Origin of the sequence: Pelosinus baikalensis (assembly GCF_020819555.1) — a bacterium.
Lineage (GTDB): Bacteria > Bacillota > Negativicutes > DSM-13327 > DSM-13327 > Pelosinus > Pelosinus baikalensis.
Genome location: NZ_JAJHJB010000030.1, coordinates 1 through 57,671, shown reverse-complemented (window position 1 = coordinate 57,671; position 57,671 = coordinate 1). Strand labels below are relative to the sequence as shown.

At 40.2% G+C, this 57,671-nt stretch carries 50 protein-coding genes and 1 pseudogene (1 of these 51 running past the window's edge); 40 read left to right on the top strand and 11 right to left on the bottom strand.

Annotation, left to right across the window (positions count from 1 at the left end; translation table 11 throughout):
* From LMF89_RS18220 to LMF89_RS18210, 3 genes are all read left to right on the top strand, one after another.
* Positions 1-957, top strand: the 3' portion of a protein-coding gene (locus LMF89_RS18220; protein ID WP_229536322.1) for an efflux RND transporter periplasmic adaptor subunit. It extends 108 nt beyond the left edge of the window; only the last 957 of its 1,065 coding nucleotides appear in the window; the start codon falls outside the window, past its left edge; the stop codon is at positions 955-957.
* A complete protein-coding gene (locus LMF89_RS18215; RefSeq protein ID WP_229536321.1) occupies positions 954-4,007 on the top strand; it encodes an efflux RND transporter permease subunit in 3,054 nt (1,017 codons plus the stop codon). Before LMF89_RS18220 ends, LMF89_RS18215 begins: the two co-directional genes overlap by 4 nt.
* Before the next feature lie 147 nt (positions 4,008-4,154).
* Entirely contained in the window at positions 4,155-4,526 is a 372-nt protein-coding gene (locus LMF89_RS18210; protein ID WP_229536320.1) for an FxLYD domain-containing protein, read from the top strand.
* A 193-nt stretch (positions 4,527-4,719) separates the two neighbouring features.
* Here LMF89_RS18210 and LMF89_RS18205 read toward each other — a convergent pair whose 3' ends face one another.
* On the bottom strand, positions 4,720-5,304 hold the full coding sequence (locus tag LMF89_RS18205; RefSeq protein ID WP_255711512.1) for an ATP-dependent Clp protease proteolytic subunit: 585 nt from the start codon (positions 5,302-5,304) through the stop codon (positions 4,720-4,722).
* Between the two features lie 451 nt (positions 5,305-5,755).
* On the opposite strand from LMF89_RS18205, the gene LMF89_RS18200 reads away from it, so the two are divergent.
* The 3 genes from LMF89_RS18200 to LMF89_RS18190 are packed head-to-tail and all read left to right on the top strand — an operon-like array spanning position 5,756 to position 8,009.
* Positions 5,756-6,415 carry a nucleoside recognition domain-containing protein gene (locus LMF89_RS18200; RefSeq protein WP_229536318.1) on the top strand — a complete coding sequence of 220 codons (660 nt, stop codon included), beginning with the start codon at positions 5,756-5,758 and terminating at the stop codon, positions 6,413-6,415.
* The gene (locus LMF89_RS18195; RefSeq protein ID WP_229536317.1) at positions 6,412-6,864 is read left to right on the top strand and encodes a YjiG family protein; all 453 of its coding nucleotides are present in this window, start codon (positions 6,412-6,414) and stop codon (positions 6,862-6,864) included. Before LMF89_RS18200 ends, LMF89_RS18195 begins: the two co-directional genes overlap by 4 nt.
* Positions 6,865-6,887: 23 nt before the next feature.
* On the top strand, positions 6,888-8,009 hold the full coding sequence (locus LMF89_RS18190) for an amidohydrolase (protein ID WP_229536316.1): 1,122 nt from the start codon (positions 6,888-6,890) through the stop codon (positions 8,007-8,009).
* 69 nt (positions 8,010-8,078) lie between these two features.
* Here the strand turns inward: LMF89_RS18190 and LMF89_RS18185 are convergent, their stop codons facing one another.
* Complete coding sequence (locus LMF89_RS18185) at positions 8,079-8,921, bottom strand: aldo/keto reductase (protein ID WP_229536315.1); 843 nt, start codon at positions 8,919-8,921, stop codon at positions 8,079-8,081.
* A gap of 180 nt (positions 8,922-9,101) precedes the next feature.
* Positions 9,102-9,512, bottom strand: coding sequence for a 3-hydroxyacyl-ACP dehydratase FabZ family protein (locus LMF89_RS18180; RefSeq protein WP_229536314.1), 411 nt, complete (start codon positions 9,510-9,512; stop codon positions 9,102-9,104).
* A 274-nt stretch (positions 9,513-9,786) separates the two neighbouring features.
* Between LMF89_RS18180 and LMF89_RS18175 the strand changes: the two genes are divergently transcribed.
* Positions 9,787-10,053, top strand: coding sequence for a DUF2651 family protein (locus tag LMF89_RS18175; protein WP_229536313.1), 267 nt, complete (start codon positions 9,787-9,789; stop codon positions 10,051-10,053).
* 99 nt (positions 10,054-10,152) lie between these two features.
* On the opposite strand, the gene LMF89_RS18170 is transcribed toward LMF89_RS18175, so the two are convergent.
* The 3 genes from LMF89_RS18170 to LMF89_RS18160 are packed head-to-tail and all read right to left on the bottom strand — an operon-like array spanning position 10,153 to position 13,175.
* On the bottom strand, positions 10,153-11,469 hold the full coding sequence (locus LMF89_RS18170; protein ID WP_229536312.1) for a class I adenylate-forming enzyme family protein: 1,317 nt from the start codon (positions 11,467-11,469) through the stop codon (positions 10,153-10,155).
* Between the two features lie 3 nt (positions 11,470-11,472).
* Positions 11,473-12,627 (bottom strand): thiolase family protein, encoded by a 1,155-nt coding sequence (locus LMF89_RS18165; protein ID WP_229536311.1) that lies wholly within the window; start codon positions 12,625-12,627, stop codon positions 11,473-11,475.
* Positions 12,627-13,175, bottom strand: a complete 549-nt coding sequence (locus LMF89_RS18160; RefSeq protein ID WP_229536310.1) for a biotin transporter BioY — start codon at positions 13,173-13,175, stop codon at positions 12,627-12,629. The genes LMF89_RS18165 and LMF89_RS18160 overlap by 1 nt, the downstream gene beginning before the upstream one ends.
* A 259-nt stretch (positions 13,176-13,434) precedes the next feature.
* On the opposite strand from LMF89_RS18160, the gene LMF89_RS18155 reads away from it, so the two are divergent.
* Both LMF89_RS18155 and nifJ read left to right on the top strand, forming a co-directional pair.
* Positions 13,435-14,847, top strand: a complete 1,413-nt coding sequence (locus LMF89_RS18155) for an aspartate aminotransferase family protein (RefSeq protein ID WP_229536309.1) — start codon at positions 13,435-13,437, stop codon at positions 14,845-14,847.
* A 706-nt stretch (positions 14,848-15,553) separates the two neighbouring features.
* A complete protein-coding gene (gene nifJ, locus LMF89_RS18150) occupies positions 15,554-19,084 on the top strand; it encodes a pyruvate:ferredoxin (flavodoxin) oxidoreductase (RefSeq protein WP_229536308.1) in 3,531 nt (1,176 codons plus the stop codon).
* 119 nt (positions 19,085-19,203) lie between these two features.
* Here the strand turns inward: nifJ and LMF89_RS18145 are convergent, their stop codons facing one another.
* Entirely contained in the window at positions 19,204-21,009 is a 1,806-nt protein-coding gene (locus tag LMF89_RS18145) for a MutS family DNA mismatch repair protein (protein ID WP_229536307.1), read from the bottom strand.
* Between the two features lie 276 nt (positions 21,010-21,285).
* Between LMF89_RS18145 and LMF89_RS18140 the strand changes: the two genes are divergently transcribed.
* Positions 21,286-21,894 carry a hypothetical protein gene (locus tag LMF89_RS18140; protein ID WP_229536306.1) on the top strand — a complete coding sequence of 203 codons (609 nt, stop codon included), beginning with the start codon at positions 21,286-21,288 and terminating at the stop codon, positions 21,892-21,894.
* A gap of 92 nt (positions 21,895-21,986) precedes the next feature.
* On the opposite strand, the gene LMF89_RS18135 is transcribed toward LMF89_RS18140, so the two are convergent.
* Positions 21,987-24,299: an ATP-binding protein gene (locus tag LMF89_RS18135; RefSeq protein ID WP_229536305.1), complete on the bottom strand. Its 2,313-nt coding sequence runs from the start codon at positions 24,297-24,299 to the stop codon at positions 21,987-21,989.
* Positions 24,300-24,629: 330 nt separating this feature from the next.
* On the opposite strand from LMF89_RS18135, the gene LMF89_RS18130 reads away from it, so the two are divergent.
* The 13 genes from LMF89_RS18130 to LMF89_RS18070 all read left to right on the top strand — a co-directional run bounded on the left by LMF89_RS18130 (position 24,630) and on the right by LMF89_RS18070 (position 40,093).
* On the top strand, positions 24,630-26,996 hold the full coding sequence (locus LMF89_RS18130) for a hypothetical protein (RefSeq protein WP_229536304.1): 2,367 nt from the start codon (positions 24,630-24,632) through the stop codon (positions 26,994-26,996).
* A 15-nt stretch (positions 26,997-27,011) separates the two neighbouring features.
* Positions 27,012-27,779 (top strand): amino acid ABC transporter ATP-binding protein, encoded by a 768-nt coding sequence (locus LMF89_RS18125; RefSeq protein WP_229536303.1) that lies wholly within the window; start codon positions 27,012-27,014, stop codon positions 27,777-27,779.
* Between the two features lie 100 nt (positions 27,780-27,879).
* Positions 27,880-28,764 (top strand): SPL family radical SAM protein, encoded by an 885-nt coding sequence (locus LMF89_RS18120; RefSeq protein ID WP_229536302.1) that lies wholly within the window; start codon positions 27,880-27,882, stop codon positions 28,762-28,764.
* A gap of 135 nt (positions 28,765-28,899) precedes the next feature.
* Entirely contained in the window at positions 28,900-29,271 is a 372-nt protein-coding gene (locus LMF89_RS18115; RefSeq protein WP_229536301.1) for a hypothetical protein, read from the top strand.
* Positions 29,272-29,408: 137 nt separating this feature from the next.
* A complete protein-coding gene (locus LMF89_RS18110) occupies positions 29,409-29,918 on the top strand; it encodes a flavin reductase (protein ID WP_229536300.1) in 510 nt (169 codons plus the stop codon).
* A 182-nt stretch (positions 29,919-30,100) separates the two neighbouring features.
* Positions 30,101-30,649, top strand: a complete 549-nt coding sequence (locus LMF89_RS18105) for a 3D domain-containing protein (protein ID WP_229536299.1) — start codon at positions 30,101-30,103, stop codon at positions 30,647-30,649.
* Positions 30,650-30,830: 181 nt separating this feature from the next.
* The gene (locus LMF89_RS18100; RefSeq protein ID WP_229536298.1) at positions 30,831-31,754 is read left to right on the top strand and encodes a peptidoglycan recognition protein family protein; all 924 of its coding nucleotides are present in this window, start codon (positions 30,831-30,833) and stop codon (positions 31,752-31,754) included.
* A gap of 174 nt (positions 31,755-31,928) precedes the next feature.
* On the top strand, positions 31,929-33,098 hold the full coding sequence (locus tag LMF89_RS18095; RefSeq protein WP_229536297.1) for an ROK family transcriptional regulator: 1,170 nt from the start codon (positions 31,929-31,931) through the stop codon (positions 33,096-33,098).
* Between the two features lie 230 nt (positions 33,099-33,328).
* Positions 33,329-34,819 carry a xylulokinase gene (gene xylB / locus LMF89_RS18090; RefSeq protein ID WP_229536296.1) on the top strand — a complete coding sequence of 497 codons (1,491 nt, stop codon included), beginning with the start codon at positions 33,329-33,331 and terminating at the stop codon, positions 34,817-34,819.
* 52 nt (positions 34,820-34,871) lie between these two features.
* Positions 34,872-36,185 (top strand): xylose isomerase, encoded by a 1,314-nt coding sequence (gene xylA, locus LMF89_RS18085; RefSeq protein WP_229536295.1) that lies wholly within the window; start codon positions 34,872-34,874, stop codon positions 36,183-36,185.
* A 56-nt stretch (positions 36,186-36,241) separates the two neighbouring features.
* Positions 36,242-37,321, top strand: a complete 1,080-nt coding sequence (gene xylF / locus LMF89_RS18080) for a D-xylose ABC transporter substrate-binding protein (RefSeq protein ID WP_229536294.1) — start codon at positions 36,242-36,244, stop codon at positions 37,319-37,321.
* Between the two features lie 61 nt (positions 37,322-37,382).
* The gene (locus tag LMF89_RS18075) at positions 37,383-38,912 is read left to right on the top strand and encodes a xylose ABC transporter ATP-binding protein (protein WP_229536293.1); all 1,530 of its coding nucleotides are present in this window, start codon (positions 37,383-37,385) and stop codon (positions 38,910-38,912) included.
* Complete coding sequence (locus LMF89_RS18070; protein ID WP_229536292.1) at positions 38,909-40,093, top strand: sugar ABC transporter permease; 1,185 nt, start codon at positions 38,909-38,911, stop codon at positions 40,091-40,093. The genes LMF89_RS18075 and LMF89_RS18070 overlap by 4 nt, the downstream gene beginning before the upstream one ends.
* A 272-nt stretch (positions 40,094-40,365) precedes the next feature.
* Here the strand turns inward: LMF89_RS18070 and LMF89_RS18065 are convergent, their stop codons facing one another.
* Entirely contained in the window at positions 40,366-41,949 is a 1,584-nt protein-coding gene (locus LMF89_RS18065) for an AsmA family protein (protein WP_229536291.1), read from the bottom strand.
* A 603-nt stretch (positions 41,950-42,552) separates the two neighbouring features.
* Between LMF89_RS18065 and LMF89_RS18060 the strand changes: the two genes are divergently transcribed.
* From LMF89_RS18060 to LMF89_RS18020, 9 genes and pseudogenes are all read left to right on the top strand, one after another.
* Positions 42,553-42,945 carry a hypothetical protein gene (locus tag LMF89_RS18060; RefSeq protein ID WP_229536290.1) on the top strand — a complete coding sequence of 131 codons (393 nt, stop codon included), beginning with the start codon at positions 42,553-42,555 and terminating at the stop codon, positions 42,943-42,945.
* A gap of 14 nt (positions 42,946-42,959) precedes the next feature.
* The gene (locus LMF89_RS18055; RefSeq protein ID WP_229536289.1) at positions 42,960-43,196 is read left to right on the top strand and encodes a TonB family protein; all 237 of its coding nucleotides are present in this window, start codon (positions 42,960-42,962) and stop codon (positions 43,194-43,196) included.
* Between the two features lie 213 nt (positions 43,197-43,409).
* Positions 43,410-44,597 (top strand): FTR1 family iron permease, encoded by a 1,188-nt coding sequence (locus LMF89_RS18050; RefSeq protein ID WP_229536288.1) that lies wholly within the window; start codon positions 43,410-43,412, stop codon positions 44,595-44,597.
* Positions 44,594-45,148: an iron transporter gene (locus tag LMF89_RS18045; RefSeq protein ID WP_229536287.1), complete on the top strand. Its 555-nt coding sequence runs from the start codon at positions 44,594-44,596 to the stop codon at positions 45,146-45,148. The genes LMF89_RS18050 and LMF89_RS18045 overlap by 4 nt, the downstream gene beginning before the upstream one ends.
* Positions 45,149-45,321: 173 nt before the next feature.
* The gene (locus LMF89_RS18040; RefSeq protein ID WP_229536286.1) at positions 45,322-46,584 is read left to right on the top strand and encodes a Fe-S-containing protein; all 1,263 of its coding nucleotides are present in this window, start codon (positions 45,322-45,324) and stop codon (positions 46,582-46,584) included.
* 13 nt (positions 46,585-46,597) lie between these two features.
* Positions 46,598-47,881, top strand: a complete 1,284-nt coding sequence (locus tag LMF89_RS18035; RefSeq protein ID WP_229536285.1) for an ABC transporter permease — start codon at positions 46,598-46,600, stop codon at positions 47,879-47,881.
* Positions 47,878-49,015: pseudogene (locus LMF89_RS18030) on the top strand (ABC transporter permease). The gene LMF89_RS18035 and the pseudogene LMF89_RS18030 overlap by 4 nt, the downstream one beginning before the upstream one ends.
* Positions 49,016-49,030: 15 nt before the next feature.
* Positions 49,031-49,720, top strand: coding sequence for an ABC transporter ATP-binding protein (locus LMF89_RS18025; protein WP_229536284.1), 690 nt, complete (start codon positions 49,031-49,033; stop codon positions 49,718-49,720).
* Positions 49,717-50,181 carry an FMN-binding protein gene (locus tag LMF89_RS18020; RefSeq protein ID WP_229536283.1) on the top strand — a complete coding sequence of 155 codons (465 nt, stop codon included), beginning with the start codon at positions 49,717-49,719 and terminating at the stop codon, positions 50,179-50,181. Before LMF89_RS18025 ends, LMF89_RS18020 begins: the two co-directional genes overlap by 4 nt.
* 269 nt (positions 50,182-50,450) lie before the next feature.
* Here the strand turns inward: LMF89_RS18020 and LMF89_RS18015 are convergent, their stop codons facing one another.
* A complete protein-coding gene (locus LMF89_RS18015; RefSeq protein WP_229536282.1) occupies positions 50,451-51,149 on the bottom strand; it encodes a LexA family protein in 699 nt (232 codons plus the stop codon).
* Positions 51,150-51,312: 163 nt separating this feature from the next.
* On the opposite strand from LMF89_RS18015, the gene LMF89_RS18010 reads away from it, so the two are divergent.
* Both LMF89_RS18010 and LMF89_RS18005 read left to right on the top strand, forming a co-directional pair.
* Positions 51,313-51,696 (top strand): hypothetical protein, encoded by a 384-nt coding sequence (locus tag LMF89_RS18010; RefSeq protein WP_229536281.1) that lies wholly within the window; start codon positions 51,313-51,315, stop codon positions 51,694-51,696.
* Positions 51,599-52,267 carry a DAK2 domain-containing protein gene (locus tag LMF89_RS18005; RefSeq protein WP_229536280.1) on the top strand — a complete coding sequence of 223 codons (669 nt, stop codon included), beginning with the start codon at positions 51,599-51,601 and terminating at the stop codon, positions 52,265-52,267. The genes LMF89_RS18010 and LMF89_RS18005 overlap by 98 nt, the downstream gene beginning before the upstream one ends.
* Positions 52,268-52,506: 239 nt before the next feature.
* On the opposite strand, the gene LMF89_RS18000 is transcribed toward LMF89_RS18005, so the two are convergent.
* Positions 52,507-52,965, bottom strand: coding sequence for a hypothetical protein (locus tag LMF89_RS18000; protein ID WP_229536279.1), 459 nt, complete (start codon positions 52,963-52,965; stop codon positions 52,507-52,509).
* A 125-nt stretch (positions 52,966-53,090) separates the two neighbouring features.
* Here LMF89_RS18000 and LMF89_RS17995 point away from each other — a divergent pair, with 125 nt between their 5' ends.
* The 6 genes from LMF89_RS17995 to LMF89_RS17970 all read left to right on the top strand — a co-directional run bounded on the left by LMF89_RS17995 (position 53,091) and on the right by LMF89_RS17970 (position 57,360).
* Positions 53,091-53,303, top strand: coding sequence for a hypothetical protein (locus LMF89_RS17995; RefSeq protein ID WP_229536278.1), 213 nt, complete (start codon positions 53,091-53,093; stop codon positions 53,301-53,303).
* 179 nt (positions 53,304-53,482) lie between these two features.
* Positions 53,483-54,466: a Gfo/Idh/MocA family protein gene (locus LMF89_RS17990; RefSeq protein ID WP_229536277.1), complete on the top strand. Its 984-nt coding sequence runs from the start codon at positions 53,483-53,485 to the stop codon at positions 54,464-54,466.
* 198 nt (positions 54,467-54,664) lie between these two features.
* The gene (locus LMF89_RS17985; protein ID WP_007956848.1) at positions 54,665-54,850 is read left to right on the top strand and encodes a 4Fe-4S binding protein; all 186 of its coding nucleotides are present in this window, start codon (positions 54,665-54,667) and stop codon (positions 54,848-54,850) included.
* A gap of 15 nt (positions 54,851-54,865) precedes the next feature.
* Entirely contained in the window at positions 54,866-55,993 is a 1,128-nt protein-coding gene (locus LMF89_RS17980) for a 2-oxoacid:acceptor oxidoreductase subunit alpha (protein ID WP_229536276.1), read from the top strand.
* Between the two features lie 19 nt (positions 55,994-56,012).
* Positions 56,013-56,831, top strand: coding sequence for a 2-oxoacid:ferredoxin oxidoreductase subunit beta (locus LMF89_RS17975; protein ID WP_007956845.1), 819 nt, complete (start codon positions 56,013-56,015; stop codon positions 56,829-56,831).
* A gap of 1 nt (position 56,832) precedes the next feature.
* Entirely contained in the window at positions 56,833-57,360 is a 528-nt protein-coding gene (locus LMF89_RS17970; protein ID WP_229536275.1) for a 2-oxoacid:acceptor oxidoreductase family protein, read from the top strand.
* Positions 57,361-57,671: the final 311 nt, after the last annotated feature.

The window sequence follows — 57,671 nt, the reverse complement described above, 5'->3', positions numbered from 1 at the left end:
TCTGAAGCAGTAAAAATAAACAGTTCTGGCCAAAGTGCAAACTATTCTGGTGAAGTTCGCGGCCGCTATGAAACCCAGCTTGCTTTCCAAGTAAGTGGGAAAATTATAAAAAGAAATGTTGATCTTGGCAGCAGCGTCAGCCCTGGAGATGTGTTGATGGAAATTGATGCTAAGGATATTCAGCAAAATGTCAACATTTCTTCGGCTCAAGTTTCTTCCGATCAGTCCCAATTGCAATTAGCTGCAACAAATCTGGAACGTTATCGTACTCTCTTTGAGCAGGGAGCTATCAGTCGTGCCCAATTGGATCAGTATCAAAATAATTATGAGGTTGCTCAGTCTGCTGTTCGCCAATCCGCCGCTCAATATACCCAGGGCAGCAACCAGCTAGGTTATAGCACACTAGTTGCTGATAGTGGCGGTGTTGTTTCCAGTATCAGCGTGGAAGCCGGCCAGGTAGTAAGTGCAGGTCAGGCGGTACTTACTCTGGTTAAGGATGGAGAGAGGGAAATTGAAATTAGTGTTCCAGAAAATCGAGTGGATGAGCTGCGTAAGGCTGGGCAAATTCAGGTTGCCTTCTGGGCCTTGCCGAATGTGACAGCCCAAGGAAATATTAGAGAGATTTCACCAATTGCCGATAAGGTATCTCGAACTTATAAAGTACGCATTAGTTTAGTCAATCCTCCTGCTGACATCAATTTAGGAATGACAGCCAATGTTATGGTTGCCCAACCCGGTGGTCAACCGGTCACCTATATTCCTCTATCGGCCATTTACCAGACTGGGGACATTCCACATGTATGGGTCATTGTCAATGATGCGGTAACCTTGCGTCCTATTAAAGTAGGTGCTTTCGGGGATAATAAGGTTCAAGTCCTGGATGGACTCCAGGATGGAGATGTTATTGTTACAGCAGGGGTGCAAAAGCTGCATGAAGGAGAGAAGGTGCGCATATGAAGAACCTGAATTTAACCCAGTGGGCACTGAATCACAAACAATTAGTTTATTTCTTGGTAGTGGTGACTTTTATCATGGGGATCTTTTCCTATCAGCAGCTAGGGAGAATGGAAGATCCTGATTTTGTTATTCGTCAAATGATTGTATCTGTATCCTGGCCTGGAGCCAGTGCTCTTCAAGTAGAAGAACAGGTCACTGACAAAATTGAAAAAAAACTGCAGGATGTACCGGGTATTTACTATTTAAGAAGTTATTCTCAACCGGGAAAAGCTGTTATTTATGTCACGTTAAAAGATACAGTAAATGAAAAAGACGTCCGTCCTACTTGGCTGGAAGTGCGCAATATGGTAAACGACATGAAAAGCACATTGCCTCAAGGGATTGTGGGACCTTCTTTTAATGATCGCTTTGACGATGTATTCGGCTGCATTTATGCCCTTACCTCTGATGGATACAGCTATGAAGAAATGCGGGAAAATGCGGAGCAAGTACGCAGGACGCTGCTTGGAGTCAAAAGTGTTAAGAAGGCAGATTTAATTGGCGTACAAACGGAAAAAATCTATATTGAGATGGAAAATAGCAAATTGGCGCAACTTGGCGTCGATCCAAATTTAATTACTAATGCCGTGAAAACACAAAGTCCTATGGCAGCCTCCGGTATGGTAGAAACCGCAACGGATAATGTGTATTTACGGGTTAGCGGGATATTTGAAAATATAGATAATCTTAAGAACCTGCCGATTCGTGCCAATGATCGTACCTTCCGTTTGGAAGATGTAGCAAAGATTCAGCGCAGTTATACTGAACCGATGGAACCCAGGATGTATTATAATGGTCAGCCGGCAATCGGTATTGCCCTTGCTATGGATAAAGGCGGCAATGTACTTACTTTGGGAACGGATCTGGAAAAAACCATAAAGCAAATTAAGCAGGATTTGCCTCTTGGCCTGGAGATTCATCAGGTTTCCAATCAGCCGGAGGTTGTTAAAGAATCGATTGGCGAATTTACCAAATCTCTTAAAGAAGCGATTATTATTGTGCTGATTGTTAGTTTTTTAAGCCTTGGTATTCGGGCTGGGATTGTTGTGGCTCTGTGCATTCCCCTAGTAATTGCCGGCATCTTTGCATGTATGCAAGCCTTTGGAATTGATCTGCACAAAGTATCGTTAGGAGCACTGATCATTGCTCTTGGCCTCTTAGTCGATGATGCTATTATTGCTGTAGAAATGATGACGGTAAAGCTAGAGCAGGGCTGGAGTAAATTCGATGCCGCTTGCTATGCCTATACGGCTACTGCTTTTCCAATGCTTACGGGAACGTTAATCACTTGTGCAGGTTTCATTCCTATCGGATTTTCGAAAGGGTCTGCATCAGAATTTACCAGTAGTATTTTTACGGTAGTAACCATTGCACTGTTGATTTCATGGTTTGTATCAGTTTTAGTGACCCCTTTGCTGGGGTATAAGCTCATTAATCCAAAACCGAAAGAAGATAAAACTCATAATCCTTATGATTCGAGATTTTATCGATTCTTTCGCAGGATACTTACTTGGTGCTTGTATCATCGTAAATTGGTACTGAGTATTGCTGTAGCATGCTTTGTTGGTTCTCTTGGTCTGCTTACACTTATAAAACAAGAGTTCTTTCCGCCATCTGTACGCCCCGAACTGATTGTAGAGATGACTTTACCGGAAGGTTCTTCTTTACTTGCTACTCAGCAGGAAGCCCAAAGGCTTGCCGAGCAGCTTCAGGATGATCCAAACATTAACAATTACAGTTATTATGTAGGGCAAGGAGCACCTCGTTTTGTATTAACTTCTGATCCTAAACTGCCGGCAGCCAACTATGCCCAGTTTGTCATTGTTGCCAAGGATTTAGAGGCACGGGAGGCATTAAATACCAAAATTAATACCATTTTTACAGAGGATTTTGCGAATGTGCGGGGACATGTAAAATTCATTCAAACGGGACCGCCTTCTCCTTATCCTGTTATGCTAAGGGTTAGCGGATATGACCATGAACAGGTGCGAACCATTGCCAAAGAGGTCAGTGATGTGATGCGCGCAAATTCGAATCTGCATAACATTAATTTTGACTGGAATGAAAAAAATAAAGTCATGCATTTGTCAGTTGATCAGGATAAGGCAAGGCTGCTAGGGATTAACAGCCAAAGTTTAGCCCTTGATTTACAGACGCAGTTATCAGGAGCATCCATTGCGGAGTTTTACGAGCAGGATAAAACTGTCGGTATTGTCTTTCGCATGGATTCTCAAAATCGCAAAGATCTTTCTACAATTAAAGATCTTCCCATTCATATTGGCAGTGGTAAATTTGTTCCTCTCGATCAAATTGCCAAAATCAGCTATGATGCGGAAGACGGGATGATTTGGCGGCGTGATCTCAAACCGACTATCACCGTTCAGGCTGATGTAAGACCAGAAATAACGGGGAATGATGCAACCAAAAAAGTATATGAAGACCTTGCAGCACTGCGTCAGAGTCTGCCCCCCGGTTATAGTATTACGATTGGCGGTTCACTAGAGCGCAGTCAAGAATCCATGGAGTTCTTGCTTAAACCTGTTCCGGTGATGATACTCATCATTGTAACTTTGCTGATGATTCAGCTCCAAAAAGTTTCCCTTATGATCCTCGCTGTCCTCACTGCACCTTTAGGCATTATCGGAGTCAGCCTTTCTATGCTTCTCACTATGCGGCCAATGGGGTTTGTCGCTGAGCTTGGTATTCTAGCCCTTAGCGGCATGATCATTCGAAACTCAGTTATCTTAATCGATCAGATTGAACAGCATATCAAGGCGGGTGAAAGCCCCTGGGATGCTATCATTGACTCTGCTATATTAAGATTTCGTCCTATTATGCTTACAGCAGCTGCTGCCATATTAGGCATGATTCCTTTGATCCCTAGTACTTTCTGGGGCCCGATGGCAGTAGCCATTGCCGGCGGATTGCTAGGTGCGACTATTTTAACATTATTAGTATTGCCCACCATGTATGCTGCCTGGTTTAAAGTAAAACCAAAATCAAATTCTTAAAAGTGGAAAACTCCCGAAAGGCTTAAGAGGCCTTGCAGGAGTTTTCTGCTTTTATAATAAAAGAAAAAATGATAATATGGAAAGTAGAAAGGTGTTTGAATTCCAAAAGATAATTACATGGGTAATCCTACCCAAAAGGGGGCTCACATGATACATAGAAAAAGATATTTGTATTTATTCCTAGCTGCTTTATTTATGTTGAATGCAGCGCTAGGTATTTGCAGCGCTTCCGAAAGAATTAGTTCGGATTCAATAAAGTTTCAAAGAACGGGTTGGAATTTTGATTCTAAAGGGGCAAATGTTTTTGTTGGAACGCTGAAGAATGTTTCTGGTAAAGATGTCGAATTCATTGGGCTAAGGTGCGGTTTTTATGATGCCAATGGAGTACAGCTCGATCATGGCGTTGTCATACTACGGGATGTTTTAAAGGACGAATATGCTACATTCGAGTTCTATCCCTCTGCTCCAGATGGAACAGTTACAGCTACCATAACAAGTGTAGATGTATATATCAAATAATAAAGCTGACACATTCTTAAAAAAATAAAACGATTTGAACCACAAAGGCGCAAAGGACACAAAGGGGGATCATCAGCGGCATTGTGCCTTTGTGGTTCATAAAATCTTACGTTTTTTCACCTACAATGCATAAACACCTGCAAGAACTCAGATGAGAATTTGCAGGTGTTGTTTTTTGTTGTAATCTTAGTGATCAGAGATTCTTTAGCTCTGTGGATTCAGTAATGATTTGATTTACAATACCGTATTCGATTGCTTCTTGTGCGCCAAGCCAGTAATTTCTTTGCGTATCTTTTTCTATCTTTGACAAGGGTTGGCCAGTGCCATCACTAATTAGCTTGTTGATTCTAGAGCGCATTTTAATAATTTCATCAGCTTCAATTCGAATGTCACTGGCTTGTCCCTGGACTCCTCCAAGGGGCTGATGAATCATATAACGAGTGTTAGGCAGAGAATAACGATTTTCTTTAGCCGCTGCCAGATAAATGGTGATGCCGGCGCTGGCAACCCAGCCAGTACCAATCACGATGACGCGTGGTTTAACAAATTTGATCATATCGTGAATGGTATCGCCAGCCTCAACATGCCCTCCTTGGCTATTGATAAACAACTTGATTGGCTGATCTCCCGCTTCTTCTAAGATCAATAGTTGTGCCATTACTTTTGCTGCTACCGCTTGTGTAATTTCTCCAGAAATAATGATAGACCGGGTTTTTAAGATTCTTTCTTGCAGTTTTTCTTGATAACTTTCATTTTCATGGTGTTCCATAAATATCATTCCTTCCTTTTCCTGATTTCTATTGCAATCAAAGTTGTCGAAAGCATATAAGATTGATCTTCTTTATTCTTGAAAGAAATACCTGCTTTTTGTTTGACTCTATACAAAAAATTATAACGACAATCTAAGTCATGGACATTACAAATTGTGATTTATTAAAAAGTAAAGATTATATTTTTAAATTTAAAAATATAAAAAAAAGTAGCAGAAACCTCTTAAATGTAGTAGAATATAACAAATAGATATTTAAATGTAGTTATGACAGACAAACCAGTAGTAAAATTAACATCAAGAATATATATGAAATGAGACTTGGCAATGGCGCCTGGGTTTATTAACTCAAGGTGCTTATTTTTTATATAGAAGATGTAGAAGGAGGAATAAAAAAGGTCAACATGTTAGAGAAACCGTTGCCAAAGAATATTAGGATAGGAAATAGGAGGGTATACCAGTGGATAAACAAGAGAAACAAAATAATGCAGCAGATACGAAAGTTTCCATAAAAGGATATATCGCATTAGCAATGGCTCTAATCGTATTTTCAGGAATATTTGCTGGTGCACAAGGTTGGATTTCAGCATTTGATTTTGACACACTGTGTGGAAAATTCGGAACGATGAAGGATGGAAGTAAAGCAACTTTTGCTGGGATGGGTGGCAATGGTGCCAAAGATGGTTTTTTATTTGCCCTTGGTCTTCTTCCAAGTGTTATGCTGGCTATGGGAATTATTGAAGTTGTAGAGCATCTTGGTGGTCTTAAAGCGGCACAAAAATTACTATCACCAATTCTTCGTCCATTGCTGGGTATCCCCGGTATTACTGGTATTGCATTAGTTTCCAGTCTGCAAAGTACAGATGCTGGAGCGGGAATGACACGGGTATTATATGATACTGGCGAAATTACAGAAAAAGAAAAATTGATTTTTTCTGCCTTTCAATTTACAGCAGGCGGTACGGTAACCAATTATCTAAGTTCAGGTTCCGCTTTATTTTCATTTTTGACGGTACCCATGTCGATACCCTTAGTTGTACTGTTGGTAATGAAAATAGTTGGTGCTAATATTATGCGACTGTATGTAACTAAGTTTTGCAAAGAGGAGCTGAGCTCATGAATGATAAAACAGTAATCGATGTTTTTGTCGATGGTGCAAAAAAAGGCTGGCATGTGGGGATCAATAATATAATCCCAAATGTACTTATGGCGTATGTATGTATTCAAATCTTAAAACTTACAGGGTTATTAGATTTATTAGGGAATGTATTTGCTCCTGTTATGGCTATCTTTGGTTTGCCAGGCCAGGCGATCATGGTATTAATTAGTGCTCTGATGTCAATGGGTGGTGCTGTGGGAGTAGCTCATGCTCTTTATACCAATGGTGTTCTTACTGGTACTCACATTACGATTCTAATTCCTGCAATTTACCTCATGGGGTCAAAGATTCAATACTTAGGTCGCTTATTAGGCACGGTGGGTGTCAATCCCAAGTATTATCCCATTATGTTAGGAATTTCTATTTGTAATGCTATAATCTCCATGTTCATTATGCGACTGCTTGCGTAAAATAAATATAGGAAGGTATTACTATGAATGATTTAGCAAAAAGAGTTAAAGAAGTCTGGAGTTTTCTTCATACTATACCTGAGGTTGGTTTTGAAGAATTTAAAACAGCAGCTTATTTGGCCCAGGAGCTTAGAAAAACAAATTTTGATGTAAAAACAGGAATCGGTGGGACTGGCGTAATTGGAATGTTAGATAGTGGTCATCCAGGACCTACGATTTGCTTGCGTGGGGATATGGATGCGTTAGCCCACCATATTAATAATCAAGACTGTGCGATTCATTCTTGTGGTCATGATGCCCATTCGGCTATGGTATTGACTGTGGCTGAATACATAGCGGCTCAGGGTATTAAAAAGGGTAAGGTAAAAATTTTATTTCAACCAGCAGAAGAAAAATTATTTGGCGCCCTTCGTACCATTGAAGACGGTGCGATTGATGATGTAGATGTTCTTCTGGGAATCCATTTACGACCCATTCAAGAGGCAAAGCTAAATCAAGCGACTTCAGCACTGTGCCATGGGGCCAGTTATGTAATGGAGGCAGAAATTCAAGGCAAGGCTAGTCATGGGGCTAGACCACATTTAGGGATTAATGCGATTGATGGTGCTGCAGCAGTGGTGAATGCCATTAATGCGATTCATATGAATCCAGTTATTCCAGCAACTGTTAAAGTTACAAAACTACAAGCGGGCGGTGCCGCGCTAAATGCCATTCCAGACATTGCAAAGATGGCTTTTGATTTACGTGCTCAAGATAATCTGACTATGGAAGAACTGCAAAAGAAAGCCGTACAAGCAATCGAAGGGGGAGCCTCTAGCGTAGGTGCCCGTGCTGCGGTTCGATTGTTAGGCGGTTGTCCGGCAGCTGTTTATCATGATGATGTCATTGTTTTAGCGAGAAAAGCCATTATAGCTGTGCTGGGAGAAGACGGTTTACTTGATCCAATTACCACGCCTGGCGGCGAAGATTTTCATTTTTTTGCCCAGCATAAACCTAGCTTAAAAACAGGTTATATTGGTTTGGGAGCAGATTTAACGCCTGGATTACATAGTCCGGATATGGTCTTTGATCAAGCGGCACTGATTAACGGTGTTCAAATTCTCATTTATATGGTGAATGAGCTAATTGGTATCGGTAAAGGATAAACGTATGACACGAAGTACATCCGTATATGAAGTAGCACCACTCTAGAAAGAGTGGTGCTACTTAGCGTATTAAAAATTAAAATTGTCTGGATCAGAGCCAACGCGCTGGTTTTGATTTAAAGCATCGATTTGTTCCAGATCTTCTTTGGTCAGCTCGAAATCAAACACATTTGAATTTTCAATGATACGGTGTTCCTTTATTGATTTAGGAATGGTTACGACATCATTCTGCAAGTCCCAGCGTATGATCACCTGAGCTATTGATTTGCCGTATTTGTCAGCAATCCCTTGTAATGTAGGATTATCTAACAGCTTGCCCTGCATCAAGGGAGACCATGCTTCAAACTGGATGCCTTGTTCTTTACAAAAGGCTCGCAGTTCTTTTTGTATGAGGCGGGGATGAAATTCCACTTGATTGATCATTGGTTTGATGGTAGAACCCTGGAATACATCTTTCAAATGATGAACATGGAAATTACTGACTCCGATGGCGCGAACTCGCCCTTCATGATAGATGCGTTCTAAGGCTCTCCATGTATCTTTATATTTTCCTTTTACTGGCCAGTGAATCAGATATAAATCCAGATAATCTAAATCAAGTTTTTTTAGGCTTGTTTGATAGGCTTCTAAGGTGGAGTCGTATCCTTGATCTGCATTCCAGACTTTTGAGGTTACAAACAAGTCTTCTCTAGCAATACCAGCTTCCTGCAAACCCTCTTTAATACCTTGGCCTACGCCTTCCTCGTTTCCGTAAATAGCTGCTGTATCAATACTTCGATAACCATATTTGATGGCAGTCCTTACAGCGTCAACAACTTCAGAACCTTCTTTTACCTTAAAGACTCCTAAACCAAGCCAAGGAATTTTTACTCCATTCGCTAATGTGATTGTATCTTGCAGATTCTTTGCCATAATACGATAACCTCCTATTTTTATTAATACACGTTACATATCTACTAAAGAATACCATTTATATGTTGAGTATATAGTTGATTTTGAATTTCCACAAGTAGGCACTTTTAAGTGACAGATATTTTATCAGTATAAGGCAGTGAATTTCTTTGATGCAGTAAAGCGTATAAAAGAACATGCTTACAACTTGAGACACAGCCAGGTTGCATCTACAATTTTCTTTCCTTCACAGGAAGCAGTTCCGGTTTGTTTGAGTATTTTATCGGTAATCTTAAGATTCTTCACGATCATGGTAACTGGGATATTGGGTTCAACAAAATCGAAAAAACGAGCAGTTTCGATAGATGCTAAACCCCATAAGGCTTTAGTAAATAGTCCTGTGTCATTGACTCCTGCACCGCCGCATTGCACGATGGATTCAATCAGAATGGAATGAGGCACGATTTTTTTGCCAGGGAAATATTCTTGAAAATATAGAAAGGTTGCATCATAAGTTTTCCTTCCTATGATCTCATCTCGATTTGCAGAAATAATTTCGTCAACAAATAAAAATGGATAGCGTTGTGGGAGCAATGTTTCAATAGCCTTCATGCACGAAGCCTCCTAAAAGGATATGTTTATTCTACAGGTAACAGTCCATTGGGGAATAAAAAGGTCAGATTCTCTAGGGAGAGATTCTGACCTTTTTATGATGTGTAAATGTTTTGATTCTTTAAGTTGATTCTATCAATTTTTTCATTTAAATTCAATGATATTCAGGAAGAAAGATGGTTTTCTGCAGCAAAAGCTAGGAGATTTGAGATCAAGAAAAATTTTCTATTTAGTGTTATAATAGAATACACTAGAATTTTAAGGAGGAAGAAAGATGCTTTATAGGTATATTGATATGAATCCTTTTTTGCTTACTATGGGAATCATGCCTGCTATAGCCGTTTTTCTAGGAATATCTGCTATTGTTTTAAAAAAGAAATATATAGCCATCGTTATTTCATTTCTTTTGCCTTTAGTATTTATAACGACAAATCGGGAGACTTTTATTGCCAATCTCGATGCCTGGCTTTTTTGGGGAGTACTATATGGAGCAATTACCTATGGAACTGAAAAGTTATTAGCATATGTAAGAAAGAAATAAATAAAAGAATAGCGATGTCATTTCTCAACTAGAGAAGGTATAAGTTTTGTTCCCTTTGTGTCCTTTGCGTCTTTGTGGTTCATAAATTTATTTTATATTTTAAGGATGCGAAGCGTTTTTTAGGCTGATTCTATCAATTTTTCCATTTGAATTTAATGGTATTTCATCAAGAAAGATAATTCTTTGAGGACAATAATGGGGACGCATTTTCTTATGGCAAAAATCTAGGACCTCGCCAGCTGTCAGAGTTGGCTGATTTTTAACAATCCATGTACAGACTTTTTGTCCCCGTATTGGATCATCAATTCCTCCGACAACGACTTGAGCGATTCCAGGGCATTGGAGCAGAACTGCTTCTACCTGCTCTGGGATTACTTTGATGCCCCCAGTATTGATGATGCCATGCTTACGTCCCAATAAATATAAATAGCCTTTCTCATCTAATCGGCCTAAATCCTCTACAGATGCTTTTGGTCGATAGGCGGGAGCGATATAGGGACTTTCGATCCAGATGATATCATCTTCAATTGAGATGATTACGTGAGGGAATGCCCGGCCTACGGAATCGGGACGTTCTAAAAGATCTTTGGCAGTGGAGTAACTCACATGACCAAGTTCGCTCGCACCATAGTATTCAACGATTTTTGCTGATGGAAAGTACGCTAGGAGGGCTTGGAGAGTCGGCAGATCCATCTTTGCTCCACAGGTTACTAGTGAATGCAGCTTTGGCAGTGGAGCTTTCATATTCTTAAGCAAGATTTTATAGTTTGCAGGCACCATAAAAATAGCACTTATATAGCAGGATTCTATCTCTCGCACCCAGGTGCGAGGCATGTGAGTGCTGGCAAACATCACAGTGCCGCCTTCAAACAGAACATGCAGACAGGCATTCAAGTTTGCAGTATATACCAGGGAACTCACTAAATAGAGAGTATCTGCATTTGAAAGTTGAAAAACCATGCTTTGACTCGGAAAAGCCCTAGTCCAGCTTTGGTGATCACGCCATATTAACTTAGGAGTTCCAGTGCTTCCCGAGCTCAAGGCCCCTAAAAAGAGATCTTCTGGGTGAATCTCTGGCAATAATGGAGTAGAGGCGGCTGGAAGCTGAAAACTTTCATCGATATACAGTGTTAATTGATGAGTATCCATAAGAGCTGCACATACTTCTTCCGAGGTGGAAGTATCGATGAAGACACAAGCGCCTCCTGCTTTGATGATCCCAAAGAAATAACATAGTTGGGAAAGAGGGTCGGCAAGTTTAAGCAAAACTTTGTCACCCTTTTTTATTTGCACTGCAAGGTGATGGGCAAGATCATCACCTTGTTGAGTAAATTGCCGATAGGTAAGACGTATATTGCCATACATGAGACAAATTTTATCTTCTGGCTTTGCATATAAACCATTATAAATCAGCATTTTTTAACACCTTTCAATAAGGGTTGCAATTCCCATGCCTCCTACGGCTCCGATCGCAGCAATTCCCCGCTGGCCGTCTACTTGCTGCAAGGCTTTTAGTAAATGCAGTAAGATGATTGCTCCAGAGGCTCCATAGGGATGACCATAGGCTAAGGCACCTCCCAGCATATTGGTCTTATCCAGACTAAAATTCAATTGACGGCAGCAGGCCAGGATTTTTACGGCAAAAGCCTCATTAATTTCAAGGGCATCGATGTCCTTTACCTGTAATTTGTTTTGCCGCAATAATTTTTGAATGGAGTCAACGGGTCCTAATGGGAAAAGGTTGGGGTCACAGCCACAGCTTGCTGTACCAGTTATCATTGCTTGTGGTTTTAAATTATATTTGTTTACCGCATTTGAAGAGGCCAGGAGAATTAGGGCGGCTCCATCATGTTTTAAGCAGGTATTTCCCGCTGTGATTTTGCCTTCTGCCTTAAAAACCGGTTGCATTCGTTCTAAGAGTTTCAGACTCATACGGCTTCTGATACATTCATCGGAATGAATGACTTTTCCTGCTGTTTGGATAGGAGTGATGATATCCTTAAATACATCTTGTTCTTTTGTCATAGAGGCTCTTCTATGACTTTCAAGAGCTAATGCATCCATATCTTCTCGAGAAATGGACAGATATTCTGCAAGGTATTCTGCTGCATCCCCGACTTCTGGATCACCGACTGCTGGAGTGGAGAAGGGGGCTCTTTCGTAATACACCTGCTCCCCTTGAAAGCGTGGATCAGCAGGATTGAACTGCCGTCTAGGAGCCAGACTCGTGCTTTCGACGCCTCCGGCGAGTAATAGTTCGGTCTGACCCGATTGGATTTGACTAACGGCCAAATTAATAGCACTTAATCCGGAACCGCACTGGGTATCAACGGTAATAGCAGGAATACTATACGGCCAGCCTGCTGCAAGCACCGAAACCCTGGCAATATTACCGCCTGGACCTACCGCATTTCCCAAGATGACTTGATCGATGTCATTTGGCGATAGGCTGTATTTATGAATTACTTCATTTAAGATAATAGATGCGAGTTGTTCAGGCAGTAGATCTTTTAAAAATCCGTCTGTTTTTCCTATGGGGGTTCTCAGACCACCAATCATATATACTGGATTCATCAGTGCGATCCAGCTTTTTGGAGTTGCCGATTCACAGCTGCGCCTACAACCGTTGCGACAAAGGCTTTAAATAAATCTCCTGGTATATAGGGAAGAGCACCGACAGTGAAGGCCTTTTCTAATCCCATGCCTGTAACAAAACCCAGCCATAGTACTCCGAAAGTATAAACAATAATGATACCACCTAATACATTTACGAGAGCCAGACGCCATTTGTTATTGCTTTGTCCTTTTAATAGGGCAATCACAATGGCTCCAGCTAAGAAGCCAAGGAGATATCCACCTCTCGGGCCGACAATAATGCCAATTCCCCCTGTCATACCTGCAAAGACAGGCACGCCTACGGCACCAAGCAGTAAAAAGGTCAATACGCTGTAAGCAGCTTGTCTTACTGTTAGTATGCTGCCTGCCAGCATAATGGCCAGAGACTGACCTGTGACAGGAACAGGACTAATTGGCAGTGGTATGGCAACTAGTCCGAGTACTGCGATTAAAGCTGCGAAAAGTGCTGCATAAACAAAATCAGTTACGTTATTTCTTCTTGACATTATTCTCCTCCATGATCAGCGTAAAAAATACGTTTTAGCCGTTCTAATATTCATAACTCAAGAAAAAGTATAAATGAATCAGATCATCTAGTCAACCATATAAATCAAAAAGGTTAACTAAAGTTGGTTGGGTAAAACTGAATCATTCTTTCAATTGGAGAATGAGAAGATTTAGAGGGAATAACTGCTAGTATGGAGAATATTTTAATAAATGAGTGTGTACAATATGTGCACATGTTTTAGATAAGGAGGAATAGCAGTGGAAAGACAAATCAGAGAGGTAATGCCTGGGTTTTTAGGACTTAGGGAAGCGATGGAGTTATCCCGGGAGGAAAATCGGGATAATCATCGGAAATTTATCAATCCGGAGTTAGTCAATCTTATGGGGCTTTTGAATTTTGACAAGTCCTTTGTAAAAGCGCAAGGGGTATCGATATGGGATAGAGAAGGTCATGAATACTTAGATTTTTTAGGGGGATATGGGGCGTTGAATCTAGGTCATAATCATCCTGAAATCAATGCAGCGCTTGAAGCAGTGCAGGAACTTCCCAATTTGCTTCAAGCATCTTTAAATCCTATAGCAGGAGCGTTAGGACGAAATTTAGCCCTATTCACTCCTGGAGAACTGCAGTACTCATTTTTCTGCAATAGTGGGGCAGAAGCAGTGGAAGGGGCTTTAAAACTAGCTAGAGCCGCGACCGGAAGAATCAAATTTATTTCTTGTGAGAGTTCTTTTCATGGCAAATCCTTCGGGGCTTTGTCGGTAACAGGTCGAGAGAAATATAGGAAGCCTTTTGAACCCTTACTGCCAGGTGTAGATTTTATTCCTTATGGAGATGCCGAAGCTCTGAAAAAAGCTTTGAGTCAGTATGATGTAGCGGCTTTTATCGTAGAGCCCATTCAAGGCGAAGCCGGAATTATTGTTCCACCGGAAGGTTATTTGAAGAAAGTTCGGGATATTTGCAGCAATTACAATACACTGCTAATTCTGGATGAAATCCAAACCGGATTTGGACGTACAGGAAAGCTGTTTGCCTGCGAGGAGGATAACATTGCTCCCGATATTTTATGCTTGTCCAAATCATTTGGGGGCGGATCAACGTCATTAGCTGCCTATACCACAACCGAAGAGATATGGAAAAAAGCCTATGGCAGCGTTGAAAAGGGAACACTGCATACTTCTACTTTCGGTGGAAATTCCCGGGCGGCAGCAGCCGGAATTACCACCTTAGAAATTCTGTTTAGAGATGATTTATCCCGCCAGGCAGCCGAAAAGGGAGAATATCTCATGGGGAAATTGAAGGAGCTGCAGAAGAAATATCCCTTCTTAAAAGAGGTTCGCGGCAGAGGCCTTATCATTGGACTTGAATTTGCTCAGCCTGAAAAGGGGCTGCTCAATCGGCTGACTGGGGGAGCATTAGAAAAATTAGCCAATGAATATTTAGGTGCTATGGTCGCAGGAGAGCTTTTAAATAAACATCGGATCATTACAGCTTATACGTTGAATAATCCGAATGTAATACGCTTAGAACCACCTCTAATTGTATCTTATGAACAGCTCGACAAATTACTGGCGGCTTTAGATGAAATTTTCGCAAATAATAAGGGCTTTGGCGATATGGTGATAGCCAGCAGTAAAACGATTTTGGGGAATTTGATCGGCAGATCATAAACATGGAATAAACCTAGTGTATCCTACAAAGACACTCTATTTTTGTTAAATAATAAATTAAAAGATACTATTTGTCCATTATGAGCAAATAGTATCTTTTTGTAATTCAAGTACTATCAGAAGCGAGATCTTTTGCCTAGGAAAGTCTAAGCCGCTTTTAAAACATGCAGTATACCTTGTGCAAGAGAATCTGAATCACAAAAAATACTTTCAGCAGCCAAAACGCCACCTTGAATAGAACTTTAAGTATTTATAACATTTTTATCTGAGAATTGAATATCATGTTTTATACACGTATCAATAAAACCATGACTTCGTAGTGTCATTGCCAGATAAGGATCTTTAAAATGCACCACTCCAATATCTGTAATGCCCTTGTTCATTAATAACTTAGCTGCTTTCTTACGACGTCAAAATTGTCTATCGTAATAGTATATTGTTCCGAAGCGATTATAAAGTACAGTTGGTATTTTCGGAAAATTATTATGTAAATACTCCATGTCAGATATAGAGGTATTTGCAATGCCGCATTGAAAGTATGATTACTTTGAAGTCCTTTCTCTAAAAATAAAGGGCCACATTTATAAGGGCAAATTACTGTATTTCTAAAGTAGTATATAAAAAATTCGTGTAGAATATTTAGTCACTGGTTGACAGTATATCGATATACTGAATGAATTATGATTATGGTGAAAGGGGTAAGTTTATGGGTAAAGTAATGAAAACAATGGATGGCAACGAAGCAGCGGCGTACATTTCTTATGTATTCACTGAAGTTGCTACAATTTATCCAATCACGCCGTCATCTCCAATGGCAGAACATGTAGATTTATGGTCGGCAAAAGGTAAGAAAAATTTATTTGGTCAAACAGTAAGATTGGTAGAAATGCAATCGGAAGCAGGGGCAATTGGTGCTATGCACGGTTCCTTAGAAGCAGGGACGTTGGCCACTTCTTACACCGCATCCCAAGGACTGCTTTTAATGATACCAACAATGTATAGATTATCAGGACAACTGAAACCGGGTGTACTTCATGTAACTGCACGTACAGTAGGAACTCATGCTTTCTCGATATTTGGCGATCACTCCGATGTTATGGCTTGTAGGCAAACGGGCTTTGCGATGCTATCAACGGGCAGTGTTCAAGAAGTTATGGATTTAGCAGGTATTGCACATCTTGCAGCTATCGAAAGCAGTGTCCCTTTTATGCATTTCTTTGATGGATTTAGAACGTCTCATGAAATTCAAAAAGTGGAATGTATCGATTATAAAGATTTGAGCAGCATGTTAAATGAAGAAGCTTTGGAAGACTTCCGTAAAAATTCTTTGAATCCAGAAAGACCTGTGATGAGAAGCGGGGTAGAAAATCCAGATGTTTTCTTCCAGGCAAGAGAAGCGTCCAATCCATACTATGATAGACTACCTAGTATTGTAGAAAATTACATGAATAAAATTAATAAACTCACAGGCAGAAATTATAAATTATTTAATTATTATGGTGCAGAAGATGCCGAATATGTAATTGTTGCCATGGGCTCTGTAAGTGGAGCCATTCAAGAAACTGTTGATGCATTAAATAAGCAGGGACAAAAAACAGGATATCTGCAAGTTCACCTGTACAGACCATTTTCCTTAGAGCATTTCTTAAAAGATTTGCCAAGTACAATAAGGAAAGTGACTGTATTGGATAGAACCAAGGAGCCGGGTGCGTTGGGTGAGCCATTGTACTTGGATGTTTGTTCGGCATTTATTAATAAGGCTGTAAGACCTCAAATCTTTGCTGGACGTTATGGACTATCTTCAAAAGATGTTACCCCAGCTCAAATTGTAGCTGTTTATAATAACATGATAAAAAATGAGCCCAAAAACCATTTTACCGTAGGCATTCATGATGATCTTACTTATTTATCGTTAACTGTAGGAGAAGAATTAGATCTTGCTGCTGAAGGAACTATTAGCTGTAAGTTTTGGGGCCTTGGTTCAGACGGTACTGTTGGTGCCAATAAAAATTCGATTAAAATCATTGGGGATCATACAGATATGTATGTTCAGGCCTATTTCGAATATGATACGAAGAAATCTGGCGGTATTACAAAATCACATTTACGTTTTGGTAAAACACCGATTCGCTCTAGTTATTATGTAAAAACAGCAGATTTTGTAGCTTGTCATAATCCTTCTTATATTGATAAATACGATATTGTAAGTGATATTAAAGATAATGGCATCTTCTTATTAAACTGTAGCTGGAAGGGAAATGAGCTAGAAAAAAACCTGCCGGCAAGTGTAAAGAGAGCTTTAGTCAAAAAGAATATTCAATTTTATATTATTGATGCAACCTACATTGCGAAAGAAATTGGTTTGGGCAATCGTACCAATACTATATTGCAGGCAGCTTTCTTTAAATTAGCAAGAGTTATTCCTGTGCCCCAGGCTGTTGAATACATGAAAGCAGCAATCCTCAAGTCCTATGGTCAAAAGGGCGATAAAGTGATTCATATGAACTATGCTGCTGTAGATCAAGGAGTCATTGGTGCAGAAAAAATTGAAGTTCCGGCATCTTGGCTTGATGCGGTGGATGCGGTCGTAGCTGCCAATGAAAGTCTGCCCGATTTTGTTAAGAATATTATGATTCCGATCAATGCGCAAAAAGGTGATGATATTCCTGTTAGCGCCTTTGCTGCAAGAGCAGACGGTACATTCCCTATGGGAACATCTGCTTATGACAAGCGAGGTATTGCTGTAGATGTTCCGGAGTGGATTGCTGATAATTGTATTCAATGTAATCAGTGTTCCTATGTTTGTCCTCATGCGGCCATCAGACCTTTCTTAGTCACTGAAGAAGAAACAGCAGCAGCACCGCAGGGATATAAGACTAAAAAAGCCAATGGCGGATCTAGCTTCGGAAAGTATAACTATAGAATGCAGGTAGATGTACTAGATTGCTATGGTTGTGGAAGTTGTGCACAAGTTTGTCCTGCAAAAGAAAAAGCACTTGCTATGAAGCCTTTGGCAAGTCAAAAAGCGGAGATCGAAAACTGGGATTATTCATTGAAACTTTCCCACAAAGAAAACCCCTTAGATAAATTTAGTGTAAAAGGAAGTCAATTCGAACAGCCCCTCCTTGAGTTTTCTGGTGCATGTGCTGGCTGTGGTGAAACACCCTATATGAAACTGATGACCCAGCTTTATGGAGATCGAATGTATGTAGCGAATGCAACCGGCTGTACACAAGCATGGGGCGCAGCTGTACCATGCTTCCCGTATACCGTCAATAAAGATGGGCATGGTCCTGCATGGTCAAACTTTTTATTTGAAAGCAATGCTGAATTCAGTTTGGGTATGTGCTTAGCGGTTCAACAGCAAAGACAAAGACTTGCTATGAAGTTAGAAGAGTTGTCAACGCTTACGAAGGATGAGACACTCAAAACAGCAATCAGCAAATGGCTGGAAAATATTGACCAAGGTAGTGTAAGTAAAGTCGTAAGTAACTCTTTAGTGAAGGCTTTGGAGTCAGCAGATCTTAGTGACGAAGAATTGGCCTTAAAAGAAAACGTATTGAATAACAAAGAACATCTTGTAAAAAAATCCTTGTGGATGTATGGAGGCGATGGCTGGGCTTATGATATTGGTTATGGCGGCTTAGATCATGTGCTGGCATCCAGAGAAGATGTTAATATTTTAGTGGTTGATACAGAAGTATATTCCAACACAGGCGGACAATCTTCAAAGGCTACTCCTATTGGTGCAGTGGCGCAATTTGCTTCATCAGGGAAAAAGATTCAGAAAAAGGATCTTGGTATGTTGGCCATGACCTATGGTTATGTATATGTTGCACAGGTTGCTATGGGAGCCAACCAATCACAATTAGTCAAAGCATTGCAAGAAGCTGAACAATTTAAGGGACCATCACTTGTTATTGCCTATGCGCCATGTATTAGTCATGGATTGACTAAAGGAATGGGGTATACCCAGCTGGAATCCAAAAATGCAGTTGAAGCAGGATATTGGCATCTGTATCGATATAACCCAATGCTTAAAGAAGAGGGCAAAAATCCATTTATTCTGGATTCGAAAGAACCGAAAGCAAATTTTAGAGATTTCCTGATGGGAGAAGTACGGTACTCATCCTTAGTGATAAATTTTCCTGGAGAAGCAGAAGAATTATTTACAGCAGCAGAAAAAGCGGCTAGAGAAAAATACGAAGCTTATAAAGAAATGGCAGCAAAGAAGTAAATAAAGGCAATGAAAAACTCCTTTTTGAGCAAGTAGTGCGATAAAACCAATATAACGCCAAAGCTCCTGCAGAAGTTATTAATTTTGTAGGAGCTTTGACGCTATATAAGAGTAATTGTCTATTTAGAATCATACAATTCAATGCCCACCATTCGCATCAAATATTTTGCATTGGTAGTTGTGCAGCGTCCACTGCGAAGTTTGTAATCAAACTGTATTTCATTATTTACATAGCTTTCGGTGAAATGATAATTTACGATTTTATTACCAGCTTCATCTTCTAGATTGCAGAGTTCAAAATCATGGGTGGAAATTAGTCCAATCACCCATGGTTTATTTAAATTCTTTAACACACTGGTAGCTCCAATTAGTCTATCGATTGAATTGGTACCGCGAAATATTTCATCAATTAAAAAAATCATGTCCTGCTTTTCATGTGAAAAGTCGATGATCATTTTTATGCGCAGCAGTTCGGCGTAGAAGGTGGATATACCGCTGTTTAAATCATCGCTGATTCTCATAGACGTAAAAATATTCATAATGGAACATTCCAGCTTAGTAGCGCAGACAGGGGCTCCGCAATAAGCCAAAACAAGATTGATTCCGATTGTCCGTAATAGAGTCGTCTTTCCTGACATATTCGATCCGGTTATGACACAGAGATTATTTTTGATTTCAATATTGTTGCGTATGCTTTTATCTTCAACGAGTAAGGGATGTCCAATGTCTGTTGCGGAAAATGCTAGGTTCTGCTCTACGAAATCAGGAAAAGCCCATTGTGGATGTATTTGTGAAATGACACCCAGACTTGCAATTGCTTCAAATTCGCCGATGATTCGAAACCATTTTCGGATCATTTTACCATTTTCTTTCTTCCAAGCTTCTAATGCAAATACACAATGAAAATCCCACAGTAAGAGAAAGTTCATAAGACAAAATGAAATGAAATTATAACGAAACTCGCTTGCAGCAACTATTCTTTCAAGCTGTTTTATTTGCAGTGAGGCAGATTTCTCAGCGTGAAACAATTCTGTTTGCAGGTGCATTAAGTGTCCATCTTGAAAGTTTTCTTTTTCAATTAGTTGAATGAAGTGATGGAACGCTTTAATTTTTTCTTTAAATTGAAACACCATATATAAGGTCAATGCATTCTTTGAAAATCCAATGGCTGTAATCACCATTTGTATAATAATTAGAATTAGCGGTACATAAATCGAAATCAGAAAGCCATTAAAGAATAAAACCATCGTTAGAATTGTTGCTGCAGGTACGATATAGAATATAATTTGCAGCAACTTTGTATATGACGGAGAGGATTTTTCTGCGTAAGCAATCAAAGTATCCGGATCATTCTTAACTTCAGCGGTAAGCATGCCTATGGACTGTAATTCTTCTACGAACTTGTCCTTTTGTGCCATTTCAGTTACAGAATTCTGACGTTTTTTTATAAGTGGGATATTTTTCTCAGGAGCAGTAAGAAGATCTCGTAATTGCTTTCTGCCATGGAAAGTATAAGTAACATTCATCCACTGAAACAAGGATTTTGCTCCGAAGAGATCCAAATCACTTGTATAGGGATGATTAGGATCTATAAATTCCTGCCCGTTATCTGTAAAATCAATCCAGCTTCCATCCATTCGGCTAAGATACTTTTCATTTATTTTAATTTTACAGATGAGCTTATTGAGTTCTCTTCTGATCTTTTGATGCTTGAAAACAAAATAACCAAAGAGAAGAAGGGATAAAAATAAGGCAGAATACCCATAAAGGGATTCAGCTTTAAGAAATGAAAAGCCAGTAACTCCTGCGCCTATTAAAAACACGAGCATTCGTATATTGCTAGTCTGATTAAATCGCTTGATTTGCTTTTCTTTTTGATCTTGATAGTGCTGCAAGCGATTTATAAATTTAGTATTGATTGACATATGTCCTCCTTTATTACTGAACAAACCACAGAATGATTTAGATCGTCTAATTATTAATATTATTTACCATTTGAGTATAAAACCCTTTAAAGTATTGTGTAAGTGTGCAGTATTTTGTAAGGGAATATCTGGGGGTATTCTTTGTTTTAAGCAAAGTCATGTTTATTCTTGTGGAAACTATTGCTAAGTGGTAGAATTGGATAGTTGCTATTTTAATAGTAGTGTATCTTTTATTGACTAAATAGTCATTTATTTCACTTGAGCGGAGGTTTTAGATTGAAATATTGTAAATGGTTCTTACTTGTGGGTGTTTTGTTGTCATATTTCATTACCCCTTATTTACCTGTTTCATGGGGGTGGGAAAATAGTCTGTTAGAATGGCTGCAGGTTGCCATATTAGTACTCGGTCTACTTTTAACCTGCGTATGGTGGGAGGAAGCCAGGTCAGCCGGAGATATTCCTGCTGCTCGCTTTCTGATTGGGGCTATACCTTTATGGTTATTGATGATTGGCAGAGAATTAAGCTGGGGGAGAGTATTTTATCCCAGTGGTTTTCATGCTATTGATGGCCCTTCTTTTCTTCCACTATCCCAATTGCCTTACGGTCCCTTTGTCAATCCACTGCTTGTGGTAATAATAGTAGTGTGGCTATGTGCGGTCATTAAATACGGCTTATATAAAATTCCCTATAAACTAATGCAAGAGCGCAGATTTCCCGTCACTGAGCTGGTAATTACGATTTTTGCATTTATATCTGCAGAGCTAGGCGAAAGGCATTTACATCTTCAGAATATGGAAGAATTTGATGAATGTCTTGCCTATCTAGGTTTAATCTTGACTTCTTTTTGTGTGAAAAATGCTTTACGTAAGACAATACAAAAATAATTTGAGCCAGTATCTAGAACTTTAGATACTGGCTCAAATTATTTTTGTCATTCAGCCTTGTCTTAGCTGATTGCTGTTTAAGTTTGCAGTACTCATATTTTGGCAACTGGAAATTGAATATAAAAGGTAGTTCCCCCTTCCTGTGTATTAACCGTAATTGCAGCATTATGACGTCTCGCGATGTTATAACAAGTGGGGATGCCAAGCCCGGTTCCGCTAGCCTTAGTACTTAGAAAGGGTGTACCCAGATCTTTTACTATATTAGCAGGGATACCGCAGCCATTATCTTCAATAGCTAAGACGACTTGCCCATCCTCAAGATAGGTTAATATACTGACCTTACCGTTAATTCCAGTGGCCTCAAAGCCGTTGCGGACTAAATTTAAGATGAGTTGCCGGATTTCATTCGTATTCAATAGGATGTTAGGCATATTAGGATATAAGTGCGTTCGTAAAGACTTAGCCTGGGAAGCAGCATCAGCTTCCAGCAATGGAGTGAGAGTGTGGATGACTTCATTCAAGTCATGAGCAACTAAAGGTGCTGTTTTATTCTTGGCTAAGGATAAGAATTCAGTAATGATCTGATTGGCCCGGTCTAATTCCTCAATCATAAGTTCAAATTTAGACTTTTCCTCAGAGTAATTCTTTTTTTGCGCGAGTAGCTGTAGATATCCCCGCACAGTCGTCATCGGATTACGAATCTCGTGGGATATTCCTGCTGCGATTTGAGATACCAGTTTCATTGTATCAAGTCGGCCTAATTCCTCCCGTATCTTTTTCTCTTCTGTTATGTCCTTATCGATTTCAATGATCTCCTGAGAGCCGCCGCTTGTTTTTCTACGTAGAAGCCAGCAGCTTCTTACTGTTACTTGTTTATGGTCTTTAGTTGTATGCACAAGTTCTCCCACCCATTTTCCTTTAGCAAGCACTTCTTCATTGATGCTGGCAATTGGGATGGGAAACTGGGTTTTGAGCAAGGTCTGGGATATCTTAGATAAGGCCTCGTCTTGTGTCCATCCGTAGCCTCGTGCAGCGCCTTGCCCCCAAAAGCTGATTTTCCCGTTCAGGTCGTGTATAAATGTGTAATCAGGGTCTAGGTTTAATAAAAGAATTTGTTCCTCAAGCAATTTTTTATATTCCAGTTCTTTTTGTTCAATCGCTTTATGCTCTGTTATATCTCGAAAATAGATGGAGAGCCCCTCTGGTGAAGGATAGCCATGTACCTCTAGCCATGCATCAGTACTATTTGACTTTGCTTCGAAATGGACGGCAATATTTTCTTTCTTGGCTTTATGGTACTCATCATAATAAGGTTGGACACTCGTAAAACAATCCCATATTTTTTTGCCTAGCATATCTTGGGAATTACAAAACCAGAATTTTTCTGCAACGGAATTAATGTATGTATACCGCCATTCATTATCTAATGCGAAAAAACCATCTGTAATACGTTCTAACATTTGGTGAATTTGGTCGTAGGCGGAAGCTGCTTTTTTTTGCGCTTCGATTCTAACCAGATTTTCTGGGTGAAGCTCATCAATCGTATTTTCTAACTTTTTGTGAACCCACCAATGGGAGACTGCAGCACCAATTCGTTCCCCCAGCATCTCTAAATAGTTGATCATTTCTTTGGTGAATAAATTTTTTCGATTGTCGTTGATTTGTATGAGACCAATGATTTCTTCTTTGATTTTAAGAGGCACGAGTGCAACGGATTCATAAGCACAACAACGACCTCGCATTTTGCCTTGCAGATCTTCCCGTGATGTTTCTGCTACAAGTTTTGAAGTACTATTTGACCAGAAACTACCGCCTGTTGAGAAAAATGGCATCGAAGGGTTTACATTTTCCCTCATCCCTTGTTCAGCTTGCGTATGTTTAAAGATATCCAGCGTTTGCTGTGCTAGTAAATCCAATAATTGAAGGGATTTAGCATCTGGCTGGTGAGGAGTACGGTGATAGGTCGATAAAATCCCCAACAGTTGCCCCGTATGACTGAATATAGGGATGGATTGCATTGATCGTATACCAGCCGCTAACATGACTTCTAGGGACTGAGAATCGATCAAGGAGTTTTGGGTGATATCTTCAATAATTATATGTTCGCAGCACTTAAGAGCCAAACCGCAAACAGTTTGACTTTTGTGAGCGCTGTCAAAGTAACTAAGAAAGGAGTGATCAAAGCCATGGTGAGCAATTATTCGAATAACACCGGAGCTCTCATCAAGAAGTTGAAGGGTACCTCTATCGGCTTGCATGATCCATATTGCTGTTTCAATGATTTCGCCGAAGATTTTTTTCATCTCTTCTTGACGCATAACACATAGACTGATATTGTGCATCTTTTTCATAACTGTTAGCTCATTAGACTGATCGTCTAGATTTTCATACATTAATTCATCCACACTCCTTAGCAGCTAATCTTCAAATTCAAAAAACTTGGTCTTCTTCTAGTAGTGTAATTGCTAATTAAAATTGAAGATAAGTTCATATAACATTGAAGAAATTATACAGTGATACATTTCGTTTTATAGGAGGACATTTCCTTTAGATTCCCATAATTTTAATTATGGGAATCTAAAGAGTCAAAGTCAGCAAGCCGAGCCAATAAAATTTCTTCTTTGATGACTAAGAAAAGAAGAACCTGCAGATACTCTTACATATCAACAGGTATTATTTATAGCCTAGACCAGTATAAGTTGCTTTAATTGGGGAAGTTATGAGGGGGAGTATAGGTGGCAGCTGTGTTAGCTAAAACACGTAAAACATTTGTGCGTACTTTCTTTTCCAACTCTTTTAACCGTGATATTGTGATACTCTTGATTGTTAGTATTATCATTGGATCATCCTTGGCGAATCTAATCGCCATGTCAGCAAATACATACTTTTCTGAAACTATATCTACCCTTGTTGGCGATTATGGAGAATTTGATCTGCTGATCAATGTAAGAGAAGAGATGAAACAAAATGGTCAGGCTCAGATTGAAAAAGTAATTGAACAAGTTTTTCCTGGGGGAAAAATAAAAGAGGGGCCAACCTTAAACGGGCTGACCAGTTTTTTAGTGGGCCTACCAGCACAAAATAAAACAAAACAAACCTATGAAAGCATTGACAGTATTTTTGGCAGTGTTCCAGGTCGTTCGGGGATTAGTATTATGACTGAACCACGAGTAACCTTAAAGGCGGTGCCAGAAGGAGCAAAAAATACAATCATTGAACAAATTATGCAGATTGATGGCGTGCTATTTGCTTTTCGCGATGGCGGTTCCGTTACTGTTATTATTCAATCCATTAGTAAATCGGCTTCTGTCAATGCCGAGATTGAAAAATTACTCAGTCAGTATCATACAATTGATATTGCATTTCCAGTTGGTAGTGAACCTGAGAACTCTATGCGTTTAGGTGAGCAGATTGCCAATGCAATACGAGAGGAAAAGGCAGTTGGTTACGCTGAAAGCGTTTCCGTGGACAGCAAAAGTAGTGATATGGTGTATTTAGTGAGTTCGATGATCGAGCTAAAACGTTTTTTGACTGCTTTTGCTACCAAAGCTAATATTACTCCAGCAGCTGGAGTTACGTTTATGCTTGGTGATACCATTGCATTTCAGGGAACGGCTGCCAGTGAGCTTGTTTCTGGTGCGCCCCTGGATTCCGCAAACGTGTTAGTAAAAGTAACAATGGTAAAGAGCGGTGGCTCAGCTGAAGGGATGGTTATACAAGGTGATGGAACCCAAGCGGCCAATGGGCAAGGACATGCTGTTATCAATAATGTTATTGGAAATCTTGTCGGAACAGCCGTTTTTCACAATCCTCGCACTCAATTAGGAAATGCCTTGAAAGAAACATCGAGCTTGGTTCTTCAAATTCCCAAGATCGCTCAAGATGCTCAAAATATGACTGGCGTTGCCAATAATGCGCTGAATAGTTATAGTGGCAGTATTACTGCGGTAGAAGAGACTTTAAGCAGCTTGGCTAAGGCAGAAACAACGATTGAAGCAGCAACAAGCGGTTTAGCAAAGCTCGATACCAGTGCCATTCAGTTGCAATTGACGAATTCTTCACGTGCTATGGGCAGCCTTGTCAGCACCTTGCAAATTATCCGATTATTAAATCCTGAGGTATCATCTTCCATTAACCAACTGACTGCAACACAGCAAAATCTAGTGACTCTGCAAAATACACTGAGCGCAGTTGATAATGTGGCAGCCGATGCCCGCCGGGCGCGGGCAGCTATTGATGGGATCGTAGCCAATGGCAATAGTATGGTCACTAATTTACGTACTTTTGATGTGAATGGAGCTCGTCAGACCCTTAATGAAACTGGTACTGGCATTGTCCAATTGCAGCAATTTAACACACCCCTTATTGCAGCTCAGTTACAGTATCTGGGAGCAGCTGTTCCAAATTTGAAAGATGAGGAAATCAGCCGATCAGCCAATTTAATGGATCAGTTTATTGCAGGACAGGTAATACCCAGTCAACGTATTCAAATTTTGACAAAAAGCAATATTACAACGGACTTTGCAGGACCTATTATCTATCGAGTAGTAGGGCATAACAATGTGTCATTATATACTTCTGCTGTGGGTATCATTGAGCCTGATCCCCGGGCCGAAGTCATGACGATTTTGATGCAAGTGAAAGCGATTTTAGCCGGCATGGTTTCGCTGATTGCTGTGATGATATTCTTGACTCTTGATCATACAGCCATTATGACCGTCATTCGTCGAAAATGGGCAGTCAATCAAGCACCTCGGGCTAAAGGGGTCAGACGAGTGGTGCAAGGTGTAAAAAATAGTTTTACTGCACCGGAATGTATCTATGGTATGGGGATTGGTGCACTATTGCTTACGGCAATGTTTGTCTTGTCTGGCGGTGGAATTCCCAATTTGCCGTGGATTGGCGTACCATTTCTAGGAGCGGTTATGGGGTTATTACTTGCAAATAATGCAGAAAAAATTAGTCCAATTGCCATTGATGAATTAACTGCTGGAGAGTCACTTGGACTATCTTTTGATGAGGTAATGCGAGAAATTGTCATACCCAGTGGGCGCCCGGGACTCTTGCAAACCATGAATCGCCGTAAAATGAAGTTTAAATAAGCTGGGTGGATTAAGATGCTTGTTATTCAAAATCTTTATAAACAATTTGGCAGTTTAGTAGCTGTTAATGAATTTAATCTTAGGGTAAAAACCGGGGAAACCGTTGTACTAATGGGACCATCTGGATGCGGGAAATCAACTGCCATTCGCACAATTAACCGTTTAGTAGAGCCGGATCGCGGCTCTATCATGCTAAATGAATCCAATATTCTTGCAATGGACCCGGATGAATTGCGACAAGCCCGCAAACGGATTGGTTTTGTATTTCAGCATTTTAATCTGATTGGACGTTTAAGCGCCCTTGAGAATGTTATGTTGGGATTAGTGATGAGCGGCGTGGAACGGGAAAATGCTGAAAGTCGGGCAATGGAGTCGTTGCGTAAGGTTGGTTTAGATAACCATCTGGATCACAAACCAGATCAGCTGTCAGGCGGGCAGCAGCAGCGTGTGGGAATTGCTAGAGCGCTGGCTTATGAGCCGGAGCTTATGCTGTGGGATGAGCCTACTGCGTCCTTAGACCCAATTCTAGTACGTGAAGTATTAGTAGTAATGGAGGAGTTGGCCCGTTATCGTGCCAGTACTATGATTGTAGTAACTCACGAATTGCCTTTTGCCCTACGGGTGGCTGATCGAATTGTACTTATGGATAATGGAAGCATTGTAGAAGAAGGCAAACCCTCGCAGGTGTTTGTTAGTCCTGTCTCGGATATTGGAAAAAAGTATAAAGAATTGATTGAATATCAAATGAATACCAGTGCACAAAGCTTATCGGGTAAGCTGTAAGGGTAAGAGTTCAATGTCTTACTGGCAGTCTTGCCGAAAAAGTTGCTTAATGATAAAATTAAGCATGCTTTAATTTTTATTGTTGAAAGTGATTTATAAAATGGAATTTATACCTGCAAAAACAATTATATCTGGTTATGATACTGGTGATAATTGGTTTGGGAAAAATTATACTATGAATATTTACAAAGGCTGCTGCCATGGTTGTATCTACTGCGACAGCCGCAGTAAATGCTATCAAGTGGAGAATTTTGATGAGGTAAGGGCAAAGGAGAATGCTCTTGCCTTGATTTCATCTGAGCTGAAATCAAAACGCAGGACTGGAGTGGTAGGAACCGGTGCAATGAGCGATCCATACAATCCTTTTGAAAAGAAATATGGTTTAACAAGAGGAGCTATAGAGTTAATTCATGCTAACCGTTTTGGTATTTGTATTGCAACCAAAAGTGACTTGATCATAAGAGATATTGATTTACTAAAGTCAATAAAAAAGCATTCGCCAGTGATTGTCAAAATGACCATTACCACTGCGAATGATATACTTTGTAAAAAAATAGAGCCGAATGTAGCAGACTCCTCCAGGCGATTTTCTGTCATTAGACAGCTTTCAGAGAATGGGATTTTTACTGGGATATTACTTATGCCCGTACTTCCATTTTTAGAGGATAATGAGCATAATATCAGTGAGATGATTCGCCTTGCACATGAAAATGGAGCTAAGTTTATATATCCCTTGTTTGGAGTAACCCTAAGGCAGAATCAGAGAGAATGGTATTATCAAAAGCTTGATGAACACTTTCCTGCTCTTCGGCAAAAATACATCCGTCAGTTTGGCAACGAATATGAGTGCCCTTCACCAAACGCAAAGCTGCTGTGGCAATTGTTTCAAAATCAATGTAATCGATTTGGAATTCTTTATAGAATGGATGATATTATCAAAGGCTATAAAAAAGGGTATGAGGACAATCAGCTTTCATTGTTCTAGAAGCCAATATTATAAAGTCCTGCAAGAACTCAAAAGAGATTCTGCAGGACTTTATTGTTATTATTTTTCATCTCAATGAAAGAAAAACTATAAATATTGGGAATCCTATAGAAAAAACGAGTATGTGAGGTAATCATGTATTGTGATTTTTGTGGTAAGAAACCTTCTTATAATGCAAAATACTGTCGTTACTGTGGCCAGAAATTAAAAGAGTATTTAGGCGATACTCAACCTTTGCCTGTTATCAATGAAGCAATGATGCATGGTCATAATGCTAAACAGCAAATCATGACCGTTGCACCTGAACCATGGTATAAATCAATAGTTCCTAAGAAAACAGTAACCAATCGATCTAAAGCATGGCGAATTGCATATGATTCGTTTGCTTTGGCAGTGCTTGTCGGGCTGCTATATATATTGGCAACATTTAAAACGATTCAGGAGTACCAAGGTTTAACAGCATTATGGGGCGTACTATGGGCTAGCTACATATGGTGGAAGCGTTAAAGCACATTTGGTTTGGCACTCTCCTTTTGGATAGTAGCACACAAAAAGGTGCATACTATACTTCTTCATATATTTATATTATTATATATACATAAGGATTTTGTAAAGCAAAATGAAAAACAAAGGAGATCATAGTTATGACTATATTTAATGAGATTAAACCTGAGGAATTTGAACAGAGCCCTTTTAAAATGATAGGAAAAGACTGGATGCTGATTACTGCAGAAAAAGAGGGAAAGCAGAATACTATGACCGCTTCTTGGGGTGGATTTGGTGTAATGTGGGCAAAAAATGTCGCTTACATTGTGATTCGCCCACAACGCTTCACTAAAGAGTTTATCGATCAATCAGATACCTTTTCCCTCACTTTTTTTGATGAAAGTTTTAGAAAAACCTTAAGTTATCTTGGAGCAAAGTCTGGCAGAGATGAAGATAAAATAGGAAAATCTAATCTGACGGTCCTTCATGCAGATGGTATTCCGCTCTTTGAAGAAGCAAATATAGCGATTCTTTGCAAAAAATTATATGCACAAGAATATAAACCCGAATGCTTTATCGCGCAAGATCTTAACGAAAAATGGTACCCTGATAAGGATCACCATACTTTATATATTGCAGAAGTTACTAAAATTCTTGTTAAAAAGTAACGAATACTTGCTCGTATAAGACTCATCGTGGTTTTCTACATAAATTAGATAACATTCAAAAAGCACTGGTCTTTCCAGTGCTTTTTTTTTACACTTTGCGTTTTTGTGGTTCAATTCGTTTTTATCTGTTTTTAATATTTACATTCATCTTTGGTAAATACTAATCATTAGGAGGGGATCGTATGAAAGAAAAAAAACATTGCAAAACAAAACGCCATTATAAGAAGATTGCAGCTGCGATTGGCAGTGCTGCTGTTGTTGCAGCTTCCATTATTCCTGGCATAGCTGCCATTCTTCCATCTTCAGGAACAGCGCCAGAGGCATCGCCTGTTACACAGGAAGCTACGCCTGAACAAGCAGACCAGCTTGCGCAAAATGAACCGTCGGAAGAAGCGGGAGCAAAGCAGGTTTTAAACATTACAGCGACTGCATATGCTCCAGGACCTCATGACAACGATCAGTGGGGTAATAAGACTCATATGGGGACACAAATCAGACCTGGAGTAATCGCGGTAGATCCTAGAGTAATTCCCCTCGGTTCACGAGTCATGATAAAGTATCCTGATGGAACGAAAGAGTACGCGGTAGCCGAGGATACAGGCGGAGCGATTAAGGGGCATCGGATTGATATAGCAAAATGGACAGTGAAAGAAGCCTATCGATTTGGCATTAAACCGGTGAAAGTATATGTGTTGCAGACTCCGTCGCAAAACAGTAGAAATCAGGCATAATTCCATAGCCTTTCTCGCTGCACAGCAGAATAAGGGTCTATAGTAACCTTAGCCATACATTTGGCTAAGGTTGTATTTTTGCAGAAATAAGACATTGTCACCTTGTTTTGCAATCTTACATAGGATAGAAAAGAGAGGATCTAGGAATGGGATTTGAAAATCAGAAAGGAGGGCTCTTTTTATGTTGATTCCAAGTGAGTTACAACTGTTTTTCTGGGTTTTAGGATCTCTTCTTGCAGCCAATGTATCGATGATGGCATTCTTTGTGTTGTTTGCTACGTTATCTGAAAGCAAGCTAAAAGGAGTGATCCGAAGGATCATTTTGGAGCTGGATGCACTTGCAGATAAAATAGAAAACAGTGAAAAACGAAATCGAGCTATACAGCAAATAAATGAAACATTAGGATGGAAAAAATTTGTAATTCCATCGATACTCATTGGCTGGGTTACTGATATGGAAGTTGCTGCAATTCGTAAAATGCAGCAATCCATCGATTCATCCAACCGAACAGCCACAAGACAAGTAACACTGACAGAGCTGAAGCAACTGGCCTTGCAAAGCAAAAACACTCTTTGGTCGGCAGCCAACAGCATGAATCGGGATGTAAAATTATATCTGCACTGGTCAGGAGACCACTATGGTCAATTCTTTGATGATTATCATATTAATATCGATCAGGATGGCAGTATTCACGTTACTACCAATGATTTCTCGCAAACAAAATCCCATACCTATAAGAGAAATACAGCTTCAATTGGTATTTGTTTAGCTTGCTGTTATGGTGCGACGACAGATAATGTTGGCAGTGAACCGCCAACAGCGATGCAGATCGAATCCATGAGTCAAGTGATCGCTGTGCTGTGTAAGGCACTGGATTTGACAGTCGATATTTATCGTGTTATGACCCATGCAGAAGCAGCAAACAATCTCGATGGTCTAAATCCGAGCTACGAAAGCAACGGTTATCCTGATGGAAAATATGGACCTGGTTTTAGTTGGGAGCGATGGGATTTGTGGTATATACCTGGTGTTGCAAAAGGGGAAGGCGGCAATGTTTTGCGTGGAAAAGCAATTTGGTATCAATATAATGGAGTAGGCTTGTAGAAGCCTACTCCCAGTTTTGGTCAAATATGTTTGCTTCGTGTCTTTTACAAAAATTTATGAAAATAAAATTAGTGAGCAGGAATCTAAGAGGAGTGCAGCGAAAGAATAACAACAAATAGTTTGTTTATTCGATAAACTAATTGTTGCAAATATAGGAACAGGACAGAGGATAATATGAAAACTGCTGATCAAGTGTTAGTAAAACAGATTAATAAAATGATTGTATTAAATACCATATATAAAAAAAGACCCATATCCAGGGCAGAAATTGCGAAAGTCACCGGACTCAATAAGTCAACAGTGTCTGCTTTAGTGGATGAACTGCTTACGGAAGAGTTGGTTTTAGAAATGGGAACGGGTGAATCACAAGGCGGTCGAAAGCCAGTCAATCTTTCTATCAATAAAGAGGTTGGCAATATTATCGGTATTGATTTAGGAGTCAATTACATCTTAAGTATTATGACAAACTTTGCAGGGGAAATTATTTGGGAAAAGCGCATTGATTTGCAGCATACCCATAACTCACCGGGGCAAAGAATTGCCGATTTGCAAACCTTAATTCGGGAAACGATTGAGAATGCATCCCAGACGGTTCGCGGTATCATTGGCATCGGAATTGGTGTCCCGGGTATTGTAAATTATGAACAGGGACTGATTTTATCGGCACCTAATTTAGGGTGGGAGAATATTGAACTTAGATCAATTATTGAGCAGAAATTTGGCGTCCCGGTGTTTATTGATAATGAAGCGAATGCTGGTGCCATTGGGGAAAAATGGTTCGGTGCAGGGAAAAGAGCAGATGAGTTCTTATACATTAGTGCAGGCACGGGAATAGGAGCGGGAATTATTATTAATAATGAACTTTATCGCGGGTCAAGGGGATTGGCAGGTGAAATTGGGCATATGACAGTCTCTCTTGACGGGATACCTTGCTCTTGTGGCAATACAGGCTGCTTAGAAGAATATTCTTCGGAAAAAGCCCTATTCCGCTATATGAAAGAGCATATATGTGTGGAAGAATTGACCATATTTAATATTATAGATAACGCTATTGCAGGGGACGATGTATCTCGAAGGGCATTTGAGTATGTGGGTAAATACCTTGGTATTGGCGTGGCCAATCTTATTAATGCATTCAATCCTCAGCTTGTCATCATTGGAAATAGTCTGCCTTTAGCCGGTGATATTTTAATGGATGAATTGAGAAAAGAGGCTGGGAAACGCTGTTTTGCTTCTAAATATTTTTCGGTGAAAATCCTGCCTTCTCAGCTTAATATGCATGCCTGTGCAATGGGAGCTGCTGCATTGGTCATTTCCAGACTCTATGCGTCACCGGTTTCATGAATATGCTTTTTGCAGCTGCTAACTAAAATATTTAGTTTTAGTTAGCAGGAATATGCATGTAAACATCGAATTAGTTTATCTGACCAACAAACAATAAAGATAATAGCATGAATCTAAGGGAGGTGATACCATTTCGCTATATTTTTTTATTTAGTTAGTTTATCGGAGCAACGAACTTATGTAGAAGTAAGGAAAAAGTTGTCGAATGATCAAAGGGGGGATAAGGCGGAATGAGCTTTTTAGGAATTGATTTAGGCACATCTTCTGTAAAACTGCTGTTACTAAATAAAGCGGGAAGTGTATTACGAACAGTATCAAAAGAGTATCCTGTCTATTATCCTAAGGTCGGTTGGGCGGAACAAAGTCCTATGGATTGGTGGAATGCTGTCCGTGAGGGAATCCGAGAGATTTTGACTGAGCCTCAAAACATGCCAAGTAAAGTAGAGGGAATTGGCTTAAGTGGGCAGATGCATGGCTTGGTCCTGCTTGATAAAGACAATCATGTGCTGATGCCGGCCTTATTATGGTGTGACCAACGTACTCAGGATGAATGTGATGAGCTAAGTGAAAGATTAGGATCAAAATTGTCCGAATATACAGGCAATAAGGCGCTTACAGGGTTTACCGCTCCTAAGGTTCTATGGGTAAGGAAGAATCGTCCAGAGATTTATGAGCAGATCGAGCACGTTTTATTGCCCAAAGATTACATACGATGGAAATTGACAGGGGAATATGCAACAGATACATCCGATGCATCGGGAACCTTGTTTTTTGATGTAGCCCATCGTTGTTGGTCGTCAGAAATGCTTAATATTCTGGGTTTATCAGAGGAAAAACTGCCTTCATGCTATGAATCCTATGAGGTAACGGGCAGCGTAACAAAGCAGGCTGCACAGGAAACGGGACTTCATAGTGGTACTATCGTTGTCGGGGGCGGTGGTGATCAGGCGAGCGGCGCGGTAGGTACAGGTGTGGTAACGGTCGGTACGGTGTCGGTGGCATTAGGTACCTCGGGTGTGGTATTTGCCTGCCAGGAGAATTATTCTGTTGACAGCGAAAATCGCCTCCACTCTTTTTGTCATGCCAATGGAAAATGGCATGTCATGGGAGTCATGCTATCTGCTGCGTCCTGCTTGAAATGGTGGGTCGAAGAGGTCTGTCAATTAGATGATGCTGGTTATGCTGTCTTGCTGGAAGAAGCAGCAAGAGTTTCGCCTGGGAGCGAAGGATTGCTCTTTTTGCCCTATCTAATGGGAGAACGAACTCCCTATAGTGACCCAAATGCTAGGGGAACTTTTGTAGGGCTGACTATGACTCATGGTCGAGGGCATATGACTCGGGCCATTTTGGAAGGTGTTGGTTTTGGCCTGCGTGATTCCTTGGAGATCATCCGGGAGCAAAGTATTCCTATTTATGAGATTCGAGTGAGCGGTGGCGGAGCCAAAAGTGTTTTATGGCGTCAAATACTGGCTGACATTTTGGGGCTGTCCATCCATGTGGTGAATTCGGTAGAAGGACCTGCTTTTGGCGCTGCCATATTGGCTGCAGTGGGGGCTGGAGAGTTTGCCGGAGTGGAAGAGGCGTGCGGCGTGATGATCAAAACCGTGGAACAAACGGAGCCGATTGCGGCTAATATAGAAAAATACAATTCTTTATATGGGGTTTACCATCAATTGTACGGTGCACTTCAAGATTCGTTCGAAAAACTCAGTGTGATCTAAGGATGGCAGCTATATAAATGTATATAACTATATAATTATAGGAGGGGAAAAGATGGAGTATTTTAGTGGGGTAAAAAAAATTACCTATGAGGGCCCTAAATCTCAAAATCCGCTGGCTTTTAAGTATTACAATCCGCAAGAATTGGTGGCCGGCAAAACCATGGAGGAGCACTTGCGGTTTTCAGTTGCTTATTGGCATACGTTTACTCATGATGGTTCCGATCCATTCGGTAGTGGGACGATGCTAAGACCTTGGGACACCTATAGGGGAATGGATAGAGCCAAAGCACGAGTGGAAGCAGCCTTTGAACTGTTTGACAAACTGGATGTTCCTTTCTTTGCATTTCATGACCGGGATATTGCCCCGGAAGGTGCAACACTTGAGGAAACAAATGCGAATTTAGATCAGATCATTACTATGATGAAAGAGTATTTAAAGACAAGTAAGACCAAATTGCTCTGGAATACGGCGAATATGTTTACCCATCCTCGTTTTCTTCATGGTGCGGCTACTACTTGCAATGCGGATGTATTTGCTTACGCAGCAGCTCAAGTGAAAAAAGGGTTGGAAACAGGCAAGGAATTGGGAGCAGATAACTACGTATTCTGGGGCGGACGTGAAGGCTACGTAACCTTATTGAATACGGATTTAAAACTGGAATTGGATAATTTGGCGCGATTTTTCCATATGGCAGTGACATATGCCAAGGAAATCGGCTTTACCGGTCAGTTTCTAATTGAACCCAAACCGAAAGAACCGACGAAGCATCAATATGATTTTGATGCGCAAACGGCCATGGCATTTTTGCGGAATTACAATTTACAGGACTATTTTAAGATGAATATTGAAGCGAATCATGCTACGCTGGCCGGTCATACCTTCCAGCATGAATTAAGGATAAGCCGCATAAACGGTATGCTGGGATCCGTTGATGCCAATCAGGGAGATATGCTGCTAGGCTGGGATACGGATGAATTTCCCACAGACTTGTATGAAACTACGCTGGCGATGTATGAGATTCTCCAGAACGGGGGCTTGGGTAAGGGCGGTCTGAATTTCGATGCTAAGCCACGCCGGGAATCCTTTGAGCCGGAAGATCTATTCTATGCCCATATAGCAGGGATGGATACTTTTGCCAGAGGATTAAAAGTTGCTGCCCAACTAAAGGAAGATCAGGTATTTGAAAATATAATTGGGGAAAGATACAACAGCTTTAAGGGGGGGATTGGCCTTGCAATTGTAGAAGGCAAGGCAGATTTTCATACGTTAGAAGCCTATGCACTGCAGAATAAGCCAATTGTGAATCAATCGGGGCGTCAGGAACAAATCAAAGGAATTTTGAATCAGTATCTATTAGAAGTGTAATGGGCGGGAAATTGGGGAGATAGGGGCTTGATCTTAATAATAGGAGGGAATAGATTGTGTTTAAGAAAAATAGTGTGAGATTATTAATTACGGTGTTGGTCTGCATTACTTCTTTATTCATGATGGTCGGATGTACCAAGCAAGAAACGACTGCTTCCAAAGATACCTCTCAGAAGAACAAGACTGTGAAAATTGGTCTTAGTATGGATGATTTACGGCTGGAAAGATGGCAGCATGACAGAGATATGTTTGTTGCCAAAGCCAAGGAACTTGGTGCAGAAGTGGTTGTCCAATCAGCTAATGGGGATGATCAGACCCAATTCTCACAATGCGAGAATTTAATTTCCCAGGGCGTAGATATCTTGGTCATTATCCCGCACAATGGAGATGTTCTGGCGCCGATTATCGAACAGGCTCATAAGGCTGGCATTAAAGTATTAAGTTATGACCGGTTAATTACAAAATCTGATGTAGATTACTATATTTCTTTTGATAATGTGAAGGTCGGAGAATTGCAGGCTAAAGCCATTACGGACTTGGTACCAAAAGGCAAATATTTCTTAATGGGCGGTTCTCCCGTTGACAATAATGCAAAACTCTTTCGTGAGGGCCAAATGAATGTTCTCAAACCATTCATCGCTAAAGGGGATATCCAGATCGTTGGCGACCAATGGGTAAAAGATTGGCTGCCGGAAGAAGCTCTTAAGATCATGGAGAATGCATTAACGGCTAACAATAATAAGATTGATGCTGTGGTAGCTTCTAATGATAGTACTGCCGGCGGTGCCGTGCAGGCTCTAGGCGCGCAAAATTTAGCAGGAAAAGTACCTATATCCGGACAGGATGCTGAATTGGCTAGCTGCCAGAGAATCGTAGAAGGAACACAGACCATGACCGTCTATAAACCTATTAAACTTCTAGCACCTTCAGCAGCGGAAATTGCGGTGAAAATCGTCAAAGGGGATCAGATCAAAACAGATGGTGTAGTCAATAACGGCAGTAAAGATGTTCCCTCTATTCTCTTGACGCCCATAGCTGTCGATGCCAAAAATATGGCAGATACGGTTATTAAAGATGCCTATAACAAATTAGAGGATGTATACAAAAACGTTCCTAAAGACAAATGGCCTAAGTAATCACTCAAATCGCAGGTGGGGCTGTATCCCACCTGCTCAATTTGAATATGAGGGGATAAAAATGGACGATTTGATTTTGGAGATGAAGGGAATTATCAAAGAATTTTCGGGTGTGAGAGCCTTAAACGATGTATCTTTCGCTGTAAAAAAAGGTGAGATTCATGCTTTATGTGGTGAAAACGGTGCCGGTAAATCAACATTAATGAAAATACTGAGCGGTGTGTACCCCCATGGCTCTTATCAGGGGGATATTGTTTTTAATCAGGAGAAAATGATGATTGGTAACATTGCAGATGCGGAAAAAGCCGGTATTTCAATCATTCATCAAGAATTGGCTTTATTTAAAGAACTTCCCGTATACGAAAATATTTTTATCGGTAACGAAATTAGCTCTCATGGGCGTATTCATATACCAGCGATGTTGTCAAAAACGCAAGAACTTTTAAGGGAAATGAGGCTGGATGTCAATCCTTACACACTGGTAAAACAATTGGGAACAGGCCAGCAGCAGTTGGTCGAAATTGCCAAGGCGTTAGCGAAAAATGCTACGTTACTTATTTTGGATGAGCCTACAGCTTCCTTATCCGAGGGAGAAGTAGAGATTCTTATGGATATTTTGGGACGATTGAAGGTTAAGGGCGTTACTTGTATTTACATATCTCATAAACTGGATGAAGTCCTCCGATTAGCGGATACTGTGACCGTTATTCGTGACGGCCGTTCTATTGGTTCTAAACTAACCCGTACGTTAACGAAGGATGAGATTGTGGAGATGATGGTAGGCCGGGAAATTACCGATTTATATCCCAAAGAGGTACATATTACAGAGCAAGAGGTTTTTGCGGTTAAAAATTATACGGTATATGATGTAAGTGATCCCAGTAGAAAGTTAGTCGATAATGCTAATTTTTCCTTAAAACGGGGTGAAATTTTAGGCTTTGCCGGCTTAGTAGGTGCCGGACGTACGGAACTAGTATCATCAATCTATGGTTTTTATGATGGAAAATGTCATGGGGAGGTTTATCTGGAAGGGAATCTATTGTCCATTCATCACCCGAATGATTCGTTGCAGCAGGGAATCGCCATGCTGCCCGAAGATTGCAAGCGCCATGGCATCATTGAGATCATGTCTGTCAGGGAAAATATGACATTGGCTACTATTGAAAAATATCGGTTGGCAATGGATCGTATTGATGATTGTCAGGAACTAAGAGATGCAAATGATTATATAGCAAGGTTAAAGATAAAGACACCCGGATTGGATACTTGCATTAAAAACTTAAGTGGCGGTAATCAGCAAAAGGTTGTGCTGGCAAAATATTTGCTGCGTAAATTAAAGGTGCTGATCTTGGATGAGCCAACCCGCGGCATTGATGTTGGTGCAAAATATGAAATTTATAATCTGATGAACCGCTTGGCTGCAGATGGTATCGGTATTATTATGATCTCTTCTGATTTGCCGGAAGTCCTGGGAATGTCTGATCGAATACTGGTCATGAATGAAGGGCGGATAAAAGGCGAATTTTTGAATCATAAGAATTTGGATCAGGAACAAATAATGCATTGTGCTGTAGGGGGGGCTACTGCGTGACAACGGAGCTGAAGAAAGAGGCAGTTGGGATGGGCAGCGAGAAAAAAATATCCTTGGCATCCATGTTTCATTTTGATGTAAAGACATATACTATGATTTTAGCATTAGTGTCGATTTGGGTTATATTCACCATGACGACAAACGGGGATTTTCTAACCTCTAGAAACTTGTCTAACTTATTTCGACAAATGTCCATTACGGGTATTTTATCTATCGGTATGGTTTTTATCATTATTGCAGGGCATATTGATCTGTCAGTTGGGTCGCTTATGGGGCTATTGGGAGGTATTACAGCAGTTCTTAATGTTTGGCTCAAAGTGGATGGAATTTTAGCGATAGGGATTACTCTCGTCCTTGGTTTGTTGATTGGTATTTTTAATGGCTGGTTAATTGCTTATAAAAAGATACCGGCTTTTATTGTCACTCTAGGAGGTATGCTGGTATTTAGAGGTATATTAGTAGGTATGACCAAAGGAACTACCGTTGCTTCTCTTGACCCAAGTATCCGTTTTGTGGGTAATGCATATCTAGTTGACGGGGTTGGTATTTTGTTGGGCCTAATTGCTGTTGCCGTTCTTGTTTATAAGGCCCTTTCAGGTCGAAAACTACATTCCCAATACGGTTTGGCAATTCCGCCAATGTCCGTTGAAATTGCAAAAATTGCTTTTGCTGCTGTAGTAATTGGCTTACTTATTATCATTCTTAATTCTTACCAGGGGTTCCCTGTGCCGGTGCTCATTCTGGCAATCATGGCTGTTGCCTTTTCTTACGTTTTGACTAAAACCGTATTTGGCCGCCGAGTGTATGCAATTGGCGGCAATGCAGAAGCAGCTAAATTATCAGGTATCAATGTTACAAAAATGACATTGAGTATATTTGCCATCAATGGATTATTGGTTGCAATTGCCGGGGTACTGCTTTGCTCCCGCTTGAATGCAGCTTCGGTAGCAGCTGGTCAAAATGCCGAAATGGATGCTATTGCAGCTTGTGTCATCGGGGGAGCCAGTCTGATGGGCGGTGTAGGCAACGTCGGTGGCGCGATTGTCGGTGCGCTGGTAATGGCAAGCTTGGATAATGGTATGAGTATGTTAAATATAGAAACCTTTTGGCAGTTTATTGTGAAAGGGTCTATATTGGTACTAGCTGTTTGGGTGGATATCGCTACGAAAAATAAGCGATAGAGTATGAATGTAATAATGCTAAGAAAGACAAATTCCTGCAAAGTATATCAACCTTGCAGGAATTTGTCTTTCTTTTTTCATAGCATTAAAATTATAAGTCTTGCAAGTGAAAATATAAGAAATAATGAACCACAAAGGCACAATGCCGCTGCCGCGGCACACAAAGGAGTGCACAAAAAATATATAATTAGATCCCCTTTGTGTCCTTTGCGTCTTTGTGGTTCAATTCGTTTTTATATGTTTTAAAGGACTCGCAGCATTTTTTCTTGAACTCAGCGTATTAGCTTTTCAAGGAGTTTATTAGTCACCGCTTGCTTTAGTTCTCCTTTGGAAACAGGAATATCGTGTTGTTTCAGCCTTTCTAGGGCTTCTTCGCTAAGTTGCTCGGGATAGATGGTTCCATAAGCAGTTTGAATGGCGATTCCGGAAATATCCGTAGTAGTTCCTTTCTTTACAAATAAGCCTGTCATCTTCTGGAAGGCAACCCCGTAAGTTTTGCCATCGTGGATGCTAAAGTTTCCTCTCGTGACAGCTGTCTCACCCTTACCGCTGACGTGACCGTTAAAAGCAAGGGGACCTTGAACGTCTTTATCTGTTAATTGTGAACTATTAAGACCTTGTCCGTTTACATCCAGTTCATAGCTCTGATCTTCTGTCATTACAGATCCGCTAGCTGCTAAATTTCCCTGATAGGCAGTGCCTTGGACCTGTTGCAGCAGTACTTTATTGTCAGTATAACGAAAGTTCCCTGTAACGCTGTTGACTGCCATACTACTGAAACTGATTTGGGGCACACTGAAATTACCTGTGATATGAGGCTGCGTAACTGGTCCGGCAATTTGCACTTGCAAGGCTAGCGGACGCATTGCAGTTAGTCCCGATACAAAAGCGGCGGGATCAGCATCAGGCAAAGTCAAAGAAAAATCAAGGTTGTCCGTACCATCAATCCAGGAAATAGTACCTTGACCTTGTGCTTGTTGACCAGAAATCAATAGGCTTACATCTTCGAAATGCAGTCCTGTTTCGTTACTGCTGAATTTTCCTTGTCCTTCCTGTATTCCCACTTTACCATTTAATTTCAGATCAGAAAAACTGCCTTCTGCTTGATAATGTAAAGTACCTTTGGTATCCTGCTTTACTGTAATCTGTAATGGCTGTATCGTGCCTGCTTCCAGAGAATAGGCTGTATTGGCAAAAAGTTCTTTAAATTTGAGTACATCGAGAGTATCAATTTGGATGTGAAAATCTCCGGGAAGATTTTCACCCCATTGTCCGTTTACATTCACTATGCTTTGATCTGCTTTACCTTTAAGAGAAATTGTCATCTCCGGGTTGTTTTGCCAGTCAATCGTACCTGTTGTATTTTCTAATAACTGAGAAAACAGGGGGGTTTCAATATGTATTTTTCCGTCTTCTAATTCGACTTTACTGCGAAAGGGAGTCGATTCATCTTGTTCTTTTTTGAGTAAGTCATCCCAGTTAAAATGATCATTGGACTGTTTGAGCCAAAGTTCTCCTCCTTCTAAAGTCACCGTTTCAATTTTGGGTAATCCGAGGCTGCCGCCAGTCAAATCAGACCAGCGATACTGCATTTTGATTACTGGAACCTGGGCTAAAAGTGCCCCCTGCTGATCATAGAGAGAGACATTCTGGATTTTAATGCGGCCAGACAATGATAAATCAACGCTTCCCACTGTCAGCTGTCCATTGATTTGCTGGCTGACTCGCTGAATAAGGGTGTCTTGTATATCCTGTCTAATTTTAACGGCAAATACTTGCCAAAGAACAAGCACTGTACAGACCATACTTAGTACAATGAATGTGATTCGCTTATGTGCTGTTATCCAATCTTTCATGTAAGCCCCCTTTCGGCGTTAATGGCTGCCTATTTAATAATAAATATCATAAAAATTTAATTCTTGTTTTTTTGCCAGAATCCTTTTTACTTTTTACTGAAAAAAGAGGATAAATAAGATATTTTGTAAAGGATGGAAAAGAAGAGACACTTTAAAACATGTAAGACAATGTGCTTACATGTAAGACGTTTGCGGACTAAAGGATAATGAAGAGGAGTGATTTATAAATGAATACGATCCTAGTTATTTCCTGAAAAAAAATAAGAATATTTAAAAGCAGCTAAATTAAAGAACAAAATAAAATCAAAAAAATAGTAGGAAGGTATTTACAATATGAAGAGAGTATCATAATATTTAAAGATAACGATTTTCATTTTCAATAGAATGAAAATCGAAATATTATATTGTGACAGTGGTGTTATAAATTAGGACAAAACTTGCCATTAAATGAATTTAATTATCAATTATCATTATTAAATTCATTTCTTACTTATTTTTACTTCTGAATGTAGAATATGGCTGGCATAAAATTGTTTTATTTTAAAAAAAGGGGCTCCGGCATGAGATGTATCATGACTAAACGGGAAGTGAGGTATAGATTCAATGATGTTTTATAAGAGTAGTTGGCATAAAGCAATTGCTTTATCTATTTTTTTACATATTTTTCTTTGGGTAACAACTGGTTATTTGGCCTTTCGAGAACAAGATGTTTCTCTTGTCGATGAAGAGGTGATGGAACTGAGTTTAATCGATGTTCCTGGTGATGATATAGCAAAGGCGGAACCACAGGTTGCAGCAGCACCGCCGATACCAGAGGTTCCGATTGAGCCCGACCCTCCTCCAGAACCTCTGCCGCCGGTCGTTGAGGATGATATAGCGGAAACGGTAGTAGAACCTATAAAGTTGCCAGAGACAAAAGAAGTGGCTGTTGTTTCACCTGATAAAGTAAATGCTGGCGGAAAAAAAATTGGCTTTGGGACCCCACAATCGTATTAGTAAAGGTTGATCCTGTGAATCCCCCAGAGATGAAAGAAGTCGGCCGTAAGGTTAATGTTGTGCTTCGGATGCAAATTTTAAAGAATGGATTACCAGGCAAAGTATCAATAGCAGTTCCGTCTGGATATAAAAGTATTAATGATGCAGCGATAGCAGCAGCTAAAAAATGGAAATTTGAACCTGCAAAAGATAATGAAGGCAGACCAATCGTTTGTCTTACCATATTAACGATTCCCTTTACTGTAGAGTAGTGACTTTACGAAAAAAATCCACATCTTGACAATAAACATATTTAGCAGTATTATTTCTAAGTGAGAATGATTATACATATCATTTTGAAGATATTCTCATATTATACATATGAAATATTTAGATTCTAACAAATGGTGGAATGTTTCATTACTACTAAATGATAATGGATTTTATTATCACCTAATAACAATGATATAGAAGGAGGTGAAAATATGCGTAAATGGTTACTTGTCGTTATTATGGCATTTATAGTAGTTAGTCAGGGGATGGTTTTTGCAGCACCTAAATGGGATAGTGTCGTTGACAAAATAGAAAAAACGCTGGATCAGTCTCTAGTTGTGTATAAAAGCGGAGACACAGCTGGGGCCAAGAAAATAGTAAATGATGCGTATTATGGGATGTATGAAAAAGATGGCTTGGAAAAGGCAGTAAACTCGACGGTTTCCGCTAAAAGGGCCAACTTGACTGAATACAAGTTTGGCACTATTAAAAAATTAATGACCAATCAAGCGCCCGAGGCAGACGTTAAAAAGCAGATTAAAGAGATCATAGGAATGATGCGTGAAGACGTTGCTAAAATGGACGGCGGTGGTAAACAAAGCAGTTCTATGGCAACTTTTTGGCCGACTTTTCTGATTATGGTTCGTGAAGGCGCGGAAGCGATTTTGGTTATTGGTGCTATTATTGCTTATCTGATTAAGTCTGGAAATGGTCAAAAGACACAGGTTATTTATAATTATTCTGGGGCCGCTATCGTAGCGAGTTTTTTAACGGCTATTTTATTCCGCTCTGTGATTAATCTCAGTGGTGCCAGCCAGGAAATTATGGAAGGTATAACTATGCTGGTAGCGGTGTTCGTTCTTTTGTCCGTTGGACATTGGATGAACAGCAAGTCAGATGAAAAATCATGGGGGAATTATATTGAAGGCAAGGTCCAAAATTCTCTGACTAAAAATAATACTTTTTCCTTGGGAATCGCTGCTTTTTTAGCCGTGTATCGTGAGGGTGCCGAAGTAGTATTGTTCTATCAGGCACTATTTAATGATGCCGGTGATGATATGCAAATGATTTGGCTGGGATTTGGTGCGGGGTGTCTCGCTTTAGTTGTGATTTTTGCAGTAGTTCGCTATGGCAGTCTGAAGCTTCCATTGAAACCTTTCTTTCAGGGAACTAGTATTTTAATGTTTATTTTAGCAATTAGTTTTGCTGGTGGCGGAGTGAAAGAGCTACAGGAAGGAGGTTTAGTCGGAGTTACGCTTCTAGAGGGGATGCCCATGTTTGATCTTTTGGGAATCTATCCGACAGTTGAAACTCTGTTGCCACAATTCTTTCTTGTATTAATGGTTCTTGGAAATAGCATCTATCAAAAAAGAAAAAAAATTAGGGAGGTTGTATCATGAATTTGAAAAAGTTTTTATCAATGACTTTTGTTACCTTAGCAGTGTTTGTATTATCAGTAGGACAATCTTTTGCAGTCGGGTTCCAGGAATATCCTGTCGGCGATGACATCGAAGTACCAGAAGCAGGGTTTAAAGTGGCTCTTGTCTATTTTCAACCGATAACAATGGAACCAGCAGGTATGGGATTGTCGCCAGATAAATCAGATATCCATCTGGAAACGGATATTGCTGCTATTGAAGGCAATAATACCGGTTTTGGTGTTGCTGAATGGATTCCTTACTTGACTGTACACTATAAATTAACGAAAAAAGGTACTGGTGAAGTGATTGAAGGTACTCTTATGCCGATGAATGCCAGTGATGGACCTCATTATGGCGCTAATATCAAGATGAAAGGCGCTGGTACATATGATGCAGCCTTTACGATTGAGAGCCCAGCTCGTCAAAATTACATGTTGCATGTTGATAAAGAAACAGGTGTAGAAGGTCATTTCTGGCAAAAACCAGTAGTTCTACATTGGGATTTCGATTATATCCCTAGAAGTTGGTAAAAAAAAGACTGGCGGTCCGGGATGATTTTCCCGGACCTTTTTATAGTTTAAGAATTTCATAATGTCATATCCTTGCACACAAAGAAAATATTCTAGGGTGTGCTTTGTCTCTTTATATGTAAGGCTATTGTTTTTTTAGTATAGTTAAAAAATTAAAGTGGAAGGAGAAAAATATGCTGCAAAGTATACTGCAAAACATGATACCGACCATGCAAAATTTAGCTATTGCTTTTATCCCTTTAGCGATATTGCTGCCTCTGGCCAGTAAGGATCAGTCGGGAGCTTTTAAGAAGTGGATCTGGCGCGGAATCAAATGGGGAATCCTGGGGGCTGCTTTTATTGCGACTGTAAAGTTAGGTACAAAAGCCGTGAAGCGGGAAGTGTATGAAGGTTTGGTTCTTGTATTGGGGCAGATTGGCGAAATGTCACTGCTGGGATTTCTGTGGTGGAATGTCAGGCAGGGGGTTTCTCTTGATAAGTATAAACTAGCAGGTGGTGCGTCTTGTATTGTTGCTGCTGCCCTGCTGCTGTATCATGGATTGGATTTTATTCTTTTTCCAATTGAGATGATTACCTTTACCAATGAGATAATCAGCCTAGAGTTTCTCATGAAAATGATTGGATTTTTGTTAGGGGGGCTTTTGACCTGGTTGACTGGACTGGCAATTATCCGGGCTGCGAGTCTTTTGTCGACCCAAAGGATCATTGCTATTCTTGCGGCGCAACTTTTGGTAGTTATGGCAAAGCAAGCTCTTATTGTAGTGCAGATAATGGCCGTAAGAAAGATTTTCTTAACCACGAAGCAAATGACACCGATTATAGGGCCGTTGATTAATCATCAAGTTTGGTTCTTATACGCACTGTTTGCAGTTACATTGCTTTTGCCAGTGGTGTTGATGTTGCAGAGCAAGCCGGAAAAGCCTATAGGCCTTAATCCTGCTCAATATAGAAAAATACTAATGCAGACTCGCAAGAAAATGCGCTGGAGCGGAGCATTGGCTTTAGGTGTATGTGCTATGTTTCTGGTTTCAACCGTTGGTATGGTATATGCCGATGAAAAAGTCGAAATTGTTCCAGCTGTAGCGGTAGTCGCCGAAGGAGAGCAAGTTCGCATTCCTTTGGAAAAAGTTGATGATGGTCATTTACATCGCTTTTCTTATCGCTCATCAACAGGTGAAACCGTACGGTTTATCGTGATTAAAAAAAGTGGTTCTGCTTACGGTGTTGGATTGGATGCTTGTGAGATTTGCGGACCAACTGGTTATTTTGAGCGGGATAATCAAGTGGTTTGCATGCTGTGTGATGTTGTAATGAATACAGCAACCATTGGTTTTAAAGGTGGATGTAATCCGATTCCGCTGGAATACAAAGTAGATCAGGGTAAAATGATCGTACCTGCCCAGGCGTTAGAGCAAGAAAAGAATCGATTTAAGTAAAGGAGGATACGAGATGTTTTGGGAGATGCTGAAAGGAGCTCTTGTTAGACAGAGCCGGAAAATGTTTATGGTAGCCATTACCATTGCATTGGGTGTTTCGTTGACAACAGCCATGCTGAATGTGATGCTTGATGTAGGCGATAAGGTAAATCGGGAACTGAAAGCGTATGGAGCAAACATTACAGTGATTCCTCGGGCGGCATCAGTATTACGAGATGTTTATGGAATAGAAGCCAGTTCTGGAAAGACAGGGCAGTATTTGCAGGAAGCTGATGTTGGTAAGTTAAAAACTATTTTTTGGGCTAATAATATTGTTGCATTTTCTCCTTTACTAGAAACGAAGGCTACTGTCGGTTCAGATGATATAACCGTAGTAGGAACCTGGTTTAACCGACAATTAGAGCTGCCTACAGGTGAAGTTGTAGAAACAGGAATCAAAGAACTAAAATCCTGGTGGACAGTTGAGGGAAATTGGATCAATGATACTGACATTAAGGGAGCAATGGTTGGTTCTACATTAGCGCGGAAATTAAATCTTCATATTGGTGATTCGGTGGAGATTGCCTTGCCTGGAGGTACCCAGCGAGAAGCTCTAACTGTGCAGGGTATTTTTAATAGCGGTGGTGCTGAAGATGATCAAATCTTTGTAACCCTGCCTTTTGTCCAACAAGGACTAAATCTTCCAGGCAAAATTGGTAAAATAGAAGTAAGTGCTATAACAACACCAGAAAATGAATTAGCACGCAAAGCAGCTCATGATCCAAAAAGTCTTTCCCTAAAAGAATGGGAAACCTGGTATTGTACAGCTTATGTAAGTTCAATTGCTTATCAAATCGAAGAAGCTGTCGGTGATTCCCGTGCCAAGCCAGTTCGGCAAGTTGCTGAATCAGAGGGGACGATTCTGCAAAAGACCCAGCTGTTAATGCTCTTGATCACAGGACTCAGCTTAGCTGGATCAGCTCTTGGCATTTCGAATCTTTTAATGGCTAATATTATGGAACGCAGTCGGGAGTTTGGTTTGCTTAAAGCACTTGGTGCAACAGATCGAGATGTTTTACTGCTGACTCTCACGGAAATTATGACGACGGGTTTAGTTGGTGGTATTGCAGGCTATTTTTTAGGCCTGGGATTTGCCCAAATTATTGGTCACAATGTTTTTGGTACAGCCGTTGCAATTAATGGGATGGTCATTCCTTGGGTCATTATTTCAGTAATTCTAATTACTTTGGTCGGTAGCCTTCCGGCTATGCGAATGCTTTTATCGCTGCGTCCGGCAGCAGTACTTCATGGCAGGTGATAAAGATGACAAAATATTCAATGTACACGAAGATGATCTGGAATGCCTTGCTTCGCCGCAGGTCTCGCATGTTGATTGCATTATTGGCTGTGGCGATTGGCGCGACTGTTGTATCAGGGCTTGTTACCATTTATTATGATGTTCCTAGGCAAATGGGCAGGGAATTTCGCTCTTATGGTGCTAATTTATTGTTAACACCAGCTGGTGATCAACAGGTGATGACGCAAAACCTGGTTGCCAATACGACTACGCTTTTGCCGTCAGATAAGCTAATTGGCATTGCCGCGTATTTGTATGACCGTATTAAGCTAAATGAACAGCCCTTTCTAGTTGCAGGTACGCACTTCCAGGCTGTAAAGAAAGTAAGCCCTTATTGGCAGATCCGTGGTGAGTGGCCAGCGGATCAGTCTGAGGATATCGTTATTGGTGCTGAAGTGGCAGAACGATTAGAAATTGAACCAGGACAGCAAGTGACTTTGGCGGTAGCTGGTAACGAAACTGAAAAAAAGGAAAGTTGCTGGTATTCTTCGGACAGGGGGTTCGGAAGAAAACTTTATTTTTCTTGATCTGTCTTTGCTCCAACAGATGTTGAAGAAGGAAGGTGTGATTAGTATTGCTCAGGTCAGCATTACAGCTAATGAGGCAGAACTAAACACATTAACACAACAAATTGGAGAGCAAGTTCCTGGTTTAACGCCGCGTTTAGTGAAACAGGTGACCCAGTCGGAGCAAACGGTTCTTGGAAAGCTGCAAGCCCTGGTTTATTTAGTCACTATTGTAGTATTGCTGCTTACTTTAATTTGTGTAGCTACAACGATGATGGCAGTTGTTACAGAGCGACGTAAAGAGATTGGTTTAAAGAAAGCGTTGGGCGCGGAAAATCGCAGCATTATATTTGAGTTTTTAGGGGAAGGTTTGGCATTAGGAGCCTTAGGTGGCCTGCTGGGGACGGTTTTAGGCTTCTTTTTTGCTCAAGCGGTAAGTGTCAACGTTTTTGGCAGGATGATTTCATTTCAGCCCTTGATTGCGCTATTGGCATTGGTTGTTTCTATAGCAGTTACTGGCTTAGCATGCCTAATCCCAGTAAAAATTGCAACGGAAGTTGAACCAGCGATTGTACTCAGAGGCGAGTAGAGGAGGTTAATGGATATGAGTTTACTAGAATTGCATGATGTCTCGATGATTTACGGGAGTGTAAAAGCCCTTCAAGGGATTGATTTAACAGTAGAAAAGGGCGAATGGCTGGCACTGATGGGCCCATCCGGGTCTGGTAAGACGACCCTAATGAACATAATCGGTTGTATGGATAAAGCGTCCACGGGATCAATTGTTTTAGACGGTGTAGATTTCACCGATGTTACTGCAGGGAACCTGACGATGCTCAGGCGAGATAAAATCGGACTGGTATTTCAGCAGTTTCATCTGATTCCTTATTTAACAGCAGTAGAAAATCTGATGGTAGCTCAATATTATCATAGTATGCCTGATGAACAAGAAGCGTTAGAGGCTTTAGAGAGAGTCGGACTCAAAGAGAGGGCCCGTCATTTGCCTAGCCAGCTTTCTGGCGGCGAACAACAGCGAGTGTGTATTGCTCGCGCTCTAATTAACTATCCTATGTTGATTTTAGCTGATGAACCAACAGGCAATTTGGATGAAACCAATGCCAAAATTGTATTAGAATTCTTTCAGCAGCTTCATCGTGAAGGGCACACCATTATTATGGTTACCCATGATCCGAAAGTTGCCGAGCTGGCTGAACGATGCATCGTCTTGGAGCATGGTCGCATAGCCAATCGGAAAGACCGTAGAATTGTCTGCAGGGAGGAAGAAGTCTCATGAGAAGAGGGGTATCCATGGCGGCAGCAGGTGTCTTAATCGGGCTTCTCCTTGCTGGCTGCAGTAGTCAAAAAGCAAATAATGTTCATAGTGACAGTAGCCATAGTGAGCATAGCCACAGTTATAAGGATGGCACATATACAGCTAAAAGCAGCCCTGATGAACGGGGAGCAGTAGGCGAAATAACCCTTACCATTCAACAGGGGAAAATCGCTAAGGCAGACTATCGAGGAATTCAAAAAGATGGTAAGGTCAAGGATATAGATTATGGAAAGACGAGTGGGAAAATAGAAAATCCCGAATTCTATCAGAAAGCGCAGCAAGGGGTAAAAGGTGCAGCTGCCTATGGACCCAAGCTGATAGAAACGCAAAATGTGGATCGTGTAGATTCTATTTCAGGAGCAACCGTTTCTCATAAGCAATTTACTGAAGCTGTAAAATCAGCATTAGATCAGGCAAAATAGTCATTCTTCTTTTCAAAAAAATAAGCGAAGGAAATCGTAAAATCGACTTCCTTCGCTTATTCTTTACTATTTATAGAATTTTAAGTTTTGTAAGTGAAAAAACTTAAGAATTTATGAACCACAAAGGCACAATGCCGCTATTGCGGCTCACAAAGGAGAACCCGAGTAATAGAAATAGAATCCCTTTGTGTCCTTTGCGTCTTTGTGGTTGGATCCGTTCTATCTCTCTCTTTTCTCTGTATTCTCGACCTCTGTGGTTCGTTTATGTTTTAATAATTCCTAAATGTCTTTTTCAAGATGCCAAAAATGTTAACGAATTTGGCAGGGACTTTTTTTCGGGGATATTTGTTATTGGCAGGCACTAGTTCGACAAATTCATCATCAATGACATAGACGTATTTTAGCGTCGCATACAAATCAGGTGTATTTCCTGAAATTCCAACTGCACAAATCTGTCCATGATCAAAGGTACGTTGTTTTTTTATGAGTGCTAAGTCTCCATCAAAAATTTTGGCACCTTCCATGCTGTCGCCTTCTACACGTAAGATAAAAAAGTTATGAGGCTCACTATTTAGCCATTTACTTGGCAGATCTTCGTAATATTCAATGGACTCACGAGCTATGCAAGGTGCACCCGCAGGTATATGTCCGAGAACTGGAACGGCGTAAGTGGATGCTACTTCTACTGCATTTAGGGGTAAGGCGGTATCATTATCTATATTACAATGAGCAGGAAGATAGCCTGCTTGCATCATTATATCCTCGAAAGAACAATTGAGAAGTGGCGCTAATTTTCCTAAAGTTTGTGGGCTTGCTTTTTGTTCTCCCGACTCCATTCTTGATATCGTAGTATTGCTTACGCCTGAAAAGATCGAAAGCTGCCGTTGACTTTTAAAACCACTATCTTCTCTCATTTTTGAAAACCATAAGCCAAAATTCTTTAATTGTGTATTCGTTTTATCCATCATCGTAAGCACCTCTTGTTTAGTATAAACTTTTTTGTTTCGTATACGCAATAAAAAAGACGTTGCGGCAACGAAATATTTCTTTAAAAAGTTATTGCGCAAGCGATGAGGTAATGATAAGATGGTGTTGCGACTACGATACAAACAAATGAAGGAGGTGTAAACTTTGACGCGAAGAAAAGAATTAACCGTAAAACTCAATATAAAGGCATTTGAGGAGAATCAGAAAAAATATAACCTCAATGAAGAAGGAAAATGTGCCGAATGCATGGAGATTAGTCCATCTCAGCTTTGGAAGGTGAAAACGGGTATTCATGACCCAGGCAAGGATTTTATTGCAGGTGCATTAAAAGCGTTTCCTAATACTTCTTTTGATGAATTATTTTCTTTACCTGGAGTGTCGCGTCAGCGAGATGAATTCAAGATAAAGCGATATAGGAGGTGGTGCAGATTTGATTGTTTCGTTAACGACAGAAGAAACCAGGCAGATGTTTCTTTATCTTTCAAAGCAAATCATTGCAAATCAGTCATTGTTAATAGAGTTAGATAAAAAGGTTGGCGGCAAAGCCCATGGAGGGGAGATCACAAAAGGTTTTAGTGCTATAATAGATACTCTCTCACAGCAAAGACCGTTTGATATTAATGATATTTTTAAGGATAGTGGAATAGCAATGCTTAGTTCTACCAAAGGCTTCTCAGGTATTATTTTTGGTACTTTATTTTTGGGTGGAGTAAGTGGAATGCCTATTATTGATGAACTACATGTAAAACAATTGTCTGCTATATTTGATAAAGCATCACAGATCCTTAAAGCATGGGGAGCAGACCATATAGATGGTAAAATCATGATTCATACATTTGAATCAGCTATCATTGCTTTTAGTCACAGTGCCAAGGAAGGAGATACTCTTCTTCAGGCTTTGCAGGTAGGTGAGATTAGTGCTAAAGAGGCTTTGGAGCACTTGAAGCATTATCAAACTAGTTTTGATCCTGCTATATACATAAGTGAAAAAGTAGTATCCTATTATGATCCTGGTGCTGCAATTATTTGGCTTATTTTAAAATCCATGCGTGAATGGGTTGCATCATTAGAAAATGTGAGGTCGACCATGAATGCTTAGCTCCAAGGTAAAGAAAGGAATTATGAGATGATGTTTGTTTGTTAGACTCTCTACTTTGAATCCGTAGAGAGTTTTTTCTTTTCATTTAATAAGGATACCTTGGCAAAAGGAGTGCTGGTGCGGTATAGTAAAAAATAAGCATAAAGTTAGCGGATAGGAACAGAATTGCTAAGAAAGTAAAGAGGTCATCCCAAAGGTTAGAAGCTTTTTGGATGACTTTTTACAATGTTCAATACGATTTATTGGACTGTTACCCAAAGTTCACTGGCCCGAGCTGTTTCTGTGGTGTTTGGAATAATGGTAAGTTTGCCTTTACCTGGACCGATGGCTGTAAATATGGCTTTACCAGTGTCTGGGCCACCCGTTTCTTGTTTTAGTATATCGCCGAAGAAGTATTCACCTGAGGAGGTGAAGCGTGTGTTCTGGGTAAGACCTGGCGCCGGTTCAAGGATTAATTTTTGACCTACTTTTAACATCAGATTATTGGCAGATAACTGTACTTTTTCGTTATCACTGTAGTTATAGACCACTTTAATATCTTTCAGATCGTCTACTGGTTTGGTAGGAACGGTTGGAGTTGTTGGGGAGGGATTCGGATCAACAGGAGTAACTGGGTTAAGATTTGTGCATCCTCCCAGCAAAATAGCCGCTAATAGGAATAAGCCTATAGTAAGATTCGTCCATTTTCTATCTTGCATAATTTTCATAAGAACCTCCTATTGTCATTTGCAGTAGATTATGTAGATTATCTATAGATTTACCTAAAATGATGATAATATGCAAATTTTTTAACAGTATTTGATGTTTTAAGAAGGTCATTTGAATGGCAGCTATTATAATGATGTTAATAAACAATTGTTTAAAGTTTAATTTTAACTTCTATATTAAAATAGGCAGGGGATTAGAAATGGAGGAAGAATGTATATTTAATGTGGGTATAATAAAAAATTCTGCCTGCTTCTTTACCAACTTGGCACACGCCAAGTCTTTTCTTATAAATAGAGACAGTATAGGTGTTAAAGATGGAAAACGATGAGATTTTATGAACCACAAAGGCACAATGCCGCTGCTGCGGCACACAAAGGAGTGCACAAAAAAATATAAATAAAACCCTTTGCGTCTTAGTGGTTCAAAAAGTTTTATCTTTTTGACCGTGCAGTGTTTTTCTTATTATCATTCTTAGGTAGATATTCTTGTATCAGGAGGAGGATAATTATGGTTCGCTTTGGTGTAGTAGGTACGAGTCGGATTGTTGATGATTTTATTCGGTGTGCTAGACTGCATAGTGAATTTTCCTTAGATGCTGTTTATTCCAGAACGGAAGAGCAGGGGAGGCTTTTTGCAGAACGACATGGGGTGAAAAATCGGTTTACTAATTTACAGGAGATGGCCCAGAGCAATGAAATCGACGCAGTATACATAGCGAGTCCTAATTCTTTGCATGCCAAGCAAGCTGTACTATTTATGTCTCATGGCAAGCATGTGCTTTGTGAAAAACCCATTGCTTCTAATCGCAAGGAACTATCTATGATGGTAGAGTCTTCTCAGCAGCATCAGGTGCTATTGATGGAGGCGATGAAAAGTACTTTTTTGCCAAATTTTCAGGCTGTTAGGCAAAACCTTCATAAAATCGGTGCGGTGAGAAAATTCTTCTCAAACTTTTGTCAATATTCATCTAGATATGACGCCTATAAGACGGGAGAAATACCAAATGCCTTTAATCCTCTATTATCTAATGGTTCGATCATGGATATTGGCGTTTACTGTATCTATCCTGCTATCTATCTTTTCGGCAAACCAGAGAAGGTGATAGCGAATGGGATTATGTTAGACTCTGGCGTTGATGGTGCAGGCAGTATTGTTCTTCGCTATCCTGATAAGGAAGTTATCATATCTCATTCGAAGATTACCAATTCCCAAGTCAGCAATGAAATACAGGGAGAAGAAGGCATAATTGTAATTGATAAAATATCAACACCGAAAGTGGTAAAAATCTTTTATAACAATGGTTCAAGTGAGGATATTGGGCAAGAACAATGTAATGATTTTATGTATTATGAGGTAGATGAGTTTATTCATTTAATAAACAATCATAAAATAGAATCAAATATTAATTCCTTGCAGCTATCCTTAGATGTAATGGAAGTTATAGATGATTGCAGAAAGCAAATCGGTCTTATCTTTCCAGCAGATGTGTAAAAATATAGGCGCGACTAAATACAATATCATTGTTGTTTGGCAAAAATGACGAATTTCTACAAAGACATTGGTTTTTGACTCATGTCTTGCCTTTACAGTTTTACATATTTCATATATATTATGTCTTATACCCTTGTAATGGGACGCAATTATCTAAGTATCTAAGTATAATATAAGAGAATGATGGAGGTGAAAGGTATGGCTATAAAAACCATAGGAAAGCATTGTAAAGGCTGTGGAGTTTGTGTAACTTTCTGTCCTAAGCAAGTATTAGGGTTAGATGCTCTAGGAAAGATTACAGTTGTAGATGAAACAAAATGTATTACCTGTAAACAATGTGAAATGCGTTGTCCTGATTATGCAATATTTGTAGAAAAAAAATAGGGGAGTGATTTATAAGTGGCAAAGGTACTGCTCTTGCAAGGAAATCAAGCTTGTGCTGAAGGTGCGATCGCTGCGGGTGTTACGTTTTTCGCAGGTTATCCGATTACACCATCAACGGAAATTGCTGAGATAATGGCAAAACGCCTGCCAGAAGTTGGTGGCAAATTTATTCAAATGGAAGATGAGATTGCAGGCATTGGAGCGATTGTTGGTGCTTCTCTGACTGGTAAAAAAGTGTTGACTGCTACAAGTGGTCCTGGTTTTTCTTTAAAACAAGAATTTATTGGATATGCAACGATTGCAGAAGTTCCGATTGTAATCGCCAACGTACAGCGGGTAGGTCCGAGTACTGGACAACCGACAGCTCCTGCCCAAGGAGATATGATGCAGGCAAGATGGGGAACCCACGGTGATCACCCTGTTATTGCCTTGACTCCAGCAAGTGTGCCAGAGTGCTTTACTCTGACCATTAAGGCTTATGAACTATCAGAAAAATATCGCATGCCTGTTCTATTAATGCTAGATGAAATCATTGGACATATGCGTGAAAAAATAGAGATTCCTGATTATGATACCATTGAAAAACCTGTCCGCAAGGGGCCAAGAGTAAGACCTAGTGAGTTTAAAGCCTATGAGCCGGATAGTGATGGTGTACCTCCTATGGCTGATTTCGGTACAGGCTATCGCTATCATGTAACGGGCTTAGTACATGATGAAACAGGTTTCCCGAATGGGTCCCCTGCAGCCACAGAAAAACTCCTTAAAAGGCTGCATGAGAAGGTAGAACGTGATATTGATAAAATCACTATGTATGAAGAATATAAACTGGATGATGCTGAAATTGCGATTGTGACCTATGGGGGAACTGCGCGTTCTGCATATGCAGCGATTGATATGGCTCGTGAAGAAGGTATTAAGGTTGGCATGTTCCGCCTAATTTCCGTATGGCCTTTCCCTGAGAAAGAGATTGCCCAATTGGCCCTAAAAGTGAAAGTGATTGTTGTTCCTGAGCTTAACTACGGTCAAATGGTGGGTGAAGTCAAAAAAGCTGCGGAAGGCAAAGTGCCAGTAAAACCAATGTCTAAATATGATTCTGAGCCAATTTCACCAAAAGAATTATTAGCATTTGTGAAAAATCTTTAATTTAGGGAGGTAAAATAGATTGGAAAAATTAATTGAAAAATACTATCGCCCTCGCTTGCCGCATATTTGGTGTCCGGGCTGTGGTAATGGTATTGTTACCAGTTCTATTATAAAAGCGATTGATAAACTAGGACTTGACCAGGATAAAACCGTAATTGTATCCGGTATCGGCTGTTCTTCAAGAGCATCAGGTTATTTAAATTTTGATACGGTTCATTCGCTGCATGGTCGTGCTTTGCCTGTGGCTACGGGTATTAAACTGGCTGACCCTGAACTAAATGTAATTGTTATTACTGGTGATGGAGACGGCACTGCCATTGGCGGCAATCATTTCATTCATACTGCTCGCCGTAACATTAATTTAACGGTTATTTTATTCAATAACAACATTTATGGCATGACAGGCGGTCAATATTCACCACTGACGCCAACGGATAGTAAAGCAACAACTGCACCTTATGGCACCTTAGAACGTGCTTTTGATATAGCAGAATTAGCAAAAGCTGCTGGCGCTACATACGTAGCTCGGGGTACGGCTTTTCATGCCAATATGCTAGTGGACGTGATTGCCAAGGGTATTAGTCATGATGGATTTTCTTTGATCGAGGCCGTGACCCAATGTCCGATTTATTTCGGTCGTCAAAACAAAAAAGGTGATGCATCTGCGATGCTTAAAACCCAGCGTGACAATGCGGTTACTGTAGAAGCAGCTAAAAAATTAAGTCCGGAACAACTGGAAGGAAAATTCAAAATCGGTGTACTGCATCAAAGTGAGGCACCGGAATATACAAAACAATATCAAGCAATTATTGATAGAGCACAGAAAGGAGCTAAATAATATGATTGAAATGCGTTTATCTGGCTCTGGCGGACAGGGATTAATTTTGGCAGGTATTATTTTGGCAGAAGCAGCATTACTTGATGGCAAGATGGCCATTCAGTCTCAGTCTTATGGACCAGAGGCAAGAGGTGGTGCTAGTAAATCAGAAGTTATTATTTCGGAAAAAGCAATCCACTATCCAAAAGTAACCAACCCTAATCTTGTTTTGGCAATGACCCAAGAAGCGGTGGATAAGTACTCAAAGGATTTACCTGCTGATGGCATATTGATGATTGATACAACCTTTGTTAAAAAAGTACCAGATCATTTAAAAAATGTATATCATCTTCCCATTACGGAAAAAGTGACAGCAGAACTTGGAAAGGCATTATTTGCAAATATTGTTGCTTTAGGGGCGATTGTAGCCACAACAAAAGCAGTGAGTGTTGAATCCATTACAACAGCGATTCTTCACAGAGTTCCAAAGGGAACAGAAGACATTAATAAACGTGCTCTTGAACTTGGCATAGCGTTAGTTGCTAAATAAAGAGAGGTTAGTTTCATGCAAAAGGAAGCAGCATCTTTTAGAGGCTGCTTCCTTTTATAGTTTTATTGATAAATAGAATATATAGTGTTACAGCGTTTTCTTATTATTTTTAATTATAGAAATTATAAGTTTTATAGGTGAGAAAATATAAGACATTATGAACCACAAAGGCACAATGCCGCTGATGCGGCACACAAAGGAGTACACAAAATAAGTTGTAAATAGAACCCTTTGTGTCCTTTGCGTCTTTGTGGTTCCGGTCTAACCCCCTATTTTTAGACATGAGCCTTAACATATCTCATTCAATCGCA

Coding starts and splice junctions, on each gene's coding strand:
- LMF89_RS18215 (WP_229536321.1), top strand. CDS start 954: ATGAAGAACCTGAATTTAACCCAGTGGGCACTGAATCACAAACAATTA.
- LMF89_RS18210 (WP_229536320.1), top strand. CDS start 4,155: ATGATACATAGAAAAAGATATTTGTATTTATTCCTAGCTGCTTTATTT.
- LMF89_RS18205 (WP_255711512.1), bottom strand. CDS start 5,304: ATGATATTTATGGAACACCATGAAAATGAAAGTTATCAAGAAAAACTG.
- LMF89_RS18195 (WP_229536317.1), top strand. CDS start 6,412: ATGAATGATAAAACAGTAATCGATGTTTTTGTCGATGGTGCAAAAAAA.
- LMF89_RS18190 (WP_229536316.1), top strand. CDS start 6,888: ATGAATGATTTAGCAAAAAGAGTTAAAGAAGTCTGGAGTTTTCTTCAT.
- LMF89_RS18185 (WP_229536315.1), bottom strand. CDS start 8,921: ATGGCAAAGAATCTGCAAGATACAATCACATTAGCGAATGGAGTAAAA.
- LMF89_RS18180 (WP_229536314.1), bottom strand. CDS start 9,512: ATGAAGGCTATTGAAACATTGCTCCCACAACGCTATCCATTTTTATTT.
- LMF89_RS18175 (WP_229536313.1), top strand. CDS start 9,787: ATGCTTTATAGGTATATTGATATGAATCCTTTTTTGCTTACTATGGGA.
- LMF89_RS18170 (WP_229536312.1), bottom strand. CDS start 11,469: ATGCTGATTTATAATGGTTTATATGCAAAGCCAGAAGATAAAATTTGT.
- LMF89_RS18165 (WP_229536311.1), bottom strand. CDS start 12,627: ATGAATCCAGTATATATGATTGGTGGTCTGAGAACCCCCATAGGAAAA.
- LMF89_RS18160 (WP_229536310.1), bottom strand. CDS start 13,175: ATGTCAAGAAGAAATAACGTAACTGATTTTGTTTATGCAGCACTTTTC.
- nifJ (WP_229536308.1), top strand. CDS start 15,554: ATGGGTAAAGTAATGAAAACAATGGATGGCAACGAAGCAGCGGCGTAC.
- LMF89_RS18145 (WP_229536307.1), bottom strand. CDS start 21,009: ATGTCAATCAATACTAAATTTATAAATCGCTTGCAGCACTATCAAGAT.
- LMF89_RS18125 (WP_229536303.1), top strand. CDS start 27,012: ATGCTTGTTATTCAAAATCTTTATAAACAATTTGGCAGTTTAGTAGCT.
- LMF89_RS18120 (WP_229536302.1), top strand. CDS start 27,880: ATGGAATTTATACCTGCAAAAACAATTATATCTGGTTATGATACTGGT.
- LMF89_RS18115 (WP_229536301.1), top strand. CDS start 28,900: ATGTATTGTGATTTTTGTGGTAAGAAACCTTCTTATAATGCAAAATAC.
- LMF89_RS18110 (WP_229536300.1), top strand. CDS start 29,409: ATGACTATATTTAATGAGATTAAACCTGAGGAATTTGAACAGAGCCCT.
- LMF89_RS18105 (WP_229536299.1), top strand. CDS start 30,101: ATGAAAGAAAAAAAACATTGCAAAACAAAACGCCATTATAAGAAGATT.
- LMF89_RS18100 (WP_229536298.1), top strand. CDS start 30,831: ATGTTGATTCCAAGTGAGTTACAACTGTTTTTCTGGGTTTTAGGATCT.
- LMF89_RS18095 (WP_229536297.1), top strand. CDS start 31,929: ATGAAAACTGCTGATCAAGTGTTAGTAAAACAGATTAATAAAATGATT.
- xylB (WP_229536296.1), top strand. CDS start 33,329: ATGAGCTTTTTAGGAATTGATTTAGGCACATCTTCTGTAAAACTGCTG.
- xylA (WP_229536295.1), top strand. CDS start 34,872: ATGGAGTATTTTAGTGGGGTAAAAAAAATTACCTATGAGGGCCCTAAA.
- LMF89_RS18075 (WP_229536293.1), top strand. CDS start 37,383: ATGGACGATTTGATTTTGGAGATGAAGGGAATTATCAAAGAATTTTCG.
- LMF89_RS18065 (WP_229536291.1), bottom strand. CDS start 41,949: ATGAAAGATTGGATAACAGCACATAAGCGAATCACATTCATTGTACTA.
- LMF89_RS18060 (WP_229536290.1), top strand. CDS start 42,553: ATGATGTTTTATAAGAGTAGTTGGCATAAAGCAATTGCTTTATCTATT.
- LMF89_RS18050 (WP_229536288.1), top strand. CDS start 43,410: ATGCGTAAATGGTTACTTGTCGTTATTATGGCATTTATAGTAGTTAGT.
- LMF89_RS18045 (WP_229536287.1), top strand. CDS start 44,594: ATGAATTTGAAAAAGTTTTTATCAATGACTTTTGTTACCTTAGCAGTG.
- LMF89_RS18040 (WP_229536286.1), top strand. CDS start 45,322: ATGCTGCAAAGTATACTGCAAAACATGATACCGACCATGCAAAATTTA.
- LMF89_RS18035 (WP_229536285.1), top strand. CDS start 46,598: ATGTTTTGGGAGATGCTGAAAGGAGCTCTTGTTAGACAGAGCCGGAAA.
- LMF89_RS18025 (WP_229536284.1), top strand. CDS start 49,031: ATGAGTTTACTAGAATTGCATGATGTCTCGATGATTTACGGGAGTGTA.
- LMF89_RS18020 (WP_229536283.1), top strand. CDS start 49,717: ATGAGAAGAGGGGTATCCATGGCGGCAGCAGGTGTCTTAATCGGGCTT.
- LMF89_RS18015 (WP_229536282.1), bottom strand. CDS start 51,149: ATGATGGATAAAACGAATACACAATTAAAGAATTTTGGCTTATGGTTT.
- LMF89_RS18000 (WP_229536279.1), bottom strand. CDS start 52,965: ATGCAAGATAGAAAATGGACGAATCTTACTATAGGCTTATTCCTATTA.
- LMF89_RS17995 (WP_229536278.1), top strand. CDS start 53,091: ATGGCAGCTATTATAATGATGTTAATAAACAATTGTTTAAAGTTTAAT.
- LMF89_RS17990 (WP_229536277.1), top strand. CDS start 53,483: ATGGTTCGCTTTGGTGTAGTAGGTACGAGTCGGATTGTTGATGATTTT.
- LMF89_RS17985 (WP_007956848.1), top strand. CDS start 54,665: ATGGCTATAAAAACCATAGGAAAGCATTGTAAAGGCTGTGGAGTTTGT.
- LMF89_RS17970 (WP_229536275.1), top strand. CDS start 56,833: ATGATTGAAATGCGTTTATCTGGCTCTGGCGGACAGGGATTAATTTTG.